Source organism: Nocardia sp. NPDC006630 (assembly GCF_040611495.1).
Taxonomy (GTDB): domain Bacteria; phylum Actinomycetota; class Actinomycetes; order Mycobacteriales; family Mycobacteriaceae; genus Nocardia.
Genome location: NZ_JBEXOK010000004.1, coordinates 172,274 through 228,913 on the forward strand (window position 1 = coordinate 172,274; position 56,640 = coordinate 228,913).

The following is a 56,640-nucleotide window of genomic DNA, read 5'->3' on the forward strand; positions in this document are numbered from 1 at the left end:
TCGCGGTCGGGTACAGCATCGGCAAGACCCTCGCGCTGGTGGCCGCATGGGCGGGAATTTCGGCCCGCCACTTGAATATCGACATCGCCCCCGCCTTCGCCAGTATCGGCGCGGCCATCATGCTGATCGGCTACCTGTGCCCTTCGCTGCTACCGCAGGCCATGGCCGGCATCCAGCGCACCCGCGCCTATCCCCGGCTGTATCCGCTCTGGTCGGCACTGTGCGCGGCGGCCCCCGAAGTCACCCGCGTGGTGCCCAGTACTCGCGGAATCTCCCGCGATCGGCTGTACCGCCGGGTCATCGAGATCCGCGACGCCCTGCTTCTCCTGCAGCCGTATCTGAGCCCCGAAATCACCGCCCGGGCAGAACAAGTCGCCGACGAGCTCGAAATCCCAGCCCGTGAGCGCGCGGCGGCGATAGAAGCGGCGCGCATCGCGCACGCCCTGCGGGCCTATCTGAGTGAGTCAGCTCCGATAGACGGCGGCGAGACCTTCCGCCGCCCCGACCGCCCCACCTTCATGGGCGAAATCGCCTGGCTGGTAGCAGTTTCCACCGCATACCACCGCTCACCGATCGTGGTCGCGATCCGGACCAGCGAAACCAGCACCTGACGGAATCGCCCTTTGCCGCTATCCTTTCCGATGCGGGCGTGGTGTTCGATATCCCCTTCATCGAACACCACGCCCGTCCAAAGACTTTGACCCGCTGTGGATTCCATGGAATCAGCGGGAGCGGAATCAGAGGGGCAGTGCGGTCTCGCGCAGGGTCCACGAGCCGCCGCGCTGGTGCAGGGTGGTGGCGCTCAGCGGCGGGATGTCGATGCGCCAGAAGGATGTTGCGGGGGCGGACAGGGCGATCAGGATCGTGGCCCGCACAACAGCGGGGTGCGTGATCGCGAGGATGCGCTGTGGGTCCTGCGCAAGGGTGTCCATCCACGCGCGCACGCGCTCGAGTAGGGTCGTGATCGATTCGCCCTCGTGTGAGCGGTGATCCGGATCGGTCAGCCAGCCCATCAGGTGTTCGGGAGCGATATCGCCCATGCCGGAACCGGTCCAGGCGCCGCAATCCAGGTCGCGCAGTGCGGGTTCGGTGCTACCGGTCAAGCCCAGCTGTGCTGCGGTCTGAGCCGTGCGGGCCTCCGGGCCGACCTGGATCAGGTCGGCCCGGAGGGTGCTGGGATCAGCTTTCTGCACGGAGCGCAGGCCCAGCTCGCTGAGTGGTTCGTCGGCGGCGAATCGCGCTGCCGCCATAGCCTCGGTCATGGCGTGCGAGAGCAGTGTGAGCCGGGTGACCGCGCTCATGCGGGGGAAGCCGCCGCGACGATCGGTGCGGGGCTGGTCTGGCGGCCGAACAGGCGCGGCGCCAGCGTGGCGAATCCGACACCGATGACCGTCCACAGAATCAGCTGGGCGGCAAAGGAATAGAACCGGAAGAAGAACAGATCGTCGGCCGGGAATCCGGGGTAGACGATCTTGCCGGACGGATCGGTCAGCGGTTGCGGCGTCTCCGTCGCGAAATCGCCGAACTCGGACCTGTTGGCCGAGAGGTGACCGAGTGACGGCAGCAGGGCCATCACAATGCCGATGGCGACCACGAAGGCCACCGCGGCGACCAGCGTCGCGTTCCAATTGCCCAGTCGCGCTTGCAGTCTGCGGCCCAGCCAGATCGCGCCCAGCAGCAGAATGCCGGTGATCACGATCATTGCCACGTACAGAGCGGTGCGCTCCTTGATGGTGTCCGGATGCCCGATCGACGGCGGATTGGCCGGGTACTTCAGGAACGGGACACCGTAGAACACCAGGAACATGCCACCGGCCACCACCAGCGCGAGATTGCGCGGGGTGAGCTTGCCGACCCGGCCGACGCAGACGCAGTAGGCGGTCGCGAACAGGGCGCCCATGGCGATGCCGAACAGGATCATGCCGAAGCCGATACCGACAGTGGACTGGATATCGCGACTGAAGATTTCCGTGCCCATATCGGCCATCGGATGGCCGGCGGCCTTGTCCAAGGCCATCTGGGCGTCGTCGCGGCCGCTCTCGTAATCGATGGCCCGATTGATAATGGGTTCGGCCAGGACGCGGGCGAAAAGGAACGCCAGAAGACCTCCGAGCGCCCCTGCGAGCAGGCCCCGGAAGATGATTCGCTTTTCCATTGTGTCGACTCTCTTCCCTGCTCAGTGGCAGGGGAAGCCGAGGAAATGCCGAGCGTCGTGCACGAACTCGTGCACATGCATATCGCTGCCGAAGATCGAGACAGCGCCCTGATCGATGCCGATGAAGTAGTAGGCGAGCAGCGCCAGCAAAGTGGTGCCCGCCAGCCACATGGCCGTCGTGGGGAGCGAAAGTGTTTCCACCCCGGACTGGGGGACGTAAGACGTAGCCATGAGACTCTCCTGAACCTTGCGGGGATGTACGCGTCCCCGGTCGTTGGTATTACACGGCTCTTCGAGTGTCTGACTCGCACCTGCCCGAAGGGAAGTGCTCACAGTGGCGCGACCGTCCTGGGTTTGCACCAGGTTCCTCGAATCATCGCTTCCACAACCATACGAAACCCCTGATGTGCTGGTCAATCGGGCTGCCAGCATATGAGATCCGGTCATCGCAACTGTCGCAGATTCACTGATCCGGCCGCACAAAAATCGGCAGCTGCGAAGTATTCCCGGCCGTCGGACCGCTCCGTAGCGTGCGAAAAGTACCGGCGGAATCGATATTCGGAGGTCTTCGGCAGTGAAGAATCATCTTGTTCGCACACACCGTTCCGCGGAGCAGTTCCCCCGCGAAGAGCATCTCGCCTGGCGTATAGCGGAAGTTGCCGCGGATCCGGTGGCGGTCGCCGCGCAAACGCAGGAGATGATCATCAACCGGATCATCGACAATGCGGCCGTCGCCGCCGCCTCGGTGACGCGGCGGCCGGTGGCCAATGCTCGCGCCCAGGCGCTTTCGCATTCGTACCTGCCCGGCTCGACCGTGTTCGGCGTCGGCGGCACGTACTCACCGGAGTGGGCCGCGTGGGCCAATGGAGTCGCGGTGCGCGAGTTGGACTTCCACGACACCTTCCTGGCCGCGGAGTACTCGCATCCGGGCGACAATATTCCGCCGATCCTGGCCGTCGCCCAGCACACCGGCCGCACCGGCGCGGATCTGATTCGCGGCCTTGCCACCGGTTACGAGATCCAGATCGATCTGGTGCGCGCAATCTGCCTGCACGAGCACAAGATCGACCACGTCGCCCACCTCGGCCCCTCTGCCGCCGCGGGCATCGGCACCCTGCTCGGCCTCGAGACCGAGACCATCTATCAGGCCGTCGGCCAGGCGCTGCACACCACCACCGCGACCCGGCAGTCCCGCAAGGGCGAGATCTCCAGCTGGAAGGCGTACGCCCCCGCCTTCGCCGGGAAGATGGCCGTCGAAGCCGTGGACCGCGCGCTGCGCGGCGAGGGTGCGCCGTCGCCGATCTGGGAGGGCGAGGACGGCGTCATCGCCTGGCTGCTCGGCGGGCCGAAGGCGGAGTACTCGGTGCCGCTGCCCGGACCGGGTGAGGCCAAGCGCGGCATTCTGGACTCCTACACCAAGGAGCATTCGGCCGAATACCAGAGCCAGGCGCCCATCGACCTGGCCCGCCGCATGCGCGATCGGATCGGCGACCTCGACCAGATCGCCTCGATCGTGCTGCACACCAGCCATCACACCCACTATGTGATCGGCACCGGTTCGGGCGATCCGCAGAAGTTCGATCCCCGGGCCTCGCGCGAAACTCTGGACCACTCGGTCATGTACATCTTCGCGGTCGCCCTGCAGGACGGCGCCTGGCACCACGAGCGCTCGTACGCGCCGGAGCGGGCCCAGCGCCCCGACACGATCGAGCTGTGGAACAAGATCTCCACCGCCGAGGACCCGGAGTGGACCCGGCGCTACCACTCCACCGACCCGAACGAGAAGGCCTTCGGAGCGCGCGCCGAGATCACTCTGAAGAGCGGTGAGGTCATCACCGACGAGCTGGCTGTCGCGGATGCGCATCCGCTGGGCGCGCGGCCGTTCGCCCGCGAGCAGTACATCGCGAAATTCCGCACGCTCGCCGAGGGCGTGATCGAGCCTGCCGAACAGGACCGCTTCCTCGAGGTAGCGCAGCGCACCGCCGAACTCTCCGCCGCCGAACTCTCCGGGCTGACCTTCACGGTCTCCGAAGACGTGCTCGCCCGCGCCCCGAAGCTGCCGAAGGGACTCTTCTGATGTCAGGCCTGCTCGCGGCGGCCACCTCGGCCGCGGACAAGCGCGCGGCGTTCCGCGCGGGACTCGCCTCCGACCGGATCCAGCGTTACCCGGGTGCGTTCAATCCGTTGGTGGCCAAGCTGATTCAGGAAATCGGCTTCGAAGGCGTGTACGTCTCCGGTGCGGTGCTCTCCGCTGAATTGGGGCTGCCCGATATCGGGCTCACCACGCTCACGGAGGTGGCGGGGCGCGGTCAGCAGATCGCTCGTATCACCGATCTGCCGGTGCTCATCGATGCCGATACCGGCTTCGGCGAACCCATGAGCGCGGCGCGCACCGTGACCGTCCTGGAGGACGCCGGCATTGCCGGATGCCACCTGGAGGACCAGGTCAACCCGAAGCGCTGCGGACATCTCGACGGCAAAGCCGTTGTCCCGACCGCGGAAATGGTGCGACGGCTGCGTGCGGCGGTCTCCGCCCGGTGCGATCCGAACTTCATTGTCTGCGCCCGCACCGATGCCGCCGGAATCGAGGGCATCGACGCGGCCATCGAGCGGGCCAGGGCGTACGCCGACGCGGGTGCGGACCTGATCTTCACCGAGGCGCTGACCGAGGCCGCCGACTTCGAGAAGTTCCGGGCCGCGGTCTCAACTCCGTTGCTGGCCAATATGACCGAGTTCGGCAAGTCCGAACTGCTGTCGGCGAGCACGCTGGAGTCGATCGGTTACAACGCGGTGATCTACCCGGTCTCCACACTGCGACTGGCCATGTACGCCGCCGAGACCGGGTTGCGCGAAATCTTCCAGACCGGCACGCAGGCCAAGCTTCTCGATCGTATGCAGCATCGCAGCCGGCTGTACGAGCTGCTGGAGTACGAGCGCTACAACGAATTCGATTCCGACATATTCAATTTCGCTCTCGAAAGGGATCAGTGATGACGGATACCGCGGTACCGGCCATCTACAAGGGGCTCGCGGGTGTGGTCGTGGATACCACCGCCATCTCGAAGGTGGTGCCCGAGACCAACTCTCTGACCTATCGCGGCTATGCGGTGCAGGATCTGGCCGCCAACTGCACCTTCGAGCAGGTGGCATTCCTGCTCTGGTCCGGGGAACTGCCCTCCGTCGCCGAGCTGGAGCGTTTCACCCAGCAGGAGCGGGCGCTGCGGCGCGCCGACCGGTCGCTGCTGTCGCTGGTGACCAAGCTGCCCGAGAACTGCCATCCCATGGATGTGGTCCGGACGGCGATCAGCTACCTCGGTGCGGAGGATCCGCAGGAGGACGACAACTCCCCGAAGGCCAACCGCGCCAAGGCCCTTCGCATGCTGGCCGTGCTGCCGACCATCGTGGCGGCCGACCATCGCCGTCGCCACGGCCTGGACCCGATCGCCCCGCATTCGCACCTCGGATACGCGAAGAACTTCCTGAATATGTGCTTCGGGAAGGTCCCCGCTCCGGATCTGGTCAAGGCGTTCGAGGTCTCGCTGATCCTCTACGCCGAGCACAGTTTCAATGCCTCCACCTTTGCCGCGCGGGTGGTCACCTCCACGCTGTCGGATATCTACAGCGCGGTCACCGCGGCCATCGGCGCACTCAAGGGCGCGCTGCACGGCGGCGCCAATGAGGCCGTCATGCACGACATGCTCGAGATCGGCGATCCGGCGCTGGCCGAGCAGTGGCTGCGAAACAAGCTGGCGCACAAGGAAAAGGTGATGGGCTTCGGCCACCGGGTCTACAAGAACGGTGACTCGCGAGTGCCCACCATGAGGCAGGCGTTCATGGATATCGCCGCTGCCACCGAGGGACAGAAGTGGGTGCGCATGTACGAGAACCTCGAGCGCACCATGAACGAGGCCACCGGGATCAAACCCAACCTGGACTTCCCGACCGGACCGGCGTACTTCCTGCTCGGCTTCGATATCGAGATGTTCACCCCGATCTTCGTCATGAGCCGCATTACCGGCTGGACCGCACACATCATCGAACAGGGTGAATCCAACGCACTGATCCGGCCGCTGAGCGAATACATCGGCGTGCCACAGCGTTCCATCGTCGCCTGACCGCGCCAATTCCGAACATCGGCGACTGTTTTTTGGACAGGAAATCTGCCCGCCGCACGGACATACTGTGGCGTGGGAATTTTCAAGCCCAGGTGCCCGGTAGGGGAGCTGGAGCGGCTCTGGGTCGAAGAGATGATGAGCTGGTGTGCGGCTCAGTTCGGCCCCAGAACACTGCGAACGCCGGTAATCCTGCCGACGCCCGACTTCTTCCCCGGCGCCTACACCGGGACCGAGCAGGAGATCCGCTCGCTGGTCGGCAATGTGAGCCGATATATGGGCGTCGGCCGCGATCGCATTGTCGTGGAACTGCATTCGGACGCCGATATCCTGCCGGAGAACCTCGCGTTTCTGGCGGGATCCACACACGGAGAAGCCGGTCACTACCGGGTGGAACACGGGCGCGCGGTGGTGTCCATCGATAGGGAGCATATGCGCTCACCGGTGACACTGGTGGCCACCGTCGCACACGAGCTGGCCCACGAACGCCTACTCGGCGAGCGCCGCATCGACCGCTCCCGCCACGACAACGAGCAGCTCACCGACCTGGCAACGGTCTACCTGGGCCTGGGCGTATTCAATGCCAACGCGGCCTTCCAATTCTCCCAGACCCGCCGCGGCTGGCACTCCCAGCGACTCGGCTACCTCTCGCAGCCCATGTTCGGTTACGCCCTGGCCTGCTGGACCGTCATGCGCGGCGACCCGAAACCGCACTGGGCCAACCACTTGGACCTGAATCCCCGCGTCTACATGAAACAGAGCCTCAAATACCTGAAGGCGAATCCCGAGGCGCTGCCGGATCGCCCTGTGCCCAGCTCCGAATCCTGAGCCGCGGCGGCAATCACCCGGAAGACGAGACCGATCACCCGGAAGACGAACTGACGGCGTAGCGAAATCGCTACGCCGTCAGTGATCGGGTGGGGTCAGAGGCTGACGCCGAAATCCGTTGCGATGCCTGCCAGGCCGGAGGCGTAGCCCTGACCGGTGGCGCGGAACTTCCACTCGGCGCCATTGCGGTAGAGCTCGCCGAAGACCATGGCGGTTTCGGTGGAGGCGTCCTCGGACAGATCGTAGCGGGCCAGTTCGGTGCCGTTGGCGCGGTCGACCACGCGGATGTAGGCATTGCGGACCTGGCCGAAACTCTGTGCGCGGGTGTCGGCCTCGTAGATCGAGACCGGGAAGACGATGCTGTCGATGGTCGGCGGGGTGTTGGCGAGATCGACATTGATGACCTCGTCATCGCCTTCGCCCTCACCGGTCTTGTTGTCACCGGTGTGCTCGATGGTGCCTTCGGGCGACTTCAGGTTGTTGAAGAAGACGAAGTGCCCGTTCGAGACGACCTTCTTCTCCGGGTTCAGCGCGATGGCGCTGGCATCCAGATCGAAGTCGGTCCCGGTGGTGGTCCGCAGATCCCAGCCCAGGCCGACGGCCACCGCGGTGAGATTCGGGGCCTGCTTCGTCAGCGATACGTTGCCGCCCTTGGTCAGACTGACACCCATTGTGCTTCTCCCATCGATTATTACGGCGACCTGCCTCCGAGTCGCCATTGCACGGAGTTCGGCTCCGCATCGCGTTCAACGTCGTTGCGCACGGGAAGGTTCCGGCCCGAGATGCGCCGGGCGCGGCTCGCCGGGAACGGGGGTCGTGTTCCAGGTCACTTCGGAATAGCCTGGCTATGGTCCAACGTTAGCTTGGTTGCCGCATCAACCAATGGTGCGTGATGGCGTCAGCACTGACACTCGGCCTATTCGAAGGAGTTTCGATGTCCACTGAAATCAAGACCCTGACCCCCGGCACCTGGGTGATCGATCCCGCCCACTCGACCCTGGGCTTTTCGGTACGGCACCTCATGGTCAGCAAGGTTCGCGGCCGTTTCACCGATTTCTCCGGCAAGCTCGTCGTGAACGAGGACGGGACCGCGTCGGCCGAGGTCGAGATTCGCGTCGACTCCGTGACCACCGACAACGACCAGCGGGACGCGCACCTGCGCACCGCGGACTTCTTCCATGCCGAGCAGTTCCCGGTGGCGACCTTCAAGTCCACGGGTTTCCGGGTCGACGGCGACGACTTCGTGGTCGACGGCGATTTCACGATCCGCGGTAATACCAAGCCGGTGTCGCTGAAGGTCGAATTCCTCGGCGTGAACCCGGGTATGGGCCATGGCCCGGTCGCGGGCTTCGAGGCCGAGACCGTCGTGAGCCGCCGCGATTTCGGCATCGACATCGATATGCCGCTGCCCGACGGCGGCGGTGTCGTGGTCGGCGACAAGATCACCCTCAACCTGGAGGTCGAAGTCGGCCTGCAGTCCTGAGGTAATGGTGTTACGCGGCGGAAACCGGAGCGCCACACCGGAGCTCGAATATCTTTCGAATGATCGAAAATATTTCCGACGTCACTCCGGTCACCGCTGATCTGGTTCTCATCTGCATCGATGTGCAGCAGGACTTCGCACCGGCTCGGGGCGGTGATGGCGGTGCGGCTCCGCAGATCACCGCCCTCCGAGCGCTGATCGACACCGCCCGCGAGCACCGCGTCCCGGTCGTCTTCATCCGCGAGCTGCACCATCCCACCCACACCGACCTCGGCCGCGAAGTGGACGGGGTGGAAGACCTGCACACCGTCGAGGGCACGCCCGGCGCCGACTACGTCCCCGGATTCGGCCCGCTCCCTACCGAATACGAGGTCCGCAAACGCCGCTATTCAGCATTCTTCGGCACCGACCTCGACATCATCCTGCGCGGATACCAGGCCCGCACCCTCATCCTGACCGGCGGTCTCACCGATGTGTGCGTGCACTACACGGCGGTGGACGCACACCAGCACGACTATCACTTCCGTGTTGTGGAGGACGCCGTCTACGGCTCTTCCGTCCCAGCTCACGCCGCTGCGCTCGAGGCCATGGCCTATTTGCAGCGTGACGGCGTGATCTCCGCCGGCGAGGCGGCGGACCTGCTCATGAAGGGTGAGCTACCCACGCGGTAACCGATGTCGCTGGAGGGTTGCCCGAATGTGAAATGCCGTTCGGCGCTACGGGATTCGGCGGGCTCGCGGAGCCTCGATCCGGTTCCGGGGATGTTGTGCGCGAGGGGGGACTTGAACCCCCACGTCCGTGGACACCAGAACCTAAATCTGGCGCGTCTGCCAATTTCGCCACTCGCGCTGATGGTACGACCGTCCAAACTTTACCGGGCGAAACGAGGATCGCGAAGCATCGGGTGGGTGTGGCGTACTGGTCGGTAACCCTACCTGGGATTATAACGATTCGATAAAGGGCAATATGAGGAAGCCTCACATTTCCTACACCGATGTAACCACCCTCACCAGCGACTTCAAACATGAGGGAGGGTCATGTTTCTAGCCGTTCTGGTACGGCCGTGCAGAAATACTCGAGGGTAGGTGCTTTGGCGGTAACCAAACATGAGGAGATCCTCATGATTTTGTGGAATCCTCGCCATCTACCAGGGCCAGTTGGCCGGAGGAACACCTGCGCACCGTGAGCGCGGCCCAGTCCTGTGGGGACGGGGACGCCAGGAGAAGGAAGTCGAAGTCTTGACGATCAACGAGAGCACCGGAACCGGGTCGAAGGCCGAGCTGGCGAAGAAGAGCCGGGATAGTGGAGTCAGGTCGTCGCTGCTGGACCGGTTGCTGGGGGGTGCGCCCTATGCGCTGGCGTTCGGCGGACAGGGTGCCCAGTGGCTCACCGAGCTCGAGGAGATCGGCCGGGACAGTGCGCTCGAGCCCGAACTGACCGCGCTGGTCAACGAGGCCGCGGAGCAGCTCGCGCCGGTTGCCGCGCAGCTGCTCGTGGTGCGCCCGGTCGGTTTCGACCCCATCGGCTGGATGCTCGAGGAAGAACTCGCCGACCCGGAAGAGGGGGAGGTGTCGGCGGCGCCCTCCGCGCAGGTGTTGCGTTCCGCCGCGGTCTCCATGCCGGGTGTGTTCCTCACTCAGGTGGCCGCGCTGCGGGCGCTGCGCCTACAGGGCCTGGATATCGTCGAGCACGCTCCGGCCGCCGTCGTCGGACATTCGCAGGGGCGTATTGCCGCCACGGCCGCCGAAGCCCACGGGCAGCGCGATGCCGAGTTGCTGGCCATCGCCCAGTTGATCGGCGCCGCAGCCGGACTGGTGGCGCGTCGTCGCGGGCTGATGCCGCTCGGTGAGCGCTCGCCCATGGTCGCGGTCTCGAATGTCGATCCCGAGCAGTTGCAGGCTGTGGTCGACGAGGTCTCGCGCGGCGTGGACGCCGACAAGGCCGCGGTGCTCTCCATTCGCAACGGCCGCCGCCGCGCGGTGCTCAGCGGCCCGGTGGCGCAGCTGGATCGAGTACGGCAGCGCAGCGCGGAGATCCACGAGGAGCAGTCGAAGGAGCGCGACGCCAAGAAGCGTGGCGGCTCGATCTTCGCACCCGTATTCGAGGACATTCCGGTCGAGGTCGCCTTCCACCACCCGGCGCTCGCCGACACCGTGGAAATGGTGCGCGGCTGGGCCGGGCAGTGTGGACTCGACGCCGAACTGGCCGCCGCCCTCACGCAGGAAGTACTGGTCGATCCGATCGACTGGGTCGCCATTATCGACAACACCGTTTCGGTTGGCGCGCAGTGGATTCTGGATCTGGGCCCCGGTGACCTGCTCACCCGCCTCACCTCCGGCTCGCTGAAGGGCACCGGCGTCGGCGTGCTGGCCGCCTCCACCCGTCCGGGCCAGCGCAGCCTGTTCACCCCCGGCGCGGCCCCCGAGGTCGCCCCGGCCTGGGCGGAGTTCGCACCCAAGCCGGTGCGCCTGCCCAACGGCCGCATTGTGGTCGAGACGGCGTTCACCAAGCTCACCGGTCGCTCGCCGATCCTGCTCGCCGGTATGACCCCTACCACGGTCGACGCGAAAATCGTTGCGGCCGCGGCCAATGCGGGCCACTGGGCCGAGCTGGCCGGTGGCGGTCAGGTCACCGAGCAGATCTTCGCCGACCGCGTGCAGGAGCTCGAGACGCTGCTGCAGCCGGGTCGCACCGTGCAGTTCAACTCGCTGTTCCTGGATCCGTACCTGTGGAAGCTGCAGCTGGGCGGTAAGCGCCTGGTACAGAAGGCCCGTACCGCCGGCGCCCCGTTCGACGGCGTCATCGTCACCGCCGGCATTCCGGAGCTGGACGAGGCCGTCGCCCTCATCGAGGAGCTGACCGAGGTCGGCATCACCCATGTCGCCTTCAAGCCCGGCACCGTCGCTCAGATCCGCGCGGTGCTCCGAATCGCGGACGCCGCACCGGATTACGCGGTCATCATGCATATCGAGGGCGGCCGCGCCGGCGGCCACCACTCCTGGGAAGACCTCGACGACCTGCTGCTCGAGACGTACGCGGCGCTGCGCACCCGCGCGAATGTGGTCGTCTGCGTCGGCGGTGGCATCGGCACCCCCGAGCGTGCCACCGAATACCTCACCGGCACCTGGTCGCAGGTCTACGGCTACCCCGTCATGCCGCTGGACGGCGTGCTGGTCGGCACCGCCGCCATGGCGACCCTCGAAGCCACCACCACCCCCGAGGTCAAGCAGCTGCTCGTCGACACCCCCGGCACCCCGGACTGGGTCGCCGCGGGCACCGCCACCGGCGGAATGGCTTCCGGCCGTAGCCAATTGGGTGCGGATATCCACGAGATCGACAATGCCGCCTCGCGTACCGGCCGCCTGCTCGACGAGGTCGCCGGCGATGCCGATGCGGTCGCCGAGCGCCGCGCCGAGATCATCGAGGCCCTCGACGGCACCGCCAAGCCGTACTTCGGCGATATCGCCACCATGACCTACCTGGAGTGGCTGGAGCGCTACGTCGAGCTGGCCGTCGGCCTGGATCGCCGCAAGGATTTCGACTGCGGCGGCGACTTCGCCTCCGCCATCGCCGATGCCACCGCCTCGGTCTGGCTCGACATCACCTGGCGCAGCCGATTCGCGGAGATGGTGCGCCGCACCGAATCCCGCCTCAATCCGGCCGATCGCGGCGAGATCGAAACCCTCTTCGCCGACGATGCCGACTTCGAGACTCCGGTCAAGGCCATCTGCACGCTGAAGGAGCAGTACCCGGCCGCCGCCGCGACCGTGCTGCACCCGGCCGACGTCCCGTTCTTCATCTCGCTCTGCAAGACCCCCGGCAAGCCGGTCAATTTCGTGCCCGTCGTGGACGGCGATGTGCGCCGCTGGTGGCGCTCGGATTCGCTGTGGCAGGCGCATGATCCGCGCTACACCGCCGATCAGGTCTGCGTCATTCCGGGCACCGTCGCCGTCGCCGGCATCACCCGCGTGGACGAGCCGGTCGGTGAACTGCTCGACCGTTTCGAGCAGGACACCGCGTACTCGCTGGTGCGCGAGGGCGTTGTCCCGGCCGCCGTCGACGGCCGCCGCCGTGCCGATGTCAGCACCGGCGCCATCGATATCGTGCTCGCCGCACCGGATGTGCAGTGGTCCGGCCGCACCACCGTCAACCCGATCCACCGCCTCGGCGATCTGCACGAGTGGGCCGTCGACGAGCAGGGCGCGAGCCATGCGCCGACCGGCGCCACGCTGCGTCCCGCCGACGGACCCGAATCCGACAGCGCCTATGTGGAATTGACGGTTCCGCTGCTCGGCCGCGATGCCGTCAAGATCCGTATTTCCGTTCCGGCCACCGTGTACAACGGTGGCGCACCGGTCATTACCGAGGACGATGCCCAGACCGCCATGTCGGCGCTGCTGGCCGTCGCCGCCGGGCAGGCGCTGCCCGAGGTGAAGACCGTCGACGGCACCAAGGTCGCGCATTTCAATGTGGCCTGGAGCCCGGACCTGATCGCCGATCACGCCGGTGTCACCGGCTCCGGTATGCCGGAGAACCTCAGCACCCTCGGCCGCACCGTTCCCGATGTGCTCGTGGGCGCCTGCTGGCCCGCCGTCTTCGCGGTGCTCGGCGCGACCCGCACCGCCGATGACAAGAGCGTCATCGAGGGCATGCTCGATCTGGTCCACCTCGATCACCAGATTCAGCTCGACGGCCAGTTGCCTTCCGCCGCAAGCGTGCTCGCGGTGCGGGCCGAGGCCGGCGAGACCGTCGACACCGATATGGGCCGCGTCGTCGAGGTGCGCGTGCGCATCTCCGGCATGCTCGACAAGCCGGAGACCGGCCTGTCCATGCCGACCGTCGCCACCCTGACCGAGCGCTTCGCCATTCGCGGCCGCATCGGCGGCAACGAGCTGACCGATCCACCGCGCGCCGGCGGCGTGCTGTCCGACCAGGCGAGCGACACCCCGCGTCGCCGCCGTCGCGATGTCACCCTCACCGCACCGCGCGCCATGGCCGCCTTCGCGCAGGTCTCCGGCGATCACAACCCGATCCACACCAGCGAGGCCGCCGCCAAGCTGGCCGGACTCGGCAGTCCGATCGTGCACGGCATGTGGCTCTCGGCCGCTGCGCAGCACGCGGTTTCGGCCATCGACCTCAGCGATAAGGTGCCGCCGCGCACCCTCACCTCCTGGACCACCCGCTTCCTCGGCATGGTGCGCCCCGGCGCGCAGATCGATGTGCGCGTGGAGCGGATCGCCGTGGATCAGGGCAGCGAGATCATCGAGGTCTCCTGCCGCATCGAGGGCGATCTGGTCATGACCGCCACCGGTAAGGTCGCCGCGCCGAAGACCGTGTACGCCTTCCCCGGGCAGGGAATCCAGACCAAGGGCATGGGTCTGGACGCGCGCACTCGCTCCAAGGCCGCCAAGGAGATCTGGGACGCCGCCGACAAGCACACCCGCGAGGCCCTCGGCTTCTCGATTCTCGCTGTGGTGCGCGACAATCCGACCTACCTCAAGGCCCGCGGCGTCGAATACCGGCACCCGCAGGGCGTGCTGCACCTGACCCAGTTCACCCAGGTCGCCATGGCCACCCTCGGCGTCGCGCAGGTCGCGGAGCTGCGCGAGGCGGGCGCCTTCATCGAGGGCGCCATGATGGTCGGGCACTCGGTCGGTGAGTACAACGCGCTCTCGGCCGTCGCCGGAGTGCTGCCGCTGCACGCCGTCCTCGAGGTGGTGTTCCAGCGCGGTTCCGCCATGCACGAGCTGGTCCCGCGTAATGCGCAGGGGCTCAGCGACTATCGCCTGGCCGCCATCCGCCCGTCGCAGATCGGCGTGGCCGATCACGAGGTCGTCGACTTCGTGAACCGCATCGGCGAGGCCTCCGGTGAGTTCCTGGAGGTGGTGAACCTCAACCTGCGCGGTTCGCAGTACGCCATTGCGGGCACCGTCGCCGGACTCGACGCCCTCGAGGTCGAAATCGAGCGGCTGCGTGCGGAAACCGGTGGCAAGCGCGCGTTCGTCGTCATCCCGGGCATCGATGTGCCGTTCCACTCCACGGTGCTGCGCGCCGGTGTGCCGGAGTTCCGGATCAAGCTGGAGGGCCTGCTGCCCGCCGACCTGCACCCGGAACTCCTTGTCGGACGCTACATTCCGAACCTGGTGCCGCGGCCGTTCAACCTGGAGCGCGAATTCATCCAGGAGATCGCCGATTACGTGCCGTCCGAGCCGCTCGCCGAGGTGCTGGCGGACTGGGACGAGTGGGCCGCCAAGCCGGTCGAGCTGTGCCGCGTGGTGCTCGTGGAGCTGCTGGCCTGGCAGTTCGCCAGCCCGGTGCGCTGGATCGAGACCCAGGATCTGCTGTTCACCGATGCCGAGCACGGTGGCCTGGGTGTGGAGCGGTTCGTCGAGGTCGGCCTGGCCGCCACGCCGACCGTCGCCAACCTGGCCTCCAATACGCTGAAGCTGCCTGCCTTCTCGAACGCCACGGTCGAGGTGCTCAATATCGAGCGTGAAGCCGCGATCGTGTACGCCACCGATACCGATCCGGCGCATGTGGACGAGCCGGAGGAGACCCCGGTCGAAACCGCCGCTGCCACAGCGGCTCCGGCTGCCGCCCCGGCCGCGGCTCCGGTCTCCACCGGTGGCCCGCGCCCCGACGACATCGCGTTCGTCGCGGCCGACGCCACCCGCGTGCTCATCGCGCTGTGGACCAAGCTGCGCCTGGACCAGATCGGCCCGGTGGACACCATCGAGGGCCTGTGCGACGGCGTCTCCTCGCGGCGTAATCAGCTGCTCGTCGATCTCGGTGCGGAGCTGTCGCTCGGCGCCATCGACGGTGCGGCCGATGCCGATATGGGCGCGCTGTCGAACACCGTCGACCGCCTGGCCCGCACCTACAAGCCGTTCGGCTCGGTGCTGTCCGATGCCATCGGCGATCACCTGCGCAAGGTCTTCGGCCCGTCCGGTAAGCGGCCCGCCGCGATCGCCGAACGTGTCAAGAAGGTCTGGGAGCTCGGCGACGGCTGGGCCAGCCATGTCACCGCCGAGGTGTCGCTCGGCACCCGCGAAGGCGCCAGTGTGCGCGGCGGGGATATGGGCGGACTCGTCACCGGTGGCCTGAACGACGGTGCCGCCGTGGACAATGCCATCGATACCGCCGTGCAGGCCGTGGCCGCACGCCGCGGCATCGCGGTCTCCATGCCGTCCGCCGGTGGCGGCGGGGGAGCGACCGTCGACGCCGCCGCCCTGGGTGAGTTCACCGAGCAGATCACCGGCCGCGACGGCGTCCTCGCCACCGCCGCCCGCGTGGTGCTCGAGCAGCTCGGCCTGGCCGAGCAGCTGTCCGCGCCGGAAGCCTCCGACGACACCCTCGTCGATCTGGTCTCCGCGGAGCTGGGCACGGACTGGCCGCGTCTGGTCGCGCCCGCCTTCGATGCCCGCAAGGCGCTGCTCATCGACGACCGGTGGGCAAGTGCGCGTGAGGATCTGGCCCGGCTGTGGCTGGGCGACGATACGCACGCCGCCGAGCTCGCCGTCACCGGTTTCGCCGGTGCCGGGGAAGCCGTTGCCGTGCAGGCGAATTGGTGGCGCGATCGTGCCAAGAGCGAGGCTCGCTCGGTACTGGCCGGCGTGTACGGCCGCATTGCCGAGGCCGCGCTGACGAGTGCGGACCCGGGCGTCTGGTCCGACGATATCGCCGTGATCACCGGTGCCAGCAAGGGTTCCATCGCGGCGGCCGCCGCCGGACGCCTGCTGGGCGGTGGCGCGACTGTCATCGTCACCACCTCCAAGCTGGACGACAGCCGGATCGGCTTCTACAAGAAGCTCTACCGCGAGAACGCCCGCAACGGCGCCGCCCTGTGGGTGGTCCCGGCGAATATGGCCTCCTACACCGATATCGACGCCCTGATGGACTGGGTCGGCAACGAGCAGGTCGACAATGCCGGTGGCGCGAAGATTCTCGTCAAGGAGGCGATGACTCCGACGCTGCTGCTGCCGTTCGCCGCCCCCCGCGTGGCCGGTGACCTGGCCGATGCCGGCGCCCGCGCCGAAATGGAGATGCGGGTGCTGCTGTGGTCGGTGGAGCGCCTCATCGGCGGTCTGTCCCAGCTGGGGGCGGACCACAATGTGGACGCGAAACTGCATGTGGTGCTGCCGGGTTCGCCCAACCGCGGCCTCTTCGGCGGTGACGGCGCGTACGGCGAGTCCAAGGCCGCCCTCGACGCCGTGGTCGCCAAGTGGCGCGCCGAGAAGTCCTGGGCAGACCGGGTCACCCTGGTGCACGCGCTCATCGGCTGGGTCCGCGGCACCGGGCTCATGGGCCATAACGATCCGCTGGTTGCCGCTGTCGAGAAGGCCGGGGTGCACACCTGGTCCACCGAGCAGATGGCCGATGAACTGCTCAAGTGGTGCACGTCGCGGGCTCGCGTCGTCACCGCCGGCGGCCCGCAGCAGATCGATCTGACCGGTGGCCTGGCGCGCGCCAAGCTGGATCTGTCCGCGCTGGCCAAGGAGAGCATGGAAGCCGCTGCGGCGGAAGAGGATATCGAGGAAGGCCCCGTCACCATCGCGGCGCTTCCGGCCCCGCCGACGCTGAGCTCCAAGCTGCCGATCCCCGAATGGGGTTCGGTGACAGCCGATCTCGACGATATGGTCGTCATCGTCGGCGCCGGTGAGCTCGGACCCTACGGCTCGGCGCGCACCCGCTTCGAGATGGAGGTCTCCGACCAGCTCTCTGCCGCGGGCGTACTGGAGCTGGCGTGGACCACCGGTCTGGTCACCTGGGAGAACGAGCCCAAGGCCGGCTGGTACGACACCGAATCCGGTGACTACGTCGACGAATCCGAGCTGGCCGAGCGCTACCACGACACCGTGGTCGAGCGCTGCGGCGTCCGCCGGTACGCCGACGACGGCGCCATGGTCGACAACACCGCACCGCTGCTCACCTCGGTCTTCCTGGACAAGGACCTGTCCTTCGTGGTGAACAGCGAGGCCGAGGCCCGCAGTTTCTACGCCGCCAACCCGGAGCAGACCGTCATCACGCCGGTCGAGGGCACCGGCGACTGGCAGGTGACACGCAAGGCGGGCACCGAGATTCGGGTGCCGCGCAAGGCGAAGCTGTCCCGGGTGGTCGGTGGGCAGATCCCCACCGGCTGGGACCCCACCCGGTTCGGCATCTCCGCCGATATGGCCGGTTCGGTCGACCGGGTCGCGCTGTGGAACATCGTCTGCACCGTGGACGCGTTCCTCGGCTCGGGTTTCAGCCCGGCCGAGCTCATGCAGTGGGTGCACCCGTCACTGGTGGCGAACACCCAGGGCACCGGTATGGGCGGCATGTCGTCCATGCGGTCGCTGTACATCGACAACCTGCTCGGTGAGTCGCGGGCCAACGACATCCTGCAGGAGGCGCTGCCGAACGTCGCTCTGGCGCACGTGGTTCAGAGCTATGTGGGCAGCTACGGCGGCATGATCCACCCGGTCGCCGCCTGCGCCACCGCCGCGGTCTCCGTCGAGGAGGGCGTGGACAAGATCAAGCTCGGCAAGGCCGATCTGGTCGTCGCCGGCGGTTACGACGATCTCGGCATCGAAGGCATTGTCGGCTTCGGTGATATGTCCGCCACCGCCGATTCGGCCGTCATGTCCGCCAAGGGCATCAGCGACCGCTACTTCTCCCGGGCCAACGATCGCCGCCGCGGCGGCTTCGTCGAATCCATGGGCGGCGGAACGGTGCTGCTGGCTCGCGGCAGCGTCGCGCTGGAAATGGGCCTGCCGGTGCTCGGTGTGGTCGCGTACGCCCAGTCCTTCGCGGACGGCGTGCACACCTCCATCCCGGCCCCCGGCCTGGGTGCGCTCGGTGCGGGTCGCGGCGGCGCGGAGTCCAAGCTGGCCAAGGAACTTCGCAAGCTGGGTGTGGCGGCGGACGAGGTCGCGGTGATCTCCAAGCACGACACCTCCACGGCCGCAAACGATCCCAATGAGTCCGAGCTGCACGAGCGGCTGGCGACTGCCATCGGCCGCTCGGAAGGCGCACCGCTGTTCGTGATTTCGCAGAAGACCCTCACCGGTCATGCGAAGGGCGGCGCGGCGGCCTTCCAGATGATCGGCCTGTGCCAGGTGCTGGAGCAGGGCGTCATCCCGCCCAACCGCAGCCTCGACTGCGTGGACGAGAAGATGCAGGCGTACCCGCACCTGGTGTGGGTACGCGAGGCCATGGATCTGGGCGAGCGCTTCCCGCTCAAGGCCGGTCTGGTCACCTCGCTCGGCTTCGGGCACGTCTCCGGCCTGGTGGCGATCGTGCACCCGCAGGCGTTCATCGCGGCCCTGGATGCGGACAAGCGCGAGGCGTACCAGCGTCGGGCCGAGGAGCGTCAGCTCAACGGCCGGCAGCGCCTCACCGAGGCCATGTGCGGCGGCGCCCCGCTGTACGAGCGCCCGGCCGATCGCCGTCTCGGCGGCGACGGCACCCCCGCCAAGAAGTCGCGCCAGCTGGAAGCGGACATGCTGCTCTCGGCCCAGGCCCGACTGGGTACGGACGCAACGTATGTCGCGGTTCCGCCCGGACCCGCGTGCCAGTAATAGCTGACAGCTCTGCGCCGCACCACCTGCGGCGCAACTGAACTCACGACCAGTGGAGCCTACGGATCCGTAGGCTCCACTGGTATGTTGCAGCCCATTCGACTGCCTTCAGAGAAAGAATCGAGGAGTCTCGAACAGTGACGATCCTTGGTATCGGACTGGACTTGGTATGCATTTCCGAGTTCGCCGAACAGCTGGAACGCCCCGGATCCACCATGATCCGGGAGACCTTCACCGCCGGTGAGCGGCGCTATTGCCAAAGCAAAGGCACCGACCCGGCCCGCAGTTACGCCGCCCGGTGGGCCGCGAAGGAGGCCGTCATCAAGGCGTGGGCCGCGTCGCGGTTCGCCCGTAGTCCGCAGATCGGCGACAATCCGTATCCCCTGATCGAGGTCGTCAATGACGCCTGGGGACGCCCCAGCATCAAATTGCACGGCCTCACAGCCGAATTCCTGCCGCGGGTACGGGTGCACCTGTCGCTAACGCACGACGGCGATATGGCGGCCGCCATGGTGGTGCTGGAAGATCCGGGCGAACTGGCCGATCTGATCCAGGGCTGAACGCGGGGCCGATTCGGAGTCGAACGGCAGGCTTCCGCGGGGAGCCGGACGGCGGGGCGGGTCAGAATTTGTCGGGCTCGAGCGGCAGGCGCTGCCCGCCCGTCCGTGATTCCTTCTCGGCGATCAGCAGATACGCGACCATGAGTCGCTTGAGCTCGGCGACCGCGTCCTCGTGGCTGAGGCCGTCCTGGACCGAGAAGTTCAGCATCGAATAGACCACGTGCACCAGCACCTGCGCCATCATCGAACGACGGCCGCGCGGGGTGCGGGGCATGAGCGAGCGCAACATCTGCGCTACCGCCTCGGCGAATTCCTTCTCGTGAATCGCGCCGGTGGCCCGCGTCGAGGGTGTCGACTGCATGGCCAGCCACACCTCGCGCCGGGACGGATCGGTCATCCACAGTTCGGCGAGGTGATCGACCAGCGCGTTCATATGCCGCAGCCAGTCCATGGACGGGATCTCGCCGTGGAAGTCGGCCAGCTCCTGTGAAACCGCAACCAGGTCTTGGCGATTGAGCTCGCAGACGATGACGTACTTGTTGGCGAAGAATTGGTAGAGGGTGCCGATCGGCACTTCCGCGCGGGCCGCGACCTCTTCGCAGGTGAACGATTCGAAGCCGACCTCGACCAGCAGTTCGCGGGAGGACTGCAGCAGCGCGTCGAACTTGCGCTTGCTCCGCTCCTGCGTCGGCCGGCGGCGCGGCATCAGCTCCTGCGGATCATCCTGCAACTCCAACGCAGGGTCCGGTCGCCGCGTCGACCTGGTTCCCGTGCGTGCTTCCACGTTCAACAGCCTAGAGGTAGCGACACTCCGATGACACGCTGCGGTAGTTCGTGTGTCCCTATGTCGCGGCGGATTTCTACCCATCCGCGCCGGGAATGGTGACGAACCTTCATCGCAGCTGCTTCTCAGCTGCATGTCTCAGGGCTGATTTCACCACCGGGTCGTTTGACCTATCGGGGTTCATTTCACTGAAAGCACGACGACGTTGGAAGGCTGATCTGTGGTTGCTCCTGCTGTTGTTCGTTCCGCGGTGACCATCGGCGTTGCCACCGAGCGCGGTACCGTGCGCGCCGTGGCACTCGCCGATGACGGTGACAAGTTGCCAGAACGCGTGGTCATGGAACGCGTCGAGAAGATCACCGGTGAGACGAAGGCCGATCTGGCCGCCGCGGTCGAACTGGTGCTGGAGGAGATCGCGGGCAAGCTCGGCCCGGATCGGGAAATTCTGGGTGCGGCCGTCGCCTACCGCGATGCCGCCGAGCGCCGGGCCATCGTCACCCGCCTGGCCTCGGGGCCGTGGCGGGAGGCCTCACTGGTCTCCGCGAAGGCCGCGCACCTGTCCGTGGCGCGCGCCATGACGTGGGTGGACGAATTCGACGATCTCGCCATCTGCGAGGTGGTGCCGGGTTCGCAGGCGTTCTCGCTCATCGATTCCGGGCGCAACCGGGTGCTCGCGGCGGTGTCGCTCACCGGCGGCGGTACCACGGAGGAGGCCATGCGGGCCGCCGTGACGGCCGCCTGGGATCAGTTCGACGCGGCCGGTGTGAAGCCGGACGCGGTGGTGCTGATCGGTTCCGCCGCAGGCGAACCCGCGGTCAAGGCGGCGCTGGAGGCCGGTTTCGGCGCACCAGTCATTCCGTGCTCCGTCGCCGCGGCCGCACCGGCCATCGGCGCGGCGCTGTCGGCCATGCCGGAGGCCGAGTACGCGGGCGAGGCCGCCGAGCGCATTCGCCGCGCCCGGGGTACCGCCGCGCTTTTCGCCGCGGCCAGTGTGCTCGCGGGTGGTCTCGTCGCCGGCGGAGTGTATGCGGCCAGCGGTAATTCGAAGTCGGTGCCCGAACCGATGCTGACCGATTCCCGGGTCTCCGCGGACGCGCGCACCAGTGGCAGTGACCATCCGGTCGCACAGCCCGGTGTCGAAACCGGATCGGCGGGCAATCCCGCGGACGGTCAGCCGGGTGCTCCGGCCACGCCGTCCGATGTGAGCGCACCGGTCTCGGAGCAGACCGTGCCGGAGCCCCCGCAGGCGCCGGATGTGATCACCATCGATCCGGCGGCCATGAACTGGGGTCCCACGAATCCAGATGCGGGACATTGGCGTCCGTCCAAACCGCTGGTGAAGTCACAGCCGGAGCCGGAGACGGGTCTGTATCAGGATTCCATCCTGCCCGCGCCGACACACGCGGCCGCGCTCACCGATACCGGCCTCTTCTCGGGTGAGAACGCACCGCCCGCGCTGAACACGCCGGAGTTCAGCAAGTGGTGGGACAACCACTGGAACATGATGCTGCAGTGGGCAGCAGCGCAGATGCTGCCGCGCGGCGTCTAGAACTGGATCCCCGTCAGGGGAACCGGGTCTCGGCAGTGCGGCTGTGTCGAGGTGGAAGAGTCCCGGCCCGGGTTGGGGGTCGGGACTCTTCCTGTTGTGCGGCTATACCGACAGGTCGCGGCGCAGCTTCGCGACGTGTCCGGTGGCGCGCACGTTGTACTGGGCCACCTCGATCTTGCCGTTCTCGTCCACCAGGAAGGTGGAGCGGATCACTCCGGTGACGGTTTTGCCGTACATGGTCTTCTCACCGAACGCGCCGTATGCGAGCAGTACGGATTTATCCGGATCCGAGAGCAGCGGGAAGGTCAGACCCTCCGCATCGCGGAACTTGGCCAGTTTGGCGGGCTTGTCGGGGGAGATGCCGAGGACTTCGAGCCCGGCTTCGTTCAATTCGGCCAGGCTGTCGCGGAAGTCGCAGGCCTGTTTGGTACAGCCGGGCGTGCTCGCGGCCGGGTAGAAATACACGATCACCTTGCGGCCGCGGTAGTCGGCGAGCGACACCTCCTTGCCGTCCGCATCGGAGAGGGTGAAGGCGGGCGCGGTATCGCCGGGACTGAGTCGGGGGTTCTCGGTCATGCCGCCACCGTAGTAGACCGGTCCGACGCGATGTGAGCGATACACTCCACAGCAGGTCGGCTCGTACCCGGACGCGCTGAGCGATTCCTGACGACCGACGCGCGAGCGACCTCGAGACGACAGTGCCGCTGAGCGCGGCTTGCAGACAGGAGTGTGACGTGGCCAGAGATACCGAGGCGATCGAGCGGGAGATCGAGGCCGCACGGAGCCGGCTCGCCAGCACCCTCGACGAACTGGCGGTGCGGGCCGATCCGCAGCGATTGGCCGACAACACCAAGCATGCGCTGATCGCGAAGGTGAATGAGCCGAAGATCAAATACAGCCTGATCGGCGCGGGTGCGCTGATCGTGACGCTGGTGCTGGTCAAGATCTTCCGCTGAGCGAGGCGAGTAGTCAGCGCTGAGCTGAGCAGTACAAAGAAACACCCGGTGCCGATGCGGCGCCGGGTGTTTCTTCGTTTTCGATAATCAGCAAGACCGGATCAGACTGTCGGGCAGGCCATTCCGGTGCCGTCGGGATCGAGGTTCGGACCGTAACCGGGCTCACCGCGGAACAGCGGCGCGCGACCGGCTGCCCGGGCTTCGTCGCAGTTGCGGAACTGGCCGCCCGCGGAACCGGTCTGAGCGAGATTGGCCGAACCGGTCGCGCCCGAGCCGGTGTCGATGACCGAGGAACCGGTACCGGACGACCCGGTCGGCACGGGGCCATCGGCGAGGGCGAGGGCGGCGGGGGCTGCAAGAGTCGTCAGTCCCGCGACGCTGGCGGTGACGAGAAGCCGGCGAACGTTCATGTATTCCTCAATGTCGGCGCAATAGGTTGGTGGCGGCCCGATTCGGCGCGGATGCCACCCTTGCCGCGGTGGTGCGGCACGGTGGCCGGTACGGGTCCGGCGTCTACAGTTCCGGCGGAACGTTGCATTGTCAACCGGTATGGCTATTCATCCAGGTAAATAGCCATGCGACGGACCGCCGACGGGATATGTTCCGCTGGAACATGTCCCATTTGTCCTGTGGCAGTCACTGTATCGTGACGCCGGGCCGTACATCCTGTGAGGACTCGCAGAGTTTCCTGCAGATCCACCGCGATCACACCGGCCGAACTCCTATTCGCCCAATCGCCTGCCGCGAAGATGTTCCGCCGGAACATGTCCCATGCGCCCAGCCTGGAAATCTTCGATGGCGTCGATGATTTCCTGCCGCGTGTTCATGACGAACGGGCCGTGCTGTACGACGGGCTCCCGAATCGGCTGGCCGCCCAGCAGCAGGACCTCCATATCTCCGGTGCGCGTGTCCTGGTGTGCGTCGGCCGCGACCGTGAGGGATTCACCACGGCCGAGCACCACCAGCTGTCCGGCGGTGACGGGGCGGCGCTCCACGCCGACCGTGCCGCTGCCAGAGGCCACGTAGACCATGGCGGTGAACTGTTGCGGCCACTCGGGTGCCGGTGCTCGAAGTGACCAGGCTCGCCTTTGGTGTCCATGTCAACCAAGGGGGGATACTATGTATTCCATGACCCGCTGGCTGAGTGAACAGGAACAGGCGACCTGGCAGTCGTTCATTCGCATGCGGCAGCGGCTGGACGCGGCACTGGCGACCGGTCTCGCACAGGACGGCCTGTCGATGTCGGACTACGAAGTACTGGTGGCGCTTTCGGCCGCCGGCGGGCAATTGCGCGCCAAGGAGCTCGGTGCGGAGATCTGCTGGGACAAGAGCCGGCTCTCGAAGCACCTCTCGCGCATGTCCACCCGCGGACTCATCGACCGCTGCCAGGCCGCCGACGATGCCCGCGGCCGCGAAGTGCGCCTGACCGATGCCGGTCGCCGCGCCCTGGAAACCGCCGCACCCAACCATGTGGAGCTGGTACGGCGGCTCTTCATCGACGAACTGACCGAGGCCGAAGCCGAGGCCGTGCGCTCACTGGCCGACAAGGTGGTCGTCGAAGTCGAACGCACCGACGTATCCGGCATCGGCTGAAAGCGGTACCGGCTGCTCAGCTTTCGGTCGCGGGCTTGTCGAACTGTGCGCGCTTCCAGTCGCCGAAGGGCTCGTCGCGCTCGCGGACGGCGTCGCGGAAACCGGTTGTGGCGGCGCGTAATTGGAAGGCGTATCCCTCGCGGGTGTGGCGGGAGATGCCGTCGAATACCGTGCTGATCATGCCGGAGTTCGCCACGCCCTGGTTGAGCAGTGCGCTGTTGAGTGCCAGTTTCGCCATGATCAGCTGATTGATCGGGACCTGCGAAATGCGTTGCAGCAGATCCTCGGTGCGCTCGTCGAGCTGATCGGCGGGTGCGGACTCGATGGCCAGGCCCCACTCCTGCGCCTGTTTGCCGCTGAGACTGTCGCCGGTGAACAGCAGTCGTTTGGCGCGCTGATCGCCGACCCGGTGCGCCCACATGCCCGCCGCCGGAATGCCCCAGGTGCGGGTGGGCGGGTAGCCGAAGCGGGCGTCGTCGGCGCAGATGATCTGGTCGGCGTACAGCGCGATATCGGTGCCGCCCGCGATGGCGAACCCGTGCACCTTGGCCACCGTCGGCTTATTGGCGTACAGCAGGCTCGCGAAGCCGCGATTGAAGCGCGACATCATGGCGTAGTCGACCATCGGATCCCAAGTGCCCCAGGGATTGTGATTGCGCGCCTGCACCACGGGATCGAGCACGGTGCCCTCGGTGGGCTGAGCGCCCTCTGGAGGCGCGAAACCATTCTCGGCGAAGATCGACAGGTCGTACCCGCCGCAGAAGCCCTTACCGCGCCCGCTCAGCACGATCACGTGCACCCGGGGATCCAGGTCGGCGCGCTCGACGGCGGCCGCCAGCTCGATCGGGGTGTCCGAGGTGATGGCATTGCCCTGCTTCGGGCGATTGAAGGTGATGCGCGCGATGCGGCCGGTCACCTCGTAAGTCAGTGTGCGGCCGGTGATTTCGCCCTCGGGCTGCGGGCGGCCGGTGAAGAGCGAGTCCGCGCCGCCGGTGAGGTCGTCACGCCAGGCGGCGGGGCGGGTCCCGGCGTGCTGCTCGGAGGGTCCGGAGGGACTGCTGCCGGAGGGTGTGGCGGGGCGTTCGGATTCGGCTGACACCCAAGCAGTGAACCCCCGTTCATTTCTTGCTGTCAAGACCCGGCGGGGTAGAGCGAGGTGATTCAGGCGCCCCACGGCCGGATCGGCGGCTTCACCCAGAGGATCTTCTCGTCGGCATGCTCCCGCTGCGCCGCCGGATGCTCCGGATTACGCGCCGCCCAGCCGTCCTTCTCGACGAGCAGTTCCGCCACCGCCTGCCACGTCTCATCCGTGCTGGGCGGATTGGTATCGGCGGCCCGGGCCAGCTTGCGCCGCTGCGTCGGCGGCAAGGCCAGCAATTCCGGCCCGCTGATACCGCGAGCCCAGATGAATGCCGCCAATCGTCGAGCCTTGTCCTCGCGGCTACGGCTCGCATGATCGGAGTGCGCGTAGTCGGCCATATCGCATCCCCGCAGGTAGTCCACTATGTCCAGCCGACCCTACCGCAGCGCCGGGCGCCGGCCGGCAGGTAGTTCGCCGGGCTCTCCGGCGGCTTTCCGGCACCGGCGCGGGTCCTCGGCGGTTACCGTGAAACCCATGCCGGATGCCGCCGCCAGCGCCGACCAGCTCGTTATCGAACGAGCCACTCCGCAGGACTGGACAACCGTCACCGCATGGGCCGCCGCGGCGGGCTGGAACCCCGGACTACGTGATGCCGCGGCCTTTTTCGCACAGGATCCCGGCGGCTTCTTCCTCGGCCGCGTGCGCGGGGAGCCTGCCACCGCGGTCTCGGTGGTCAACTACGGCGATGACTTCGCATTCCTGGGGTTCTACCTGGTGCGACCGGAGCTGCGCGGTCGCGGGCTGGGAATCGCCACCTGGAACGCGGGCCTCGCACACGCGGGCGGGCGCACTGTCGGCCTCGACGGTGTCCCGGATCAGCAGGGCAACTACCGCCGCAGTGGCTTCGAACTCGCCTACCACACAGCACGTTTCGTCGGCATCCCGGATCTTCCGCCGCCGGACGGAACCGTGCGGGTCATGGCCGCCGCCGATGCCGCCGCCGTGCACGACTACGACTCCGCCTGCCTCCCAGCCAATCGCCCCGAATTCCTGCGCACCTGGCTCGGTAACCCGGGATATCGGACGCTGGTGCGCATTGTGGACGGGAACCTGGCGGGTTTCGGAACAGTCCGTCCCGCAAGGGATTCCCACCGGATCGGACCCCTGTTCGCAGACGACGCCGATACCGCCCGGCAGCTGCTCGCCGCACTGGCCGCACAGGCCGGCGGAGCCTCCGTGGCCGTAGATGCCCCGCTGCGCAACCACTCCGCCGTCCGCCTGTGCGAAGAAGCGGGCCTGAAGCCGAGTTTCGAAACGGCGCGCATGTATACCGGGCCGGTCAGATCCCACTGTCAGGACAAGGTTTTCGGCGTCACCACGCTCGAACTCGGCTGAGCTATAGCGGGCGAATGGATTCGGCCAACTGCTCGGCGGCGGCTTTGTCGACCGGCGCCTTGGCATCGCCGATCCAGCTGACCCACCAGCGCCGGTCGCCGGATTGGACTACGGCGGAATAGATCTCGGCCTCGGGGCTGGAAGCGGTGTCGAAGGAGATGCGGTAGAAGCATGACTCGCCGGCGACCTCACGGCCTTCCAGGTCGAGGGTTTCGGTGTCCACCCGCTTGCCGGAGTCCGGGAAGAAGAACTCGCCCATCCCGGAGCCGAGTGCGCAGGCGGCCCGGGTGTCATCGGATTCCGCTGCGGCGAAGAGGGATCGGTCGAGCTTGCCGAGCAGGATCATGCCGTCGCCGCCCCTGGACCGCTGCAGGGCGACCTGCCCGAAGACCAGGTGCTCGTCGTCGCTCTCCTGTGGCATCAGCTGCCACCCGTCAGGAGTGACGAAGCTCAGGCCCGCCGCACGGCTGACGGTGCGGTTGGCCTCGTCGTGGGAGCGGCGTAATTGCAAGAACGCCGAATAGCCGATGCCCGCCAGCGACGCGACCAGGGCGACGACACAGAGCGCGATGACCCCGCGCGCTGTGCGCGGCGATACGGTCGATTCGGAGATCTCGGAGACGTCGGGCCCGGGTAGCGAGGCGGCGGGTTCCGGAGGCCACACCTGGTTCGGTTCCACCCCGCGACGCTAACAACAGTGCTGGTCAGAGGATTTATAGCGGCCGATGCGGCGCGCCGGACGGGATGATCACGATCGGGCTACCAGCCCGACGGTCGGACCCGGCCGGGCGTGACGACGTGCGCGAGCATATTCCGCAGTTCGACCACCGCGGCCGGTCCCAGCGCCCGCGCCCAGCGCTCGATGAACTGCGCCGCGGCGGCATCGGCGGCGCGGGTGCACGCCCAGCCCCGCTCGGTGAGCGTGATCAAGCGCGCCCGCGCGTCGTGCGGATGCGGATTGCGTTCGGCATAACCCCTTTTGACGAGCTCATCGACCAGCTGGCTGGCCGCCTGCTTGGTCACCCCCAGATGCTCGGCGATCTCACCCACCGTCGCACCGTCCGGCACCATCCGCACGAAGGCGAAGCCGTGCGTGGGCCGCACATCGGTGAACCCGGCCGCGACCACCCCGCGATCGATGGCATCGGTGACCTCGGCGGCGGCCGCGAGCAGCAGCATCGGCAAATCCTGGGCGGGTGCGGGCATGTGTGCATCTTGACACTTGACAAGAAAGTCAACAAGCTTGACCATATAGACAAGCAAGTTGACTAAAGGAAGTGTTGAACATGCCGGTAATCCGCACCGCAGACATCGAGTCCCACCAGATGCACGGCTCCACCTTCACCCCGCTGGTCCGGCCGGCCACCGGCAGCGCCGAACTCTGCGTCTGGCGCCTGGAAATCGCCCCCGGCATCCAGGGCGTAGCCCACCGAATCCACCGCGAAGAAGCCTTCGTCCTCCTCGAAGGCTCCCTCACCCTCACCATCCAGGGCGAGTCCACCACCCTCACCCCCGGCGACGCGGCCGTCGCCCCCGCCGGATCCACCATCCGCCTGGACAATCCGGCCGCGGCCCCCGCCGTTGTCATGGTCACCGCGGCCGTCGGCTTCACCGGCGAACTCCCCGACGGCACCATCGTGAACCCGCCCTGGGTCAACTGAGCTCCTACTGGGCGAGCGCGAAGCGAAGTGCGCCAATGGCTTCCAGGAGGACGGAGCGGCCGGTGTCGCCGAAGGCGGTGCCATAGATGATGCCGTGGATCAGGGACGGGTGGCGGCGGAGAGCTACTTGGACGCCGGACTGTTGGAGGCGGTGGGCGTACTCCTCGCCTTCGTCGCGGAGGGGGTCGAAACCCGAGACCGCGACGTAGGTGGGCGGGAGTCCGGTGAAGGTGGGCGCGAGGAGCGGGGAGGCCCGGGGGTCGTTGGCGTGCACGGGGTTCGGCAGGTAGTTGTCCCGGAACCAATCCATGTGCGCCTCGGTCAGGACGTAGCCGTCGGAGAAGAGTGCATACGAGCGGCGTTTGCGGGAGACGTCCGTGATGGGGCAGAACAGGAGTTGGAAAGCGGGCGGAAGGCCTGCCGCGGTGGCCTGTTGGGAGACGACCGCCGCCAGATTGCCACCAGCGCTCTCGCCCGCGACGACGATGCGTTCGGGCAGGGCGCCGAGCGATTCGGCGTTCTCGCGGGCGAAGCGGTACGCCGACATCGCATCGTCGATGGCCGCGGGGAACGGATGCTCGGGGGCGAGGCGGTAGCCGACCGAGAGCACCGGGAATCCGGAGCGATCGGCCAGGAAGCGGGCGACGTTGTCGCAGGCGTCGATACTGCCTACCGTCCAGCCGCCACCGTGGAAGAACACGATGAGAGCGCCGCCGGTGGACAACTCGAGTGGTGTGTACAACCGGGCGGGGATCGGGCCGCCGTCCCCGTCGATCTCCAGATTCTCGACTCGGCGCTGCGGCAGTGCGCGGCCGAGTATGCGGCCGCCGAAGTTCATCGCCGCTCTGGAGTAGCGAAGAGGGATGTCGCCCATGGGCTTTCGCGGCATCAGGCTGAACAATCCCATGGCCCGCTGCAGGCCGGGATCGAGGGTCTGGCCGTCGATCACCACATCGAAGTTCCGGAAGGCCTGCGGCCGCACGGCTTTCAGTAGGCGGGAGGAACCGCGCAGCAGCGCCCTGGCGATCCGATCCACACCCGGCGCCGGGGCGCTGCGCTGTGTGATCACCGGGCCAGGAACCCCTTGTCGACCGGAATCTGGGTGCCGGTGACAACCCGGGACCCGTCGCCCGCGAGCCACACCACCACATCCGAAATCTCTTCCGGCTCGACGAGGCCGTCTGCCTTGAGCAGGTTCGGCGTGTAGCTGTAGACGTAGGACGGGTACTGCTCGAACATCTTGTACATCGAGGTGTCATTGCCGAGCGGGGTATTGGTGCCGTAGGGGAGCAGCACATTCACCCGGATGCCGTATTCACCGAGCTCGATCGCGAGCGACTTCGTCAGGCCCACGACGCCGAATTTGCTTGCGGCGTAATGGCCGCAGCCCGGAGGCGCCTTGACGCCGGCCGAAGAGCTGATGGTCATGATCGAGCCGCCGTTTCCGGCCTCGATCATGGCGGGCACCGTCGCCTTGATGGTGTTCCAGACGCCCGTCAGATTGATATCGACGGTTTCGGCGAACTGCTCCGCCGAGATCTCCCAGAGCCGGCCCCAGCTGCACACGCCCGCATTGGCCACCACAATGTCGAGCCGCCCGAACTGGGCAATGGCCTCGGCCACCGCGTTCTGCTGACCCTCCAGATCGCGAACATCGACCTGCTTGGTCAGGATATTGCCGCCCTCGGCCTTGACCAGCCGCGCGGTCTCCGCGAGATCCTCCGCCTCGGCCATCGAATACCCGCTGAACTCGGTATTGGTACAGGCGTCTACGGCGACGATGTCCGCCCCGGCCCGGGCCAGACTCAGCACGTGCGAACGGCCCTGGCCGCGCGCCGCACCGGTCACATAGGCGACCTTTCCGGTCAGCGTCTTCTCTTGCGGCGTAACGCCGGATGCTGCGACGGTCATGCACGTGCCTCGATTTCTTGTCGATCCGATTGATCTTGTGATGCGGGAGCGCCGATTCGGCTCCCGCGGGTGAACTCGTAGTCGCTGAGCGGCGAACGCCTGCTGAACCACCAAGCGCCACTGATGGTTTGGGGGCGGTAGTAGACCGCGTCACCCTGTGAGTTGACGAAGTAGGTCCGGAGTCCCGGATTGCAGTCGACGGTGTAGGTGCGAATCAGCTTCTCGTTGCGGCGCATTCGCCCCACCCAGCGCTCGAAGGCCGCGGGCCGCACCTGCGCCACGGTGGCTCTGCGCCGGGTGGCCTCGGAAATGATGCGGACGGCATGCCGTGCGGTCAGGTCGATGAAGGTGTGCCAGGCGACGCCGACATAACCCTGCGGAGCGACCAGGGACCACCGGTTCGGAAAGCCGGAGTGGGCGCTGCCACCGTAGCTGCGTAATCCATTGCGCCGGTAGTCTTCTGCGAGATCGAGTCCGGATGCGCCCACGATCTTTCCGGTGCGGTACGCCTCCGGATCGGTGAACAATTCGTAGCCGGTGGCCATCACGATCAGGTCGTAGGGCCGCTCGACGCCGTCCGTGGTGCGCATGCCCGCGGTGGTCACACGTTCGATCGGATCGGTGATCAGCGCTACCGACGGCAGAGCCAGCGCCGGGAAGAAGGTGCTGCTCAGAATCGGTCGCTTCGCGAGGATTCCGTAGCCGGGGACCAGCGCCGCGCGGTCGACCGGATTCGCGACCTCCCGGCGCAGCAGCAGCCGGTACACCGACCGCCAGATCTTGTCGTACTGCGGCAGGACCGCCGCGAGCAGCGAGCGCGGAAGTTTCGGCAGCACATTGCAAATGAGCTGCAGCGGCAACTCCATCAGTGCCAGCACGACGCCGTTGAGCGCTGCGACGACACCGGGCAGCGCCAGTACCTTCTGCACCCGCGCGGAGATCTCGGAATCCGGCTTGGGCAGAATCCAGGCCGGTGTCCGCTGGTAGACGTCGACCGACTCGGCCTCGCCCGCGATTGCCGAAAGTATCTGCACCGAGCTCGATCCGGTGCCGATCAGCGCCACTCGCTTTCCGGCGCAACTGTATTCGGGATCCCATGCGTTGGGGCGCAGGATGGTGCCGGTGAAATCGCCGGTGCCGGGTATCTGATCGCTGGACTTGGGATTGATGTACCCGCCCATCGCATTGATGACAAACCGTGCCGTAACCGGTTCCTGCCCTGCGATATCCAGCACCCAGACCTGATTCCGGTCATCCCAGACCTCGCGCTCCACCGCCGCACCTCCGCGGAAGTGCGCGTAGAGGCCGAGGCGCTGTGCGACATCCCGGTTGTAGCGCTGGATCTCCGGCCCTTCGGGAAAGAGCCTGGACCAGTCCGGTTTTCGGGCGAACGGGAACTGGTAGAACAGCGTCGGCACATCGACGGCGAGGCCGGGATAGAAATTGTCCCGCCAGCTTCCGCCGAAATCATCGGCGCGCTCCAGTATGACGAAATTGGTGAGGCCAGCGCGCTGTAGATAGTGCGCGGCGGTTATTCCGCCCGGTCCGGCCCCGATGATGGCGACTTCGAAATAGTCACTTGCCATCCGTTGTACATCCTTCCACGTGATCAGCGCGGGGCAAGTCCATTGATCAAGAGATCGCTGGTGTGCCGCGCCATATCGTCCGCACTGTCGAAGCCGAGCACGACAGACGGGAGTATTTCCAAGCTGAGCAATACCCGGACGATCCAATCGCCGGCATGCATGGGATTCATTGCGCTGTCGACCTCGCCGCGTTCCTGTGCGGCTATGACGAGGGGGGCCCAGAATCCGGCCCAGCGGTAGACGAGGTTTTCGCCGTAGTGCTCCAGGAGAATCGCGATGACGCTCTCGGTGCGCAGCGGGGGAGCGAGCACCTGCGGAGTATTCATGTGCTCGTAGATCATGGCGACCGCTGCGCCTACCTGATCACGCAGGGTGACCCGGGGTTCGACAATGGTCGCCAAGCCGTCGATGAATGCATCGCAGATATAGGCCAGGCCCGCATTGAGCGCGGTTTCCTTATCGCCGAAGCAGTTGTACACCGTTCCGCGGGATACCCCGGCGGCCTTGGCGACATCGGTCAGCCGGAACCCGCGGACACCGAATCGCTGAACACACTCCGCAGCACCGGCAACCAAGTCATTCGGAAAGTCTTCGGTTGCCGTACGCTCCATCGCGTTGTTCATGTTGAACATATTACGTCAAAGTGTTCAAGGCGGTCAATGCCCAATCCTCGAACGGATTCGTATTCTCGGTTACGCCAACATATTTCGGTCGGCGCCGAGTTCCCGGCCGAATCCGGGTGGAATGACCAGGTCGTCCGGAGTCAGCTCGTGCACACTGCTGCGGCCCAGACCGCGCAGCGCGGAATCGATGCCGCTGCTGAGAATGTCGAGCACATTCTCGACACCCGGCTGACCCGCGCTGGCCAGACCCCAGAGGTATGCCCGCCCGATCATGACCGCGCGGGCGCCGAGCGCGAGCGCCTTCACCACATCGCTGCCGCGCCGGATACCGCCGTCGAGCACCACTTCGATCTGGTCGCCCACCGCCGCGGCGACCGCGGGCAGCGCTCGAATCGAGGCGGGTGTCGTATCGAGATTATTGCCGCCGTGATTGGAGACCGAGATCGCCGCCGCGCCCGTATCGACCGCGCGCTTGGCATCGTCGACGCGCATGACGCCCTTGAGAAGTACCGGGCCCGACCACTGTTCGACCAGCCACCGAATATCGTCCCAGGTGGGCGGAGTGGTCTGCATCCATTCCCCGTAGGCCTCGAAGAAGGTCGGCGAGGGTTGGCCGGGGATGCCCATATTGGGGACCGTGAGATCGGGGATGCGACCGGATCTGACGAAGGTCGACAGCCAGCGCGGATGGGTGAGCGCCTGCGGACCGTAGTGGATGAGAGCCTTGAGGTCGACCCGTTCCGGGATGGCCGGACTTCCCCAATCGCGGCCGTGGCTGAACGACCAGTCCAGCGTGACGATCAGGCCGACAACCCCGGCGGCCTTCGCGCGTTCCATCCGCTGCAGCAACTGGTCCTTGTCGCCGGACCAGTAGATCTGCAGCAGGGTACGGGGATTCGCGGCGGCGACCTCCTCCACGGATTTGCCCGCGAACGAACTCAGCCCCACCAGGGTGCCGCGGGCGGCCGCCGCCCGTGCGACGGCCACCTCGCCATCGGGGTGAATCGCCTGCGCACCGACCGGAGAGATGATGACCGGCAGGGAGATTCGCTGTCCGAGCACGGTGGTGGACAGGTCCCGATGCTCGGTCTGACCGACCAGATGCGGTGCGAAACCGAGCTCGCCGAAGGCCGCGATATTGTCCCGCAGGGTGATTCCGGATTCCGAGCCGGCGATCAGTGCGCCGTACACCGATTTCGGCAGGCGGCGTTCGGCTCGGCGTTGCGCCTCGGCCACTGTCTCGAACCAGAGGTTGGCCATTACTTGGATCCCTTCATTGTCGAATGTGCGGCCGATTGTGCTGTCGCAGCGCCGATTCGGCGGGGCGTTCGAGCGAGGGTCGGCCGGAGCGGCACGGTGGTGCGGTATCGGAGGCAACCCGCCCAGACGCCCGCGCCGTAGGCGGCGTGGTCGGCGAGCTGCCCGAGTACGAAGCGAATCGGGTCCAGCCTCGGTCGACGCTGGAAATACGTGGTCAGTGGGGCGCCCAGGAGCAGTGATGCGACGGCCGCACTGCTCAGCCGGCGTTGTACCGGACTGTCTGGACCGCGGAGTAGCAGTGCGGCCAGAACGGGTCCGGCAAACTGAATCATGAAGCGTCCCAGGCCGAGCCAGGCCTGCTGCAGGCCCGTTCCGGTGGTCGCGAGCGTGTCCGTGGCCGGCAGCCCGGCCCGCTGCAGCGCGCTTCGGGTTGCCCACAGCGACAGTCCGAAAGCTACGGCGGTCGGCGCCGGTCGTCCGGTGACTGCGGCGAGCACGGTGGCGGTGTGCCACGGATGCACCACCAGCGGAGCCAGGGCATACGGATGTCGTTGCGCCAGTGGCGCTGCCGAGGTTCCGTAGTGAAATCGCCTGGCCAGCAATTCCGGCCAGTGCTGCGGCTCCCGGTGATGCACCTGGACGGCCGGTTCGTAGCGGATGCGCAGACCTGCCTCGTGCAGCCGCCAGATCAGATCCACGTCCTCGCCGAAGCGCAGGCCCTCGTCGAATAGGCCGATGTCGCGCAACGCGTCTCGGCGCACGATGAGCGCGGCGCTGGGGACGTACGAGATGCGGGAACCCGGTAGTACGCGGCCCTCGGCGGCACCCATATCCAAGCTGCCCGCGACCTCGCCGTAGCGTCCGGCCGGCGTTGTCGAATCCAGGGTAAGGACGCGCGGAGCGACTGCTGCCACCAGCGGGTCGGCGAAATGCAGGGCGAGTTTCTCGATCCAGCCCGCGGTGGCGAGGCAGTCGCTGTCGAGAAACGCGACCAAGTCTGTGCTCACCGAGTCCAGACCGGTATTTCGGGCCGCGGCGGGGCCGCCGCAGCGCGAACGACGCACCACGGTGGCCGAATGGGTTTCGGCGATGTCCGCCAATGCATTTCGATCCTGCGAGCCATCGTCCACCACCACGGTCGGATACGCCCCGCCGAGTGACGCCAGGCATTGCCGCAGCATCACCGCCCGATCCTTGACCGGGATGACGACGGTCACGGAGTAGGCGGTGTCCGGTACCGGAGGTCGTGGATGCGCCAGGCCCACATCGGTGAGCCGGCGTGCCAGAGCTGCTCCGGCAGCGGAACGCACCGGGCCGCTGCATAATTCGGCCCACGCATTGCGTCCCCGCGGTGACAGCCGCAGCACTTTCACCGGCGATCCGCCGCGCAGGGTATCGGTGTCGACCTGCACGGTGTCGGCATCGATCGCAAGGCGAAAGCCGTGCGGCAGAACGGTATTCACAGCGCCAGCCCGCCGTCGACGGGCAGCACCGCGCCGGTGATGCCACTGGCGGCGGGGGAGGCGAGGAAGGCCAGCGCGGCCGCGATCTCCCGAGGGTCGAGCAGTCGCCCGATCGGCTGCTGTGCGGCAAAGGCCGTAGGGCCGGAGAGGTCGTAGAGCCGTGCGCTCTCGGCCAGAATCGGGGTATCGGTCGACCCCGGACTGACGGCATTGGCGGTGACGCCGGTGCCACCCAGCTCGACGGCCAGCGCCCGAATCAGCCCGGCCACACCCGCTTTGGCGGCACAGTAGGCCGCCAGCATCGGCAGCCCGCTGGTCGCGGCCGCGGAAGCGACGGCCAGAAAGCGCCCAGAACGCGGTTCCGGTTGCCGTAGCAGCGCCGGAATCACTGCCCGCGCAAGAGATATCACCCCACCGAGATTGACATCGAGCACGGCCTGCTCCTGCGCCTCCGGCATCTCCCACAGCGGAACACCACCGGCGATCACACCGGCGCAGGCAACTCCGGCGTCCATCCGCCCCCAGCGCCGCTGCGCCTCGTCCACGGCCGCCTGAAGGGCATCACAATCCCGAACGTCCGCGCGGTAGCGGTGAATCCGCCCCGAATCCCCGGCGAGCACACGACCCTGCGCGACCACGTCATCGAGATCGGCCTCCGTAGCCATCGGATACGGCAGCGCCGAATCGTCCGCCACGCAGTCAACCGCCAGCACCGACCACCCAGCCGCGATCAGCGCCATTGTCGTAGCCGCCCCGATACCGCGCGCCGCACCGGTCACCACCGCCACCCGCCCGCTCACGGCCACGCCGATTCACTGGACGCCGCAGCCGCGCTCGCAACAGCCGCGCTCGCAACAGCCGCGCTCGCAACAGCCACGCCCGCAACAGTCACGCTCGCGGGAGCCATACCCGCAACAGCCACGTTCGCGGGAGCCATACCCGCAACAGTCACGCTCGCGGGAGCCATACCCGCAACAGCCACGTTCGCGGCAGCCACGTTCGCGGCAGTCACGCTCGCAACAGCCACGCCCGCAACAGTCACGCTCACGGCGGCCATACCCGCCGCAGCTCCCCGTCGAGTTATGGCACCTCTGACTCGAGCGTGGTGGCGTGTCGTCGGGCGCTGCGCCAGAGCGGGCTTCGGAAGGCCCGCAGCGGTCGGGGCGCAGCGTGTACCGGGCTCGGTACGGCTGCTCGCGAGGTAGTCGGCCATATCGCGCGCGCCGGCGGTGACTGTTCGCGTCATCACGGCATTGCCGGTTCGAGCCAGGCACTGACGCTGTCGAGCAGTGCGGCGGTGAGGGTTTCGAGTAGGCGGCGGCCGGCCTCGGCTCCGGCGGCGGTCGGGTCGCCGAGAACGCCGGTCTCGGTGACGGCGCGCACGCCACCGGAACGCAGCAGAGGCATGATCTCGGGGAGCGGGCGTGGATCGCCGAGTACGGCGCGATCCATGTGCACGAGTTCGGGTTTCAGCGTCAGCATCAACGATGTCTCCTGGTGCCCGGCGTGCGGATCGCCTGCCCACCGCGGGCAGAACAGCTGGACGTCTCGCGATTCGGAGCGCAGCAGCCGGACCGCACGAGTGAGCGGTTCGTTGTTGCCGCCGTGCGCGGAGACCAGCAGGACCCGGTCGAACGTGTCGAAGGCCGAGCGGCACAGCTCCACGATGAGCAGTTCCAGGGCGGTCTGCCCGATCGAGAGGGTGCCGGGGAATCCGGCGTGCTCGCCTGAGGAGCCGTAGGGGAGTGCCGGTGCCACCAGGACGTCGTCGCGGGCGCTGCGGAGCCGTTCACACAGGGCCGCGGCGATATCGGTGTCGGTGGACATCGGCAGGTGCGGGCCGTGCTGCTCGGTCGATCCGATCGGAATCGCCAGCACCGAAGTGGTTGCGTGCAAGCCGATTTCGGGTGAGGTCAGCTCGGCGAGCAGAGCCATCATCGGCCGATCGGGACGGCGGGGGTGAATCCTGCCAGCGGGTTCTCATCGCAGGCGCGATCGGGGACGATGCGGTCCGGCGGTCCCCAGCCGAGCTGTACCGGAACGCTTTTGCGGGTGCGATGCGAGTGATCCAGCGACGGCTTCGGCCGATCTGGGATGGTCGGCATGGACAGTGCGGTGGCGCCGAAACCCTTGACGCACTCCGGATCCGGGCCGTCTAGGGGCAGTCCGGTGAAGAACTTCGCGGCCATGCATCCGCCCCGGCACGCATCGAAGGCCGAGCACGAGGTGCAGGCGCCGCCGGTCTGCGGCCCGCGCAGTTCGGTGAACAGATCCGAACTCTGCCAGACCTTTTCGAAGCCCCCGGCGTCGAGGACATTGCCCGCCAGGAAGTTCTCGTGGATGGCGAACGGGCAGGCGTACACATCACCGACCGGATCGATCAGGCAGACGACCCGGCCCGCGCCGCACAGGTTCAGTCCCGGCAGCGCTTCGCCGTACCCGGCCAGGTGGAAGAACGAATCGCCGGTCAGCACCTTTTCACCGTGTGCGAGCAGCCAATCGTAGAGTTCGCGCTGCTGTCCGGCGGTCGGATGCAGCTCGTCCCACACATCGGCGCCGCGGCCGGACGGGCGCAGCCGGGTGATGCGCAATTGAGCGTCGAATCGATCGGCGATGGCCTTGAACGCATCGAGTTGACCGATGTTCTGCCTGGTCATCACGACCGAGATCTTGAAATCGCGGAATCCGGCATCGGCCAGATTCTGCATGGCGCGCAGTGCGGTGGCATACGAACCCGCGCCGCGCACCGCGTCATTGATCTCGGCGGTCGCACCGTCGAGGGAGATCTGCACATCGACGTAATCGCTGCCCGCGAGGCGGCGCGCCACCTCCGGCGTGATCTTGATGCCATTGGTGGAGAACTTGACTCCGACGTGGTGCTGCGTGGCGTAGTCCACCAGTTCCCAGAAGTCGGGCCGCACCGTGGGTTCGCCGCCGCCGATATTGACGTAGAAGACCTGCATGCGTTCCAGCTCGTCGATGACGGCCTTGCACTGCTCGGTGCTCAGCTCGCGCGGATCGCGCCGCCCCGAACTCGACAGGCAGTGCACGCAGGACAGATTGCAGGCGTAGGTCAGTTCCCAGGTCAGGCAGATGGGGGCCGTGAGGCCGAATTGGAATTGATCGACGAGCGATCCGGCGGGGTCCGCAGCCAGGGTCATTGCTGTCGGCCTTTCATCATCGTGGGCAGATCATCGTCGAATCGGCCAGCGTGGCAAGCGCAGTGGCGTACGTGCGCAGCTGTTGCTCCGACACCCCGGCGGCCAGGCAGGCCGCGCGGGCGCTGGGCTCGGTATCGAGGCGGTCGACGACCCGCAGCAGGGTGGGGCTCTTCAAGAACGACAGTCGCCGGGTGCCGAAGTGATAGAGCAGCGCCCCGAATTGCTCCGGCCGGATCGACACCTTCGGGTGCAATCCCCAGGGGGCGTCCAGGTCGAAGCCCGGCGCCTCAGTAGACACCGCACATGCCATCGATCGAAACCTCTTCTACCAGAACCTCTTCGGCGATGACATCCGCAGCCGACTGTTCGAGGGAAGCGTGGGTGGATTCGTCGTTCATACGAACTCCTTCGAGCGCGGTGCCAATTTCGGCACTGTGTGACAGATATGGTTTCGGACATTAACGGCACCGTGTGACAGAATCAAGACCCCGGCCGAAAATGAGGACATTGGTGACTCCCGACGAGCAAGACCGCGCACCCGCGCGCCGCGGCCGACCGCTGGGAACGAGTCCGCGCGCGGTGGAGCTGATCGCGATTCGCCTGTTCACCGAACAGGGCTTCGAGGAGACGACGGTCGAGCAGATCGCCGCCGAGGCGGGCATCAGCCGCCGGACGTTCTTCCGCTACTTCGAGTCCAAATCGGCTGTGCTCTGGTACCAGTTCGACGGCGAGGTCGAGCGCTTGCGGCTGGCCTTCAGCCAGGTGCCCGACGAGGTCGAGCTCATGGACGCGATCCGCCAGGTGGTGGTCGCCGCCAATGTGTATCTCGCCCAGGACGCGCCCGAACTGCGCGCCCGCATGAATCTGCTCGGCACCGCGCCCGGGGCTCAGGCCAGCGCCGGACCCCACTACGACGCGTGGGAGCGGGCCGTCAGCGAATTCGCCGCCCGCCGTATGGGTCAGCCCGCGGACGGGCTGTACCCGCTGGCGATCGGGCGGGCCACCCTCGCCGTCTGCCGCGCGGCCTTCGATCGCTGGGTGATCAGTGCGGACAGCGACCTCACCGTGTATCTGGATCTCGCGCTGCGGGCCTTGAGCGCCGGGTTCGCTCCGGCCGCCGCCGAGGCCGGGGCGCAGCGGTAATCGCTGAGTGCGCTGACCCCGCTCGCGGCCGGTATCTTCATCGGCAGCGCGGTCACGCCCGTCATTCCGGACGGCGAGCGCACCACGGAGGGGCAGCTGTTCATGAAGTTCGGAAAACTACCTGCTCGGCCCGACGCTGTGCAGCTGAAGCTGTCGACCTATCTCGATTCCAGTGTGCTGCCGGATATTCCGGCCGAATTCGGTCATGAGCAGCTCGTCCCCGACTACGGGATGCTCGGCAACGACACCGTCGGCGACTGCGTGCTGGCGGGTGCGGCGCACGAGACCATGGTCTGGGCGGGGGAGGCCGGTCATACCGTCCAATTCGACACCGCCGCAGTGGAATCCGATTACTCGGCAATCACCGGCTACGATCCGAAGCGGCCGGAGACCGATGTCGGTACCGATGTGCAGGCCGCCGCGTCCTACCGCCGCCGCATCGGCGTCGTAGACTCCGCCGGTCAGCGCCATCGCGTGGGCGCATATGTGGCTCTCACTCCCGGCGACGCCGCCCAACTCGCCGCAGCCGCTTATATTTTCGGCGCTGCCGGGATGGGCTTCCAGTTCCCCGCCTATGCCATGCAGGAATTCAGCAATCGGAAGCCCTGGGATGTGCAGTCCGGCACGCCCGAAATTTCCGGCGGACACTATGTCCCGGTCGTGGCCCGGCGCGGCGGCCTCTTCTCCGTCATCACCTGGGGTCGAATTCAGGAAATGACCCCCGAGTTCTACGCCCGCTACTGCGACGAAGCCCTCGTATATCTCTCCACCGAACTCCTCACCGCCGGCCGCAGCCCCGAAGGCTTCGACCTCGCCGCTCTTCAAGCCGATTTGAAGGCTCTCACCAGCTGACGCCCGGACCGCCGCCCCGGCCTCGGCTCGACGCCGACCGGGGCGGCAGTGCGTCACAATCGTTGACCGCCAGGAGAGTTGGAGGTTGTGCACACGCGCGCCAGGTCACCGCTGGTGAACAAGAACTGTGCAACACTCAGCCATGTGCTTCTCGATGACCGCCGACCTGGTCGCCGGTACCGCGTTGCTGCCGGTCGCCGCACTGTCGCTGCGAGAGGTGAAACACTGGCGTGAGTTGCCGTTCGCATTGCTGCCGGCGATATTCGCGCTGCACCAGTACATCGAATCCATTGTCTGGGCGGGATTGAACGGCCACGTTTCGGCCGGACTCGAGCACGCGGCGGTATTCGCCTATCTCCTGATTGCGCTACCGCTGCTACCGACGCTCTTTCCGCTCTCGATATTGATGCTCGAACCGCGCGGAGCTCGTCTGCGCGTGGCACCTTTCGTCGTGCTCGGCGCGGTCGTCTCGACCTATTTCACGGTCGTCCTCATCACCGATCCGGTTGGCGTGACCTCGCATCCGTATTGCCTGGCCTATCAAACCGGCGCACAGAACATGCCTGTATGGGCCACCCTCTATGTTGTTGCCGTCATCGGACCGGCACTCATGTCCGGATACCCCTCGATCGTCGCGTTCGGGGTTCTCAACCTGATCGGCCTGGTCGTGGCCGCCGCGCTGTACGTCCAAGCCTTCGCATCACTGTGGTGTGTCTACGCGGCCATAATGTCGGTACTGGTGCTCGTGCACATGGTGCGCCGCCGCCGACTCCCCGATCCGCATCGCTACCACGGTCAGCCGCTGGTTCCCTTGAACCCTTGACGCCGACCTGTGCCCAGGCCGTCGCGCAGTAGATCGAACGCGTGGTCGGCGGCTCGGACCGCTTCAGGGTAGCGGTCCGCGGCCGACTCGCCCTCGACGAGGCGTCGGTGATTCAGGAAGGCGAGTTCCCGCTGCACCACGATCACCTGGGCGGCGATGAGGCGCGCGGTGAGCGGATCGAAATCCTTCTCGCGCAACGCATCAGCCAACGCATCCACCCCGCGTGAGGTGTAGCGCTGCAGCCGTGCCGCGAGAGTTTCGGTGCCGCTGATCAATTGGAGGAAGGCCATGATCTCGGGGTCGTCGTTCAGGCCGGAGTTCGGATCGCGCCGCCGTAGTGCGTCCAGTTGCGCTTCCCGCAGGGCATCGAGGGGCTGATCGGCCGGCCGGGCCCGGACCGTCCTCGCCGCTTCTTCTTCGTGGTCGGCGAACCGTTGCAGGACAAGGTCTTCCTTGGTCGGGAAGTACGCGAACAGGGTGCGCCGGGAGACCTCGGCCTCGCGCGCGATATCGGTGATGGAGACCTGATCGAACCCTGATTCGAGAAACATGCGGATCGCCGTGGCCGCGATCGTCTCGCGCAGGCGCACCTTCTTGCGTTCCCGCAATCCCATCGGTTCGGTCATGCGATGACTCTAGCGCATTAGTAGATCGAGTGTATTCTTGCATCGAGTCTACTTTGGAGGATGACGTGCAGACCGAAGTGATTGTGGTGGGAGCCGGTCCGACCGGGCTGATGCTGGCCAATGAACTCACCCTGGCCGGAGTGCCGGTCGTGGTGCTGGAAAAGCAGCGCACACGTAGTGCGCAGTCCTGGGCGGGCGGGCTGCAACCACGCACCGCGGAGGTGCTCGACCTGCGTGGATTATTGGATCCGCTCCTCGACCGCGCGCTGCACCGCGGTCAGTTCGGCGGCCACTTCGCCGGTCTCCCAGTCGAATTGGACTGCCGGTCGTGGCAGACCCGGCATCCGTATCCGGTCTCCCTTCCGCAAGCCCGGCTGGAGGCATTTCTCGAACAGCGCCTCGTCGACCGGGGTGTGCCGGTGCTGCGCGGATACGAGGTGTCGGCCATCGAACAGGATGCCGGTGGTGTCACCGTCGGCGATATGCACGGCAGCTATCTCGTCGCCTGCGACGGCGGGCACAGTGCGGTTCGCAAACTGCTGGGTGTCCCATTCCCCGGCACCGCGGGCACGATGTCCTCGGTGGTCGCGGACCTCACCCTCGCGTCCCGATCCGAGGCGGTCAGCAATTCGTCCGAACACTTCAGCCGGTACATCAAGCACGCTGCCGGATTCCTCGGAATCCTGCACCCCCTCGAGGGTGGTCTGTATCGGTTGATATTCGGCAAGCTCGGCAGCGCGGCGCCCGATCGCGAAACACCGGTCACCGCAGCGGAAGTCGACGAAGCGCTGCAGGCGGTATATGGCCCCGAGACGCGGTTGGGCGAGTTGCGCGAGGCATCCCGGTTCAGCGACGCCACCCGGCAGGTCGAGCGTTATCGGGAGGGGAGGGTGCTCTTCGCCGGGGACGCGGCGCACATCCACCTGCCGATCGGTGGCCAGGGCGTGAACCTCGGCATCCAGGACGCCGTCAATCTGGGCTGGAAACTCGCTGCGGCAGTGCGGGGTTGGGCGCCCGGCGGATTGCTCGACAGCTATCACACCGAGCGCCACCCGGTTGCCGCGCGGGTACTGCGCACCACCCGCGCACAGAGCGTGATCATGAACCCGCGCCAGGACGAAGACCTTGCCGCGGTCCGCGACATGTTCACCGATCTGCTCCGGCTGCCCGAATCCAATCACTTCATCTCAGGCCTGATGTCGGGCCTCGACATCCAGTACTCCGGAGTCGGCCCGCGCATGATCGACCTGGACCTGACCACTCCGGACGGCCCGACCAGGGTGAGCTGCCTACTGCATTCCGGTCGCGGCCTACTGCTCTCGCTCGACGACACCCCGAGATCGATCGACGGCTGGGCCGACCGGGTCGATCACGTCACGGCCAAGGCCGATACGGAATTCGATACTGTCCTGATCCGCCCCGACGGCTACATCGCCTGGTCTGCCGCCGACGATCAACCACTCGAAACCGCTCTCACCCGCTGGTTCGGCTGAGGCTCGGTTACTGCGCGGCGGGATGCAGGCCCGGGTTCTCGGGATGGATCTGCTCGATCCGATCGCGGGCGACGTACATGGACCAGTAGTGCTCGGCGAGGTCGTCGGGATCCACCACGGGGAACTCCGATTCCGTTGTGATCGAGTTCGATTCGGCGATCTCGCTGCGAGCGATGAAGGCGGCGATGGCCAGCGTGCCCGCATAGATGCCGGCCTCGGCCAGCTCACCGTGCAGCGAGTACACGTAGTTGCGCGCCGCCGCCATGACCGGGCCGAGTCCGCTGAGTTTCGGCAGCGGCTCCACGGCCGTGTAACCGTTGGTCAGCAGGAAAGCGCCGTCCCCGCGTTCGGTCCATTCGGGCAGCAGCGCGCGGACCACCTCGATCGGGGTGAGAAGTAGCAGCGGAACCAGGCCCGCGATGATCGTGGCATCGAGTTCGGCAGCGGGAGTGAAGGTTTGGTCGACGCCAATGGGTCCGTACTCGACGACGTCGATACGGCCGAAGCGCTGACGGATCTCCGCGATCAGTGCGGGCGCCTGCGCGGGGTCGGACAGATCGGCGGCGAAGGCGACCGCCTCGATGCCGTCGCCGGCCAGTTCCTCGGCGAGTGCTTCGAGGCGGTCCTTGCGCCGCGCTACGAGGGCGACTCGGAAACCTTCCTTCCCGAAACGCCGGGCGACCGACGCCCCGAGCCCGGTGCCCGCTCCGAAGACCGCAATCACTTTCGACATGAGAACCCCATTTCCTACTTTTTGTGCGGAGCATCAGAATGGGCCAGAATGGAGGTCCGTACAAAAGGCACATTCATGTCTGTGCCGGAGGGGAATGTGCGCAATGAAGGTCAAGCCCGGATCCGAGTCCGCAGCCGTCATCGGGCCGTGTGCCGGTCTCTCGGCCGAACGGCTGGTTTCCATTCGCCAGGTGCTCGACCGTGTCGGGGACAAGTGGAGTCTGCTGGTGATCGCCGTCCTGGAAGAGGGCCCGCTGCGCTACACCGACCTGCACCATGCGGTAACCGGTATCTCCCAGCGCATGCTGACCCTCACCCTGCGTCAGCTCACCCAGGACGGATTGATGACCAGAACCTCTCATCCGGAGGTGCCGCCGCGTGTGGAGTACGAACTCACCCCGCTGGGCCGAGGGCTGCTGGACATAGTCACCGCCCTGATCGAATGGACCTCCGACCATCACGACGAGATCCATCGCAATCGCACCCGCGTCGGCGAAACATCCTCGACGCCAACCAGATCGGACTGACCGGGCGCTTCCCGGGCTGCTGTGGAATGCGCACAACGCCAACGGGGGAGCGGAAGTCGAATACGCGGGGATTCGATGCCATAGGAATTGGGGGCGCGAATCCCGACATTTCTGAAATGATATCCTTTATCTTGCGAGGGCTGTCGAGTTGAAGGCTCGATCGCGGGTCCTCGAAAGGTTTGTCCTATGCGCTCTCTCAACATCGCTGCCGCAATGGTCTTCGGATCGGTGGTGTTGCTGGGCGGCCTCACGATGCCGGTGGCCGGCGCGGAAACCGAACCGGGGCAATCGGATTCCGGCAAGTCCTTGGTCGTCATGGGGGATTCGAACACCGCCAACGCCACCCTGGCCACCATGCAGGCCCAACCGGCCGGTGTGGCCTGCCCCCATCTGGCCACCTCCTGGCCGACCCAGCTGGCGCAGCGAATGGGACTGTCGCAGAACAACGATATCGCGGACGTGTCCTGCGTCGGCGCCTATCTGTACCGCCACGGCGACGACCCCTACTGGACGGCCCTGACCGAAGCGCGCCAGGCCGCCGCCGACGGCGCATTCGGACCCCGAACCCGAGCCGTACTACTCCAATTCGGTCTGAACGACGTCTGGGGCGCCGGCCACGCAGCACAGTCGGCCCTGGTCCCGTGCCTCCTGAACGTCCTGCACGGATGCAGCACGGCGGACGCGGCCTCCGACGACTTCCCCCCGACCCTTCTCGCCGGCCAGGACTACGCCGACCACCTCCGCGACATCATCACCTACATCCGCTACTACGCCCCGAACGCCCGAATAGTCCTAGTCGGCTACCAAGAACTACACACCCCCGGCGACCAATCGATCTGCATGGGCGTCCTAGGCGTCCCCTTCGGCATCCCCCACGCCGGCGCCGTAACCGACGTCTTCGACAGCGTCCAGCAGGCCCCCCGCACAGCCGCCGCCCTCCTCGGCGTCGACTACTTCGACGCCGCCGCAGTCACCGCAGGCCACGGCCTCTGCTCCCCCGACCCCTGGCTGAACGGAATCCTCACCCCAGGCTCCGACTTCTGGGGCCAACCCGGCCACCCCACCCTCCAGGGCGACACCGCGGTTTCCCAAGCCCTGCAACAGTTCCTGGCCTAGCCGGCGCTGCCAACGGGCGACGGCTGCCAAAGGGCGCTTACCGGCATCGTTCGCAGCCTCGGCGCGAACGGCAGTGCGTGGTCTGGACGTCGCGGCACTCGGCAATCGCGCGTTTCAGCGCTCAGTGGCCGAGTTCGGTACGTCGCCAACGCAACTCGCGCTCTACTTTGTGCATGGGCGATCCCGAGAACGGCAGGGTGGCGTAATCGACCGCTGCGGCAGCTCGGAGTGCGACAGTGCGCGCCGAAACCGCGGCTCGCTCGGAGAGTCCGATCTCTTCGGCGAACGCGGACCAGTCGCGGGAGCGTAACTTGCGGGTGCGGCCGGAGATCGGAAGCGCCATCGAGTCATCTCCGTAGACCAGCGTGCACGGGATGTCGAATATCGGTGCGATACCCCATTTTCCAGCGGGTGCCTCGACCACGCCGACGTTCTTCGCGTGCAGGTCACCGTTTCCGGTAAGCCAGGCAAAGAGAAACTGCAAGTAGAGGTTTCGGCGGGCCACTGCCGGAGCCTCGGCAATCTGCGCGAGTGCGTTGACCACGGTGACCGCATCGGGCTGATACTTCGACGCCGGAGGTAGGCCCAGCACCTGTGTTCCATCCTCGAACGCCAAGCGTCGCCACGACCGACCCTCGTGCACCCGATCGAACCGCCGCACCAGCAGACCGGTGTCGCCAATGCGGTCGGTCACCAGATTCGCCTCGGCGACAGGGATTTTCATCAACCTCGCCGCTTTCAGATGCACCGCTTCGTTCTCCACCAGATAGGGGTACTCCGGTTGCGATAGTTTGAGAATGAACCGCCCATACCGGGCCGAGAACGGCACACTGATCATCGACGCACTAGCCTTGCGCTGCACTCCGGGCAGCGCATGAGTGTCGATTTCGTCTACGAATCGCGCGAATTCGAGTTCAGCGGGCGAGTCTCCCTCGATCAATGACGGAGTATCGGTGAGCGGCTGATCGGCAGGGATGATCTGTACATCCCCGGGCACATCACTCCCCACCGCCAGCAGGAGGCTCAGTTCATCGTTGATGCTGGTTTTGACCGCACGGTGCAACACGGTGAGCCGATGCCCCTCGGGCAGAAGACCTTCGAAGAAGGGTGGTACCGCACCGGCGATGCTGCGCACCGGATCGGGGCCGAGTGGGAGCGTCGTGGCTACGGGCGTACCGCTGGTGAGGTAGTCGTTCGTGTAGCGAAATTCGGTCCCGCCCTCTGCTGTCCGCTCCAGAACAGCGGCGTGCCGACCGGCCTTGTACACATCCGCTCGGGCAACCCGACGAAGCCCCTCGAGATCCTTCAACCGACGACGCCCAGGGTGAGTCCGACCACGTCGGCCACGGCGGCGACAGTGGCGATACTGGTCGAGCCGCTACCGTGCTCGATCTCCCGGACCGTGCGAGTGGAGGTGCCCGCCAGCTCCGCCAACTGCTCCTGTGTCAGCCGATGCCGGCGGCGGGCCGCGTGAATGGCATCCCCGATGCTCGACGCCACGGTCACCGAATCACCTCCATGAAACGGCAGTATTCTGCCGATACTGTGCGGATTCAATCAGATTACCTGAAGCGATACGGAAATCAGCAGAATATCGCCGATTTTCCAAATATCACTCACGATACGGCGCCGTAGAAGCAAAATAGGCAGAATACCGCCGGTTTGGTCGGTGTTGCCGACCAGGTGGGACCAGGCGGTAATGAGTTCTCCGGGGTACTTGGAATCACCCGGCGGGACGGTAGGAACGAATACGGCCCTTGGCCAGGATACCTGGTCAAGGGCCGTATTATTGTGCGCCATCAGGGACTTGAACCCCGAACCCGCTGATTAAGAGTCAGCTGCTCTGCCAATTGAGCTAATGGCGCATGCTTGTGCATTGGGGTCTTTGCCTTGCGGCTTTGGCCTCTCTGCGGTGCGGAAGAAACATTAACAGGCTCTGCGTGGAAAAGTGAAATCGTACCCCTGAGCTGCGGTTTTTGTGGGGGTGAAGATCTATCGGGGGAGTGTTAACGAATCGGGGGGCGGTGGGGATGAAACGGTCGAGCCCTGCGGGGGCGGGGCGGCGCTCGTGCGTGGTCGCTTCCTGGCGGGGCATGGAGGTCGAGCAGACGTGGTCGGGGCCGAATGCGCTCGGAGACGGCTACGTACCGAGACGTGAAGTGGGGTTGTCATGAGAGTTGGGCAGGGCCGGAACCGCTCCGGGCAGTGGCGGGGATCGGCCGCACTCTTGTCGGTGCTCGCGCTTGCGCTGGTGGCGTGCACTTCCGGGAACTCGTCGAAGGATGCGGGGTCGGTCACCATCGATTCGAATCCGGTCAGTGAGCTGGTGAAGCCGAAGCTGATATCGCCGGTGCGGGATGGCGACCGCGGGGTTTCGCCGGGTGATCCGCTGGTGCTGCAGGTCCAGGACGGCAGGCTCACGAATGTGGCGCTGACCAATCCGGACGGTAAGACGGTCGCGGGGGAGTTGGCCCCGGATGGGCTGACCTGGAAGTCGACCGAGCAGTTGGGCTTTGCGCGCACCTACAAGCTCGCGGTGGAAGCCATCGGCCTCGGCGGTGCGACCACCTCGACTATGAGTTTCAGCACGATTTCGCCGAACAATCGCACACACCCGTACCTGCTGCCCGCCGAGAACGAGGTGGTGGGCATCGGCCAGCCGGTGGCCGTGCAGTTCGACGAGAACATTCCGGACCGCCGGGCCGCGCAGAACGCGATCAAAATCACCACCACGCCCGCGGTGGAGGGCGCCTTCTACTGGGTGAGCAATCGCGAAGTGCGTTGGCGGCCGGAGCATTTCTGGGCTCCGGGCACCCGGGTCGATATCAATGTGCACGTGTACGGCAAGGATCTGGGCAGCGGTCTGGTCGGTGACTCCGACATCACCTCGAATTTCACCGTCGGCGATGCGACGGTCTTCACCGCGGACGACAACACCAAGATGGTGACGGTCGAGATGAACGGCGAGGTGGTCAAGACCATGCCGACCTCCATGGGTAAGAACAGCGCACCCACCGACAACGGCATCTACATCGTCGGCGACAAGTTCGACAAGATCATCATGGATTCCTCCACCTACGGCGTCCCGGTGAGCTCACCCAACGGCTACAAGACGCCGGTCGACTGGGCGACCCGAATCTCCTACTCCGGCATCTTCTTCCATTCGGCGCCCTGGTCGGTCGGGCAGCAGGGCTACAGCAATACCAGCCACGGCTGCCTGAACCTGAGCCCGGAGAACGCGCACTGGGTGTACAACAACGCCAAGCGCGGCGACATCACCATCGTCAAGAACACCGTCGGCGGCACCCTGTCCGGCGTGGACGGACTGGGCGACTGGAATGTGCCGTGGCCGCAGTGGCAGACCGGCAACGCCGACGACAATCGCTGAGGCAGATAAAAAGAAGGGGCGCCGGCAAAAGCCGGCGCCCCTTCTTCGTGCTCGATAATGCTCTGCGAACCGCAGTACTACAGGCTGGGCAATCCCAGATTGCCGCCACCGGTCAGGCTGCCGCAGCCGAGGCCGGCCGTGCCGACAATGGTGGACGCGCTACCGGTGACCGCGCACAGCGTCTTGAAATTGCCGAGCAGCAGCTTGTCGAGATTGGGGATTCCGAAGGATCCGGTGCCGGTCGACCCGGTGGTCGCCAGCCCTCCCGCGCTGCCGGTCTTGGCGGACCCGGACGCCGAACCGGTGACCGAAGCCTCCAGCGGATCGCCCGTGGTCGTGGTGGTGGATGCGTCCGTGAGGGTGATTTCCGCGGAGGCGACAGCAGGAGCTGCGGTCATGATGGCTGCAGTGGCTAGCAGAGTCGTTACGGCCGAACGCTTCACGTGAGGGTCTTCCTTGATCGAGCGCGGGTCGGGGGCCCCGACTCCCCCTGTGTTGCCATGCAGTCTACGAAGATCACGTGGCCTGCGCCACAGTATCCAATACAGAGCTGTACAGGTCACAAGCGGATACGCCGCCGGTGATCACCCGACACGGGCAATGGCCCGCACGGGCGCTCCGTCGGCGCCGGGCAGATTGAGGGGGAACAGGGATACTTCTATGCCGAGGCCCTGCTGCTGTGCGTGGAGCACCTCGGCCAGGCCGGTGAGATTTTCGGCGATCACGGCATGAGCGCCGCACAGTATTCTATGCGACGGAATGTCTTGTGCCGGAGTGGGATCCACGCTCAGCGCATCGATCCCCACGGTTCGTATCCCGGAGTCGACCAGATAGCTTGCCGCCTCGGGCGTCAGATACGGATGTGCCAGGTAGGTGGGTGTTCCCCAATGCTCCGACCACCCGGTGGCGATCAGCACGATCTGCCCGGCGGCGATTTTGCCCTCGAAGAACTCGCGCCCGATCGCGGCGCGCTCCGCCGACCCCCGGGCGTCCACGACCACCGCCGGCCCGATGAACCGTTCCAGCGGCAGCGCGTCCAGGGTCGGCAGCGAGTCGTCTATATGGGCCGGTGCGTCAACATGCGTTCCGCTCTGCGAACCCATTCCCAGGTGCAGCACATTCACTCCATCCAGCGGGACCGTGAGGGCAGGACGGATCTTCACCTCGGGATCGCCCGGATATACCGGCATCCCGCTCCGCAACGGAACCGACAGATCGATGATGCGCATGGTCAGCCTCCGGGCGTTCGGTCGTGACTCGTAGGTAACTACGAAATTTCCGGTTTCGGAAGGGGTGAACATGGTTTGCGAAAACCATGTCGGCCAAGACTGGAATGAGTCATACTTCGGAACGTGTCCACCGCAGCCGAATTCGGGCGTATGTTGCGCGGGGTCGACCTGCGTGTCACCGCGCCGCGGGTAGCGGTGCTGAGCGCGGTTCATGCCCATCCGCACTCCGATACGGACTCCATTCTGCGACGTGTCCGCGAAGCGCTCGGCACCGTCTCCCACCAGGCTGTTTATGACGTACTGCGGGCATTGACCGAGGCCGGTCTACTGCGGCGGATTCAGCCCATGGGTTCGGTGGCGCGTTACGAGACGCGGGTCGGGGACAACCACCATCATGTCGTGTGCCGGTCGTGCGGCGCTATCGCCGATGTCGACTGTGCGGTCGGCGAGGCGCCCTGTCTGACCGCTTCCGACGACAACGGCTTCGTCCTGGACGAGGCCGAGGTCATCTACTGGGGCGTGTGCCCCGACTGCTCGACACTCCACTCCCGAAAGGAAATGCCCCGTGACCGTTGAACATCCGCCCATCGGTGAGGCCCAAACCGAACCTGCCCTGGAGGGCGGTTGCCCTGTCGCGCACGGTCGTCTCAAGCCTCCGGTCGAAGGCGGCAGCAACCGTGACTGGTGGCCGAACCAGATCAATCTGAAGATCCTGCAGAAGAATCCGGACGTGCTGAACCCCTTCGGCGCGGACTTCGACTACGCCGCCGAGTTCAAGACGCTCGATCTGGCCGCGGTGAAGCAGGACATCGTCGAGGTCATGACGACCTCGCAGGAGTGGTGGCCCGCCGACTTCGGCCACTACGGCCCGTTCTTCATCCGGATGGCCTGGCACGCCGCGGGCACCTACCGCATCAATGACGGCCGCGGAGGAGCGGGCGCGGGCATGCAGCGGTTCGCGCCGCTGAACAGCTGGCCCGACAATGCCAGCCTGGACAAGGCTCGCCGCCTGCTCTGGCCGGTCAAGCAGAAGTACGGCCGCAAGCTGTCCTGGGCCGACCTCATCGTCTACGCCGGCAATGTCGCGCTGGAGGACATGGGCTTCGAGACCTTCGGTTTCGGTGGCGGCCGTGTCGATCAGTGGGAGCCCGAGGAGGACGTCTACTGGGGTCCCGAGCAGGTCTGGCTCGAGGGCGACAAGCGCTACACCGGTAAGCGCGACCTCGAAAACCCGCTCGCCGCAGTGCAGATGGGCCTCATCTACGTGAATCCGGAAGGCCCCAACGGCAATCCGGATCCGCTGGCGGCCGCGACCGATATTCGTGAGACGTTCCTGCGCATGGCCATGAACGATGTCGAGACCGCAGCGCTCATCGTCGGTGGTCACACCTTCGGCAAGACGCACGGCGCGGGCCCGGCCGATCATGTCGGCCCGGAGCCGGAGGCCGCTCCGCTGCAGGAGCAGGGCCTGGGCTGGAAGAGCTCGTTCGGCACCGGCGTCGGCAAGGACGCCATCACCAGTGGCCTCGAGGTCACCTGGACGCCGACTCCGACCAAGTGGGACAACACCTTCCTCGAGACCCTGTACGGCTACGAGTGGGAGCTGACCTCCTCACCGGCCGGCGCCAACCAGTGGGTCGCCAAGGACGCGGAAGCGATCATTCCCAACGCGTTCGACTCGTCGAAGCAGCTGCCGACCATGCTGACCACCGACCTGTCGATGCGCATCGATCCGGTCTACGAGCAGATCACCCGGCGCTGGCTGGCCAACCCGCAGGAACTGGCGGACGAGTTCGCCAAGGCCTGGTACAAGCTGACCCACCGCGATATGGGCCCGATCGTGCGCTACCTCGGCCCGCTGGTGCCGCAGGAGACGCTGCTGTGGCAGGACCCGATCCCCGCGGTGACCGGTGAGGTCATCGGCGCGGCCGATATCGCCTCGCTCAAGAGCACCATCCTGGGCTCGGGTCTGACTGTCGCGCAGCTTGTTTCGACCGCGTGGGCGGCGGCCTCGTCGTTCCGCGGCAGTGACAAGCGCGGTGGCGCCAATGGCGGACGTGTCCGTCTCGCGCCGCAGAGTGGTTGGGAGGCAAACAATCCCGACGAGCTCGCCCAGGTGATCCGCGCACTGGAGGGCATCCAGGAGTCCTTCAACGCCGCCGGCGGCGCGCAGGTGTCCTTCGCCGATCTCGTTGTGCTCGGTGGTGTCGCGGCGGTCGAAAAGGCTGCCAAGGACGCGGGATTCGACGTTACGGTGCCGTTCACCCCGGGTCGCACCGATGCCACCCAGGAGCAGACCGATGTGGAGTCCTTCTCCGCACTCGAGCCCGCTGCCGACGGTTTCCGGAACTTCCTGGCGAAGGGCAACCGGCTTCCGGCCGAATACCTGCTCATCGACAAGGCGAACCTGCTGACCCTGAGCGCTCCGGAGCTGACGGTGCTCATCGGCGGCCTGCGGGTGCTGGGTGCGAACTACAACCAGTCGCCGCTGGGCGTGTTCACCTCGACCCCGGGTGCGCTGACGAACGACTTCTTCGTGAACCTGCTCGATATGGCCACCACGTGGGAGCCGACCTCGTCCGATGAGGAGACCTTCGAGGGCAAGGATCGCGCCACCGGCCAGGTCCGCTGGACCGGCAGCCGTGTCGATCTGCTCTTCGGATCGAACTCGCAGCTGCGTGCGCTCGCGGAGGTCTACGCGACCGACGACGCCAAGCAGAAGTTCGCCGAGGACTTCGTCGCCGCATGGGACAAGGTCATGAATCTCGACCGGTTCGATCTGGCCTGATCGACTCCCGATAGGGTTCTGAATACGGCAGCAGCCCCGGTCCGCAAGGGCCGGGGCTGCTGTCTGCCGCGAGACCGCCCACCGACCGCACAGGAAGTGTCCAGCTGGTCGCCAGGGTCGCTGTTTACCCTGATTACGCGAGCTATTCGTGTCCGACGAGCCGAACGGAGCCGCACAATGGCAGTCAGTAGGCGGTCGGTGATGCGGGCGGGGGATTTGCTGTGGGGGCGAGTGCACCGCATAGGTGAAGCCCGTATGCCGCAGGTCGAGCCGGCGCGGTCGCCGGGCGGTGCGCCCGTGGTGCTGCTGCACGGCCAGCCCGGTGATCGATCCGATTGGGACGCGGTCATCTCCTGCCTGCCCGGTTCGATCGACGCCATGGCGCTGGACCGTCCGGGATACGGCGAGAATCCTTGTCCGGCAACAACTGTCGAGGACAATGCGCGCTGGCTGGTGGAGCGCCTGGAGCGCGAGCAGATCACCGATGCCGTCCTGGTCGGCCATTCCTACGGCGGCGGGGTCGCGCTCGCGGCCGCGGCCATGGCGCCGGAGCGGGTGCGCGGCCTGGTGCTGCTCGCCAGTGTCGGGCCGGGCTGCCTGACGCCCTGGGACACCATGCTGGCCGCACCCGTTGCCGGTCCGATGATCTCGGTGACCGCATGGTCGCTGCTGCCCTGGCTGGCGCGCCGGTATCCGGATCACACCGCGAATCCCTCATGGCAGGCGCTGGCCGAGATCCATCACGCGCACGGTGCGGTGTGGCGCAGCTTCCTGTTCGAGCAGCGTGAACTCCGGCACGGTTTCGAGCGCTGGATCGCCGCACTGCAGCAGGCCTCGGTACCGACCCTGGTGGTCGCCGATTCGACCGACAAGGTGGTTCCCGTCGCCACCGCGCGGGCCCTGCACGAGCAGCTCCCGTGCTCGCGCCTGGAACTGGTGCACGGCGGCGGTCACCAGCTGCCGCGCCGAATTCCGCAGGTCATCGCGGCGGCGATTACCGACTTCGTCGAGTCGCTGGACTGAAACGCTCGCAGCAACCTCACGGGTTGCTCCCAGGGCCCTCGCCGCTGGGGTTGCGTAAATAGTGAGGTGACTACGACACTCGACGCGGCGCCCGGGGCGAACCCGGAGTCCTCCGCGGCACCGCGCCGGCGGATCTCCTGGGATCGCACGGTCTGGGAACGAATCGCACTAGGGGTCCTGCTCATAGGGACGGCGGTGATGTATCTCTGGAACATCACCATCAACGGAATGGGCAATCAGTTCTATGCCGGTGCCGCACAGGCCGGTTCGAAGAACTGGGAGGCCCTGCTGTTCGGCTCGCTGGACACCGGGAACTTCATCACGGTCGACAAGCCGCCGGTCTCGCAGTGGGTGATGGGGCTGTCCGGGCAGATCTTCGGATTCAGCAGCGCCAGCATGCTCATCCCGCAGGCGCTGATGGCGGTCGCCGCGGTCGCCCTGCTCTACGGGGCGGTGACCAGGATCAGCGGTCGCACGGCCGGTCTGGTCGCGGGTGCGGTACTCGCCCTGACACCGGTCGCGGCCCTGATGTTCCGCTTCAACAACCCCGATGCCGTCATGGTGCTGCTGATGATGGCGGGCGCCTACTGCACGGTGCGCGCCCTGCAGCGCGGCTCCACCCTGTGGATCATGCTGGCCGGTGTGGCGCTCGGCTTCGCCTTCCTGGCGAAGATGCTCGAGGGTTTGATGGTGCTCCCGGCGCTCGGGCTCGCGTATTTGATCGCGGCGCCGAATCCGCTGCGTACCCGCCTGCTGCAATTGTTCGGCGCGACGGTCGCGCTGCTCGCCTCCTCCGGCTGGTATGTCTTCGTGACGCTGCTCTGGCCGGCTTCTTCGCGGCCGTACATCGCGGGTTCGACCGATAACAACTTCATGAATCTGGTGTTGGGCTACAACGGATTTGCGCGAGTACTCGGCCGCAATCACGGTGGCGGCGGGCGCGGCGGTCAGGGACCGACCACGCCGGCGGTGCCCCCGGCCGGTCAGAACCTGCCGGGTCAGACTCCCGGCGTCCCCGGTGCGACGCACGGCGCGGCGCAGGGCGCGGATGCCGCGGCGCAGCGCGGTGGCGGTGGCTTCGGTGGTTTCGGCGGCCAGAGCCACGGCTTGAGCAGGCTGTTCGGCGGCGAATTCGGCTTCGAGATCGCCTGGTTGCTGCCCGCGGCACTGCTGGCCTTCGTCCTGGTCCTGATTTCCCGGGGCCGCGCACCCCGTACCGATATGGTGCGTGCCGGTGCGATCGTCTTCGGTGGCTGGATGGTCATCGACGGTCTGGTGCTGAGCTATATGCAGGGCACCATCCACCCGTACTACAGCCTTTCGATCGCCCCCGCGATCGGCGGCATGTTCGCCATCGGCATCTTCGAGATGTGGCGGGCGCGCGAAAGCTGGTTCGGCCGTGCAGGTTTGGCGGCGCTCATCGCCACGAGCGGTGTCTGGAGCTATATCCTGCTCGATCGCAACTCCTCCTGGATGCCCGCGCTGCGCATCGCGATTCTGATGGTCACCCTGCTGGCGACGGTGGCCCTGGTGATTCCGTGGAACGGACAGGTCCGCAAGCGGGTGGCGGTAGTCGCTCTGATCGCCGGATTGATCGGCGCGATGGGCGGATCGGCGGCCTATGCGGTCACCACGATCGGTGTGGCGCATCAGGGTGGCGGTCCGACGGTCGGCCCGGTGATGTCCGGTGCGGGCGGAAACCGCGGCGGCATGGGCGGTTTCGGCGGCGGCGGGCAGAGCAATCCGCAATTGGACGGGCTGCTCGAGAACACCACGACCAAATGGTCGGCAGCGACGAACGGTTCGTCCACGGCCGCCGGACTCGAATTGTCCAGCAATACCGCGGTCATGGCGATCGGCGGCTTCAGCGGCAGTGATCCCACGCCGACGCTGAGCCAGTTCATCGACTACGTCAAGAACCACCAGGTCACCTACTACCTGGTGCAGCAGGGCGGGCGTGGCGGTGGCGGCGGTACTCCGGCCGGCACCGCGCCCGGAAACACCGGCGGCGCTCGCGATACCGCGGGCGGTACCCGGGACACCACCGGCGGTACTCGTGACAATGGCGGCGCCGGACGGCCCGCCGGTACGGCACCCGGCGATCCTGCTGCCGGAAATGCCGGTGCCGGTGGCGGTTTCGGTCGCAATGGCCACACCGACATCACCAACTGGGTGGCAGC

General features: G+C 66.5%; 53 protein-coding genes, 2 tRNA genes, 1 pseudogene and 1 riboswitch (2 of these 57 only partly in view). Of the genes and pseudogenes, 25 read left to right on the forward strand and 31 right to left on the reverse strand.

The features are described 5' to 3' along the window. A protein-coding gene (locus ABZX86_RS12540; RefSeq protein ID WP_355122917.1) for an MAB_1171c family putative transporter crosses the window boundary here: on the forward strand, positions 1-611 show its 3' portion. The gene continues 586 nt to the left of window position 1, outside the view; the window shows 611 of its 1,197 coding nt (coding positions 587-1,197); its start codon lies off the left edge, out of view; it ends in the stop codon at positions 609-611. Between the two features lie 126 nt (positions 612-737). Here ABZX86_RS12540 and ABZX86_RS12545 read toward each other — a convergent pair whose 3' ends face one another. From ABZX86_RS12545 to ABZX86_RS12555, 3 genes are read right to left on the reverse strand one after another with little or no spacing between them, the layout of a single operon-like run. Then, positions 738-1,301, reverse strand: coding sequence for a histidine phosphatase family protein (locus ABZX86_RS12545; RefSeq protein WP_355122919.1), 564 nt, complete (start codon positions 1,299-1,301; stop codon positions 738-740). After that, positions 1,298-2,155: a CbtA family protein gene (locus tag ABZX86_RS12550; RefSeq protein ID WP_355122921.1), complete on the reverse strand. Its 858-nt coding sequence runs from the start codon at positions 2,153-2,155 to the stop codon at positions 1,298-1,300. Before ABZX86_RS12550 ends, ABZX86_RS12545 begins: the two co-directional genes overlap by 4 nt. Positions 2,156-2,176: 21 nt before the next feature. Continuing rightward, complete coding sequence (locus ABZX86_RS12555; protein ID WP_327144210.1) at positions 2,177-2,386, reverse strand: CbtB-domain containing protein; 210 nt, start codon at positions 2,384-2,386, stop codon at positions 2,177-2,179. 46 nt (positions 2,387-2,432) lie between these two features. Next, positions 2,433-2,573: riboswitch (cobalamin riboswitch) on the reverse strand. A gap of 156 nt (positions 2,574-2,729) precedes the next feature. Here ABZX86_RS12555 and prpD point away from each other — a divergent pair. From prpD to ABZX86_RS12575, 4 genes are all read left to right on the forward strand, one after another. Then, positions 2,730-4,232, forward strand: coding sequence for a 2-methylcitrate dehydratase PrpD (gene prpD, locus ABZX86_RS12560; RefSeq protein ID WP_355122923.1), 1,503 nt, complete (start codon positions 2,730-2,732; stop codon positions 4,230-4,232). Next, positions 4,232-5,146 (forward strand): methylisocitrate lyase, encoded by a 915-nt coding sequence (gene prpB, locus ABZX86_RS12565; protein WP_355122925.1) that lies wholly within the window; start codon positions 4,232-4,234, stop codon positions 5,144-5,146. Before prpD ends, prpB begins: the two co-directional genes overlap by 1 nt. Then, positions 5,146-6,270 (forward strand): bifunctional 2-methylcitrate synthase/citrate synthase, encoded by a 1,125-nt coding sequence (locus ABZX86_RS12570; protein ID WP_355122927.1) that lies wholly within the window; start codon positions 5,146-5,148, stop codon positions 6,268-6,270. The genes prpB and ABZX86_RS12570 overlap by 1 nt, the downstream gene beginning before the upstream one ends. A 72-nt stretch (positions 6,271-6,342) precedes the next feature. Beyond that, complete coding sequence (locus ABZX86_RS12575) at positions 6,343-7,095, forward strand: hypothetical protein (RefSeq protein ID WP_355122929.1); 753 nt, start codon at positions 6,343-6,345, stop codon at positions 7,093-7,095. Positions 7,096-7,190: 95 nt separating this feature from the next. On the opposite strand, the gene ABZX86_RS12580 is transcribed toward ABZX86_RS12575, so the two are convergent. Further along, the gene (locus tag ABZX86_RS12580) at positions 7,191-7,766 is read right to left on the reverse strand and encodes a TerD family protein (protein ID WP_327144217.1); all 576 of its coding nucleotides are present in this window, start codon (positions 7,764-7,766) and stop codon (positions 7,191-7,193) included. A gap of 263 nt (positions 7,767-8,029) precedes the next feature. On the opposite strand from ABZX86_RS12580, the gene ABZX86_RS12585 reads away from it, so the two are divergent. Next, positions 8,030-8,578 carry a YceI family protein gene (locus ABZX86_RS12585; protein WP_355122931.1) on the forward strand — a complete coding sequence of 183 codons (549 nt, stop codon included), beginning with the start codon at positions 8,030-8,032 and terminating at the stop codon, positions 8,576-8,578. 59 nt (positions 8,579-8,637) lie between these two features. After that, the gene (locus tag ABZX86_RS12590) at positions 8,638-9,249 is read left to right on the forward strand and encodes an isochorismatase family cysteine hydrolase (RefSeq protein WP_355122933.1); all 612 of its coding nucleotides are present in this window, start codon (positions 8,638-8,640) and stop codon (positions 9,247-9,249) included. Between the two features lie 96 nt (positions 9,250-9,345). On the opposite strand, the gene ABZX86_RS12595 is transcribed toward ABZX86_RS12590, so the two are convergent. Beyond that, positions 9,346-9,427 (reverse strand) — tRNA-Leu (locus ABZX86_RS12595). A 389-nt stretch (positions 9,428-9,816) separates the two neighbouring features. Here ABZX86_RS12595 and ABZX86_RS12600 point away from each other — a divergent pair. Both ABZX86_RS12600 and ABZX86_RS12605 read left to right on the forward strand, forming a co-directional pair. Further along, positions 9,817-19,137, forward strand: coding sequence for a fatty acid synthase subunit beta domain-containing protein (locus tag ABZX86_RS12600; protein ID WP_355122935.1), 9,321 nt, complete (start codon positions 9,817-9,819; stop codon positions 19,135-19,137). Between the two features lie 137 nt (positions 19,138-19,274). Then, positions 19,275-19,697, forward strand: coding sequence for a holo-ACP synthase (locus ABZX86_RS12605; protein WP_297611548.1), 423 nt, complete (start codon positions 19,275-19,277; stop codon positions 19,695-19,697). 61 nt (positions 19,698-19,758) lie between these two features. Here ABZX86_RS12605 and ABZX86_RS12610 read toward each other — a convergent pair whose 3' ends face one another. Further along, the gene (locus tag ABZX86_RS12610; protein WP_327146425.1) at positions 19,759-20,403 is read right to left on the reverse strand and encodes a TetR/AcrR family transcriptional regulator; all 645 of its coding nucleotides are present in this window, start codon (positions 20,401-20,403) and stop codon (positions 19,759-19,761) included. Positions 20,404-20,731: 328 nt separating this feature from the next. Here ABZX86_RS12610 and ABZX86_RS12615 point away from each other — a divergent pair, with 328 nt between their 5' ends. Continuing rightward, complete coding sequence (locus tag ABZX86_RS12615; RefSeq protein WP_355122937.1) at positions 20,732-22,030, forward strand: hypothetical protein; 1,299 nt, start codon at positions 20,732-20,734, stop codon at positions 22,028-22,030. 102 nt (positions 22,031-22,132) lie between these two features. Here ABZX86_RS12615 and bcp read toward each other — a convergent pair whose 3' ends face one another. Beyond that, positions 22,133-22,606 (reverse strand): thioredoxin-dependent thiol peroxidase, encoded by a 474-nt coding sequence (bcp, locus tag ABZX86_RS12620; RefSeq protein WP_355122939.1) that lies wholly within the window; start codon positions 22,604-22,606, stop codon positions 22,133-22,135. Between the two features lie 158 nt (positions 22,607-22,764). Here bcp and ABZX86_RS12625 point away from each other — a divergent pair, with 158 nt between their 5' ends. Continuing rightward, the gene (locus ABZX86_RS12625) at positions 22,765-22,986 is read left to right on the forward strand and encodes a DUF3618 domain-containing protein (RefSeq protein ID WP_297611557.1); all 222 of its coding nucleotides are present in this window, start codon (positions 22,765-22,767) and stop codon (positions 22,984-22,986) included. Positions 22,987-23,087: 101 nt separating this feature from the next. Here the strand turns inward: ABZX86_RS12625 and ABZX86_RS12630 are convergent, their stop codons facing one another. Both ABZX86_RS12630 and ABZX86_RS12635 read right to left on the reverse strand, forming a co-directional pair. Further along, positions 23,088-23,396, reverse strand: a complete 309-nt coding sequence (locus ABZX86_RS12630) for an excalibur calcium-binding domain-containing protein (RefSeq protein ID WP_327144229.1) — start codon at positions 23,394-23,396, stop codon at positions 23,088-23,090. Between the two features lie 312 nt (positions 23,397-23,708). Further along, positions 23,709-24,038: pseudogene (locus ABZX86_RS12635) on the reverse strand (pirin-like C-terminal cupin domain-containing protein); the annotation flags it as partial. Between the two features lie 76 nt (positions 24,039-24,114). Between ABZX86_RS12635 and ABZX86_RS12640 the strand changes: the two are divergent. Further along, complete coding sequence (locus ABZX86_RS12640) at positions 24,115-24,579, forward strand: MarR family winged helix-turn-helix transcriptional regulator (protein WP_355122941.1); 465 nt, start codon at positions 24,115-24,117, stop codon at positions 24,577-24,579. Positions 24,580-24,595: 16 nt separating this feature from the next. On the opposite strand, the gene ABZX86_RS12645 is transcribed toward ABZX86_RS12640, so the two are convergent. Next, the gene (locus ABZX86_RS12645) at positions 24,596-25,678 is read right to left on the reverse strand and encodes a crotonase/enoyl-CoA hydratase family protein (protein ID WP_355122943.1); all 1,083 of its coding nucleotides are present in this window, start codon (positions 25,676-25,678) and stop codon (positions 24,596-24,598) included. A 62-nt stretch (positions 25,679-25,740) separates the two neighbouring features. Continuing rightward, positions 25,741-26,058 carry a hypothetical protein gene (locus ABZX86_RS12650; RefSeq protein WP_327144233.1) on the reverse strand — a complete coding sequence of 106 codons (318 nt, stop codon included), beginning with the start codon at positions 26,056-26,058 and terminating at the stop codon, positions 25,741-25,743. A gap of 136 nt (positions 26,059-26,194) precedes the next feature. Here ABZX86_RS12650 and ABZX86_RS12655 point away from each other — a divergent pair, with 136 nt between their 5' ends. After that, positions 26,195-27,055, forward strand: a complete 861-nt coding sequence (locus ABZX86_RS12655) for a GNAT family N-acetyltransferase (RefSeq protein WP_355122945.1) — start codon at positions 26,195-26,197, stop codon at positions 27,053-27,055. Position 27,056: 1 nt separating this feature from the next. Here ABZX86_RS12655 and ABZX86_RS12660 read toward each other — a convergent pair whose 3' ends face one another. Then, positions 27,057-27,734, reverse strand: a complete 678-nt coding sequence (locus ABZX86_RS12660; protein WP_355122947.1) for an APA family fibronectin-binding glycoprotein — start codon at positions 27,732-27,734, stop codon at positions 27,057-27,059. An 80-nt stretch (positions 27,735-27,814) separates the two neighbouring features. Next, positions 27,815-28,261 carry a MarR family winged helix-turn-helix transcriptional regulator gene (locus ABZX86_RS12665; RefSeq protein WP_355122949.1) on the reverse strand — a complete coding sequence of 149 codons (447 nt, stop codon included), beginning with the start codon at positions 28,259-28,261 and terminating at the stop codon, positions 27,815-27,817. A gap of 80 nt (positions 28,262-28,341) precedes the next feature. Here ABZX86_RS12665 and ABZX86_RS12670 point away from each other — a divergent pair, with 80 nt between their 5' ends. Continuing rightward, positions 28,342-28,716 (forward strand): cupin domain-containing protein, encoded by a 375-nt coding sequence (locus ABZX86_RS12670; protein WP_355122951.1) that lies wholly within the window; start codon positions 28,342-28,344, stop codon positions 28,714-28,716. Positions 28,717-28,720: 4 nt separating this feature from the next. On the opposite strand, the gene ABZX86_RS12675 is transcribed toward ABZX86_RS12670, so the two are convergent. The 11 genes from ABZX86_RS12675 to mftA all read right to left on the reverse strand — a co-directional run bounded on the left by ABZX86_RS12675 (position 28,721) and on the right by mftA (position 39,118). Beyond that, positions 28,721-29,785 carry an alpha/beta hydrolase gene (locus ABZX86_RS12675; protein ID WP_355122953.1) on the reverse strand — a complete coding sequence of 355 codons (1,065 nt, stop codon included), beginning with the start codon at positions 29,783-29,785 and terminating at the stop codon, positions 28,721-28,723. After that, a complete protein-coding gene (locus ABZX86_RS12680) occupies positions 29,782-30,627 on the reverse strand; it encodes a mycofactocin-coupled SDR family oxidoreductase (protein WP_355122955.1) in 846 nt (281 codons plus the stop codon). The genes ABZX86_RS12675 and ABZX86_RS12680 overlap by 4 nt, the downstream gene beginning before the upstream one ends. Beyond that, positions 30,624-32,213, reverse strand: coding sequence for an NAD(P)/FAD-dependent oxidoreductase (locus tag ABZX86_RS12685; protein WP_355122957.1), 1,590 nt, complete (start codon positions 32,211-32,213; stop codon positions 30,624-30,626). Before ABZX86_RS12685 ends, ABZX86_RS12680 begins: the two co-directional genes overlap by 4 nt. Before the next feature lie 23 nt (positions 32,214-32,236). After that, positions 32,237-32,836 carry a TetR/AcrR family transcriptional regulator gene (locus ABZX86_RS12690; protein ID WP_355122959.1) on the reverse strand — a complete coding sequence of 200 codons (600 nt, stop codon included), beginning with the start codon at positions 32,834-32,836 and terminating at the stop codon, positions 32,237-32,239. A 69-nt stretch (positions 32,837-32,905) separates the two neighbouring features. Beyond that, positions 32,906-34,096 carry a pre-mycofactocin synthase MftD gene (gene mftD, locus ABZX86_RS12695; RefSeq protein ID WP_355122961.1) on the reverse strand — a complete coding sequence of 397 codons (1,191 nt, stop codon included), beginning with the start codon at positions 34,094-34,096 and terminating at the stop codon, positions 32,906-32,908. Beyond that, positions 34,096-35,559, reverse strand: coding sequence for a mycofactocin biosynthesis glycosyltransferase MftF (mftF, locus tag ABZX86_RS12700; protein WP_355122963.1), 1,464 nt, complete (start codon positions 35,557-35,559; stop codon positions 34,096-34,098). Before mftF ends, mftD begins: the two co-directional genes overlap by 1 nt. Further along, positions 35,556-36,365, reverse strand: coding sequence for a mycofactocin-coupled SDR family oxidoreductase (locus ABZX86_RS12705; protein ID WP_355122965.1), 810 nt, complete (start codon positions 36,363-36,365; stop codon positions 35,556-35,558). Before ABZX86_RS12705 ends, mftF begins: the two co-directional genes overlap by 4 nt. Before the next feature lie 439 nt (positions 36,366-36,804). Continuing rightward, the gene (gene mftE, locus ABZX86_RS12710; RefSeq protein WP_355122967.1) at positions 36,805-37,497 is read right to left on the reverse strand and encodes a mycofactocin biosynthesis peptidyl-dipeptidase MftE; all 693 of its coding nucleotides are present in this window, start codon (positions 37,495-37,497) and stop codon (positions 36,805-36,807) included. Continuing rightward, on the reverse strand, positions 37,494-38,720 hold the full coding sequence (gene mftC, locus ABZX86_RS12715) for a mycofactocin radical SAM maturase (RefSeq protein ID WP_355122969.1): 1,227 nt from the start codon (positions 38,718-38,720) through the stop codon (positions 37,494-37,496). Before mftC ends, mftE begins: the two co-directional genes overlap by 4 nt. A gap of 16 nt (positions 38,721-38,736) precedes the next feature. Next, complete coding sequence (mftB, locus tag ABZX86_RS12720; protein ID WP_355122971.1) at positions 38,737-39,030, reverse strand: mycofactocin biosynthesis chaperone MftB; 294 nt, start codon at positions 39,028-39,030, stop codon at positions 38,737-38,739. Then, positions 39,008-39,118: a mycofactocin precursor MftA gene (gene mftA, locus ABZX86_RS12725; protein WP_355122973.1), complete on the reverse strand. Its 111-nt coding sequence runs from the start codon at positions 39,116-39,118 to the stop codon at positions 39,008-39,010. Before mftA ends, mftB begins: the two co-directional genes overlap by 23 nt. A 112-nt stretch (positions 39,119-39,230) precedes the next feature. Between mftA and mftR the strand changes: the two genes are divergently transcribed. The 3 genes from mftR to ABZX86_RS12740 all read left to right on the forward strand — a co-directional run bounded on the left by mftR (position 39,231) and on the right by ABZX86_RS12740 (position 41,538). Next, positions 39,231-39,863, forward strand: coding sequence for a mycofactocin system transcriptional regulator (gene mftR, locus ABZX86_RS12730; RefSeq protein ID WP_355122975.1), 633 nt, complete (start codon positions 39,231-39,233; stop codon positions 39,861-39,863). 102 nt (positions 39,864-39,965) lie between these two features. Then, positions 39,966-40,715, forward strand: coding sequence for a hypothetical protein (locus tag ABZX86_RS12735; protein WP_355122976.1), 750 nt, complete (start codon positions 39,966-39,968; stop codon positions 40,713-40,715). A 154-nt stretch (positions 40,716-40,869) separates the two neighbouring features. After that, on the forward strand, positions 40,870-41,538 hold the full coding sequence (locus tag ABZX86_RS12740; protein ID WP_355122978.1) for a DUF6629 family protein: 669 nt from the start codon (positions 40,870-40,872) through the stop codon (positions 41,536-41,538). Here the strand turns inward: ABZX86_RS12740 and ABZX86_RS12745 are convergent. Further along, the gene (locus ABZX86_RS12745; RefSeq protein ID WP_355122980.1) at positions 41,511-42,164 is read right to left on the reverse strand and encodes a TetR family transcriptional regulator; all 654 of its coding nucleotides are present in this window, start codon (positions 42,162-42,164) and stop codon (positions 41,511-41,513) included. The two genes, ABZX86_RS12740 and ABZX86_RS12745, sit on opposite strands and share 28 nt — an antisense overlap. 65 nt (positions 42,165-42,229) lie before the next feature. Here ABZX86_RS12745 and ABZX86_RS12750 point away from each other — a divergent pair, with 65 nt between their 5' ends. Further along, the gene (locus ABZX86_RS12750; RefSeq protein WP_355122982.1) at positions 42,230-43,657 is read left to right on the forward strand and encodes an FAD-dependent monooxygenase; all 1,428 of its coding nucleotides are present in this window, start codon (positions 42,230-42,232) and stop codon (positions 43,655-43,657) included. Positions 43,658-43,664: 7 nt separating this feature from the next. On the opposite strand, the gene ABZX86_RS12755 is transcribed toward ABZX86_RS12750, so the two are convergent. Further along, the gene (locus ABZX86_RS12755; protein WP_355122984.1) at positions 43,665-44,390 is read right to left on the reverse strand and encodes an SDR family NAD(P)-dependent oxidoreductase; all 726 of its coding nucleotides are present in this window, start codon (positions 44,388-44,390) and stop codon (positions 43,665-43,667) included. A gap of 103 nt (positions 44,391-44,493) precedes the next feature. On the opposite strand from ABZX86_RS12755, the gene ABZX86_RS12760 reads away from it, so the two are divergent. Next, on the forward strand, positions 44,494-44,916 hold the full coding sequence (locus ABZX86_RS12760) for a helix-turn-helix domain-containing protein (protein WP_355122986.1): 423 nt from the start codon (positions 44,494-44,496) through the stop codon (positions 44,914-44,916). Between the two features lie 186 nt (positions 44,917-45,102). Next, positions 45,103-46,032, forward strand: a complete 930-nt coding sequence (locus tag ABZX86_RS12765) for an SGNH/GDSL hydrolase family protein (protein ID WP_355122988.1) — start codon at positions 45,103-45,105, stop codon at positions 46,030-46,032. A gap of 121 nt (positions 46,033-46,153) precedes the next feature. Here ABZX86_RS12765 and ABZX86_RS12770 read toward each other — a convergent pair whose 3' ends face one another. The 3 genes from ABZX86_RS12770 to ABZX86_RS12780 form a co-directional block, all read right to left on the reverse strand. After that, a complete protein-coding gene (locus ABZX86_RS12770; RefSeq protein WP_355122990.1) occupies positions 46,154-47,299 on the reverse strand; it encodes a HipA domain-containing protein in 1,146 nt (381 codons plus the stop codon). A gap of 38 nt (positions 47,300-47,337) precedes the next feature. Beyond that, the gene (locus ABZX86_RS12775; RefSeq protein ID WP_355122992.1) at positions 47,338-47,538 is read right to left on the reverse strand and encodes a helix-turn-helix domain-containing protein; all 201 of its coding nucleotides are present in this window, start codon (positions 47,536-47,538) and stop codon (positions 47,338-47,340) included. Between the two features lie 286 nt (positions 47,539-47,824). Next, positions 47,825-47,897, reverse strand: a tRNA-Lys gene (locus ABZX86_RS12780). A 305-nt stretch (positions 47,898-48,202) separates the two neighbouring features. Here ABZX86_RS12780 and ABZX86_RS12785 point away from each other — a divergent pair. Beyond that, the gene (locus ABZX86_RS12785; RefSeq protein ID WP_355122994.1) at positions 48,203-49,420 is read left to right on the forward strand and encodes an Ig-like domain-containing protein; all 1,218 of its coding nucleotides are present in this window, start codon (positions 48,203-48,205) and stop codon (positions 49,418-49,420) included. Positions 49,421-49,497: 77 nt separating this feature from the next. Here the strand turns inward: ABZX86_RS12785 and ABZX86_RS12790 are convergent, their stop codons facing one another. Then, positions 49,498-49,818 carry a hypothetical protein gene (locus ABZX86_RS12790; RefSeq protein WP_327144270.1) on the reverse strand — a complete coding sequence of 107 codons (321 nt, stop codon included), beginning with the start codon at positions 49,816-49,818 and terminating at the stop codon, positions 49,498-49,500. A gap of 186 nt (positions 49,819-50,004) precedes the next feature. Continuing rightward, entirely contained in the window at positions 50,005-50,649 is a 645-nt protein-coding gene (locus tag ABZX86_RS12795; protein ID WP_355122997.1) for a cyclase family protein, read from the reverse strand. Between the two features lie 123 nt (positions 50,650-50,772). Here ABZX86_RS12795 and ABZX86_RS12800 point away from each other — a divergent pair, with 123 nt between their 5' ends. The 4 genes from ABZX86_RS12800 to ABZX86_RS12815 form a co-directional block, all read left to right on the forward strand. After that, the gene (locus tag ABZX86_RS12800) at positions 50,773-51,225 is read left to right on the forward strand and encodes a Fur family transcriptional regulator (RefSeq protein WP_355122998.1); all 453 of its coding nucleotides are present in this window, start codon (positions 50,773-50,775) and stop codon (positions 51,223-51,225) included. Then, positions 51,215-53,437 (forward strand): catalase/peroxidase HPI, encoded by a 2,223-nt coding sequence (gene katG, locus ABZX86_RS12805; protein WP_355123000.1) that lies wholly within the window; start codon positions 51,215-51,217, stop codon positions 53,435-53,437. The genes ABZX86_RS12800 and katG overlap by 11 nt, the downstream gene beginning before the upstream one ends. Before the next feature lie 255 nt (positions 53,438-53,692). Beyond that, positions 53,693-54,460 carry an alpha/beta hydrolase gene (locus ABZX86_RS12810; RefSeq protein WP_355123002.1) on the forward strand — a complete coding sequence of 256 codons (768 nt, stop codon included), beginning with the start codon at positions 53,693-53,695 and terminating at the stop codon, positions 54,458-54,460. A 66-nt stretch (positions 54,461-54,526) separates the two neighbouring features. Continuing rightward, on the forward strand, positions 54,527-56,640 hold the 5' portion of the coding sequence (locus tag ABZX86_RS12815) for a glycosyltransferase family 39 protein (protein WP_355123004.1). It continues 64 nt past the right edge of the window; 2,114 of the gene's 2,178 nt are visible here — the first part of the coding sequence; the start codon lies at positions 54,527-54,529; the stop codon falls past the right edge of the window.

Excerpts from the sequence above, each read along its gene's own strand:
- ABZX86_RS12545 (WP_355122919.1), bottom strand. The coding sequence starts at position 1,301 with ATGAGCGCGGTCACCCGGCTCACACTGCTCTCGCACGCCATGACCGAG.
- ABZX86_RS12550 (WP_355122921.1), bottom strand. The coding sequence starts at position 2,155 with ATGGAAAAGCGAATCATCTTCCGGGGCCTGCTCGCAGGGGCGCTCGGA.
- ABZX86_RS12555 (WP_327144210.1), bottom strand. The coding sequence starts at position 2,386 with ATGGCTACGTCTTACGTCCCCCAGTCCGGGGTGGAAACACTTTCGCTC.
- prpB (WP_355122925.1), top strand. The coding sequence starts at position 4,232 with ATGTCAGGCCTGCTCGCGGCGGCCACCTCGGCCGCGGACAAGCGCGCG.
- ABZX86_RS12570 (WP_355122927.1), top strand. The coding sequence starts at position 5,146 with ATGACGGATACCGCGGTACCGGCCATCTACAAGGGGCTCGCGGGTGTG.
- ABZX86_RS12580 (WP_327144217.1), bottom strand. The coding sequence starts at position 7,766 with ATGGGTGTCAGTCTGACCAAGGGCGGCAACGTATCGCTGACGAAGCAG.
- ABZX86_RS12585 (WP_355122931.1), top strand. The coding sequence starts at position 8,030 with ATGTCCACTGAAATCAAGACCCTGACCCCCGGCACCTGGGTGATCGAT.
- ABZX86_RS12590 (WP_355122933.1), top strand. The coding sequence starts at position 8,638 with ATGATCGAAAATATTTCCGACGTCACTCCGGTCACCGCTGATCTGGTT.
- ABZX86_RS12610 (WP_327146425.1), bottom strand. The coding sequence starts at position 20,403 with ATGCCGCGCCGCCGGCCGACGCAGGAGCGGAGCAAGCGCAAGTTCGAC.
- bcp (WP_355122939.1), bottom strand. The coding sequence starts at position 22,606 with ATGACCGAGAACCCCCGACTCAGTCCCGGCGATACCGCGCCCGCCTTC.
- ABZX86_RS12630 (WP_327144229.1), bottom strand. The coding sequence starts at position 23,396 with ATGAACGTTCGCCGGCTTCTCGTCACCGCCAGCGTCGCGGGACTGACG.
- ABZX86_RS12640 (WP_355122941.1), top strand. The coding sequence starts at position 24,115 with ATGACCCGCTGGCTGAGTGAACAGGAACAGGCGACCTGGCAGTCGTTC.
- ABZX86_RS12650 (WP_327144233.1), bottom strand. The coding sequence starts at position 26,058 with ATGGCCGACTACGCGCACTCCGATCATGCGAGCCGTAGCCGCGAGGAC.
- ABZX86_RS12655 (WP_355122945.1), top strand. The coding sequence starts at position 26,195 with ATGCCGGATGCCGCCGCCAGCGCCGACCAGCTCGTTATCGAACGAGCC.
- ABZX86_RS12665 (WP_355122949.1), bottom strand. The coding sequence starts at position 28,261 with ATGCCCGCACCCGCCCAGGATTTGCCGATGCTGCTGCTCGCGGCCGCC.
- ABZX86_RS12670 (WP_355122951.1), top strand. The coding sequence starts at position 28,342 with ATGCCGGTAATCCGCACCGCAGACATCGAGTCCCACCAGATGCACGGC.
- ABZX86_RS12680 (WP_355122955.1), bottom strand. The coding sequence starts at position 30,627 with ATGACCGTCGCAGCATCCGGCGTTACGCCGCAAGAGAAGACGCTGACC.
- ABZX86_RS12685 (WP_355122957.1), bottom strand. The coding sequence starts at position 32,213 with ATGGCAAGTGACTATTTCGAAGTCGCCATCATCGGGGCCGGACCGGGC.
- ABZX86_RS12690 (WP_355122959.1), bottom strand. The coding sequence starts at position 32,836 with ATGAACAACGCGATGGAGCGTACGGCAACCGAAGACTTTCCGAATGAC.
- mftD (WP_355122961.1), bottom strand. The coding sequence starts at position 34,096 with ATGGCCAACCTCTGGTTCGAGACAGTGGCCGAGGCGCAACGCCGAGCC.
- mftE (WP_355122967.1), bottom strand. The coding sequence starts at position 37,497 with ATGATGGCTCTGCTCGCCGAGCTGACCTCACCCGAAATCGGCTTGCAC.
- mftC (WP_355122969.1), bottom strand. The coding sequence starts at position 38,720 with ATGACCCTGGCTGCGGACCCCGCCGGATCGCTCGTCGATCAATTCCAA.
- mftB (WP_355122971.1), bottom strand. The coding sequence starts at position 39,030 with ATGGCATGTGCGGTGTCTACTGAGGCGCCGGGCTTCGACCTGGACGCC.
- mftA (WP_355122973.1), bottom strand. The coding sequence starts at position 39,118 with ATGAACGACGAATCCACCCACGCTTCCCTCGAACAGTCGGCTGCGGAT.
- ABZX86_RS12735 (WP_355122976.1), top strand. The coding sequence starts at position 39,966 with ATGAAGTTCGGAAAACTACCTGCTCGGCCCGACGCTGTGCAGCTGAAG.
- ABZX86_RS12740 (WP_355122978.1), top strand. The coding sequence starts at position 40,870 with ATGACCGCCGACCTGGTCGCCGGTACCGCGTTGCTGCCGGTCGCCGCA.
- ABZX86_RS12745 (WP_355122980.1), bottom strand. The coding sequence starts at position 42,164 with ATGACCGAACCGATGGGATTGCGGGAACGCAAGAAGGTGCGCCTGCGC.
- ABZX86_RS12755 (WP_355122984.1), bottom strand. The coding sequence starts at position 44,390 with ATGTCGAAAGTGATTGCGGTCTTCGGAGCGGGCACCGGGCTCGGGGCG.
- ABZX86_RS12760 (WP_355122986.1), top strand. The coding sequence starts at position 44,494 with ATGAAGGTCAAGCCCGGATCCGAGTCCGCAGCCGTCATCGGGCCGTGT.
- ABZX86_RS12765 (WP_355122988.1), top strand. The coding sequence starts at position 45,103 with ATGCGCTCTCTCAACATCGCTGCCGCAATGGTCTTCGGATCGGTGGTG.
- ABZX86_RS12785 (WP_355122994.1), top strand. The coding sequence starts at position 48,203 with ATGAGAGTTGGGCAGGGCCGGAACCGCTCCGGGCAGTGGCGGGGATCG.
- ABZX86_RS12790 (WP_327144270.1), bottom strand. The coding sequence starts at position 49,818 with ATGACCGCAGCTCCTGCTGTCGCCTCCGCGGAAATCACCCTCACGGAC.
- ABZX86_RS12795 (WP_355122997.1), bottom strand. The coding sequence starts at position 50,649 with ATGCGCATCATCGATCTGTCGGTTCCGTTGCGGAGCGGGATGCCGGTA.
- ABZX86_RS12810 (WP_355123002.1), top strand. The coding sequence starts at position 53,693 with ATGCCGCAGGTCGAGCCGGCGCGGTCGCCGGGCGGTGCGCCCGTGGTG.